Origin of the sequence: Salipiger bermudensis HTCC2601, assembly GCF_000153725.1 — a bacterium.
In the GTDB taxonomy this organism is placed as follows: Bacteria; Pseudomonadota; Alphaproteobacteria; order Rhodobacterales; family Rhodobacteraceae; genus Salipiger; species Salipiger bermudensis.
On record NZ_DS022276.1, the window covers coordinates 1,967,495 to 2,025,165 of the forward strand.

At 67.5% G+C, this 57,671-nt stretch carries 45 protein-coding genes, 1 tRNA gene, 1 other RNA gene and 1 pseudogene (1 of these 48 cut by a window edge); 18 read left to right on the plus strand and 30 right to left on the minus strand.

Annotated elements, in window-relative coordinates; genetic code table 11:
• The 5 genes and pseudogenes from R2601_RS09425 to R2601_RS09445 all read left to right on the plus strand — a co-directional run.
• Positions 1-1,188 (plus strand): annotated as a pseudogene (locus tag R2601_RS09425) (dihydrolipoyl dehydrogenase family protein); the annotation flags it as partial.
• Between the two features lie 20 nt (positions 1,189-1,208).
• Positions 1,209-2,591, plus strand: a complete 1,383-nt coding sequence (locus R2601_RS09430; RefSeq protein ID WP_007797106.1) for a sensor histidine kinase — start codon at positions 1,209-1,211, stop codon at positions 2,589-2,591.
• Positions 2,592-2,663: 72 nt separating this feature from the next.
• A tRNA-Arg gene (locus R2601_RS09435) sits at positions 2,664-2,740 on the plus strand.
• A 294-nt stretch (positions 2,741-3,034) separates the two neighbouring features.
• A complete protein-coding gene (locus R2601_RS09440; protein WP_007797109.1) occupies positions 3,035-3,499 on the plus strand; it encodes an amino acid kinase family protein in 465 nt (154 codons plus the stop codon).
• Positions 3,496-6,243, plus strand: a complete 2,748-nt coding sequence (locus R2601_RS09445; RefSeq protein WP_007797113.1) for a cation-translocating P-type ATPase — start codon at positions 3,496-3,498, stop codon at positions 6,241-6,243. Before R2601_RS09440 ends, R2601_RS09445 begins: the two co-directional genes overlap by 4 nt.
• A gap of 195 nt (positions 6,244-6,438) precedes the next feature.
• Here R2601_RS09445 and R2601_RS09450 read toward each other — a convergent pair whose 3' ends face one another.
• Both R2601_RS09450 and R2601_RS09455 read right to left on the minus strand, forming a co-directional pair.
• Positions 6,439-11,232, minus strand: coding sequence for a translocation/assembly module TamB domain-containing protein (locus R2601_RS09450; protein ID WP_040544554.1), 4,794 nt, complete (start codon positions 11,230-11,232; stop codon positions 6,439-6,441).
• A complete protein-coding gene (locus tag R2601_RS09455) occupies positions 11,229-13,040 on the minus strand; it encodes an autotransporter assembly complex protein TamA (RefSeq protein ID WP_007797118.1) in 1,812 nt (603 codons plus the stop codon). The genes R2601_RS09450 and R2601_RS09455 overlap by 4 nt, the downstream gene beginning before the upstream one ends.
• Positions 13,041-13,290: 250 nt before the next feature.
• On the opposite strand from R2601_RS09455, the gene R2601_RS09460 reads away from it, so the two are divergent.
• Positions 13,291-14,382 carry an NAD(P)/FAD-dependent oxidoreductase gene (locus R2601_RS09460; protein ID WP_007797121.1) on the plus strand — a complete coding sequence of 364 codons (1,092 nt, stop codon included), beginning with the start codon at positions 13,291-13,293 and terminating at the stop codon, positions 14,380-14,382.
• A gap of 10 nt (positions 14,383-14,392) precedes the next feature.
• Positions 14,393-15,298 carry an NAD-dependent epimerase/dehydratase family protein gene (locus R2601_RS09465; protein WP_007797122.1) on the plus strand — a complete coding sequence of 302 codons (906 nt, stop codon included), beginning with the start codon at positions 14,393-14,395 and terminating at the stop codon, positions 15,296-15,298.
• Between the two features lie 72 nt (positions 15,299-15,370).
• Here R2601_RS09465 and R2601_RS09470 read toward each other — a convergent pair whose 3' ends face one another.
• A complete protein-coding gene (locus tag R2601_RS09470; RefSeq protein ID WP_007797125.1) occupies positions 15,371-17,137 on the minus strand; it encodes a DNA polymerase III subunit gamma/tau in 1,767 nt (588 codons plus the stop codon).
• A 323-nt stretch (positions 17,138-17,460) separates the two neighbouring features.
• Between R2601_RS09470 and R2601_RS09475 the strand changes: the two genes are divergently transcribed.
• Positions 17,461-17,973, plus strand: a complete 513-nt coding sequence (locus R2601_RS09475) for a protein-tyrosine phosphatase family protein (RefSeq protein ID WP_040545271.1) — start codon at positions 17,461-17,463, stop codon at positions 17,971-17,973.
• 66 nt (positions 17,974-18,039) lie between these two features.
• Here R2601_RS09475 and xrtE read toward each other — a convergent pair whose 3' ends face one another.
• The 4 genes from xrtE to R2601_RS09490 form a co-directional block, all read right to left on the minus strand.
• Positions 18,040-19,512: an exosortase E/protease, VPEID-CTERM system gene (gene xrtE, locus R2601_RS09480; protein ID WP_007797131.1), complete on the minus strand. Its 1,473-nt coding sequence runs from the start codon at positions 19,510-19,512 to the stop codon at positions 18,040-18,042.
• Between the two features lie 193 nt (positions 19,513-19,705).
• Complete coding sequence (locus R2601_RS09485; protein ID WP_007797135.1) at positions 19,706-19,951, minus strand: hypothetical protein; 246 nt, start codon at positions 19,949-19,951, stop codon at positions 19,706-19,708.
• Positions 19,952-20,532: 581 nt separating this feature from the next.
• Positions 20,533-20,629, minus strand: an RNA gene (gene ffs, locus R2601_RS25850) — signal recognition particle sRNA small type.
• A 69-nt stretch (positions 20,630-20,698) separates the two neighbouring features.
• Entirely contained in the window at positions 20,699-22,675 is a 1,977-nt protein-coding gene (locus R2601_RS09490; RefSeq protein ID WP_007797137.1) for a bifunctional 2',3'-cyclic-nucleotide 2'-phosphodiesterase/3'-nucleotidase, read from the minus strand.
• Positions 22,676-22,921: 246 nt separating this feature from the next.
• On the opposite strand from R2601_RS09490, the gene nudC reads away from it, so the two are divergent.
• Both nudC and R2601_RS09500 read left to right on the plus strand, forming a co-directional pair.
• A complete protein-coding gene (gene nudC, locus R2601_RS09495) occupies positions 22,922-23,881 on the plus strand; it encodes an NAD(+) diphosphatase (protein WP_007797140.1) in 960 nt (319 codons plus the stop codon).
• Positions 23,882-23,931: 50 nt separating this feature from the next.
• A complete protein-coding gene (locus R2601_RS09500; protein WP_007797141.1) occupies positions 23,932-24,402 on the plus strand; it encodes an SRPBCC family protein in 471 nt (156 codons plus the stop codon).
• 7 nt (positions 24,403-24,409) lie between these two features.
• On the opposite strand, the gene R2601_RS09505 is transcribed toward R2601_RS09500, so the two are convergent.
• Genes R2601_RS09505 through R2601_RS09515 form a run of 3 tightly spaced genes read right to left on the minus strand, consistent with a single transcriptional unit; the run spans position 24,410 to position 27,929 of the window.
• Entirely contained in the window at positions 24,410-25,048 is a 639-nt protein-coding gene (locus R2601_RS09505) for an ATP-binding cassette domain-containing protein (RefSeq protein WP_007797144.1), read from the minus strand.
• Positions 25,041-26,723, minus strand: coding sequence for an ABC transporter permease (locus R2601_RS09510; RefSeq protein WP_007797147.1), 1,683 nt, complete (start codon positions 26,721-26,723; stop codon positions 25,041-25,043). Before R2601_RS09510 ends, R2601_RS09505 begins: the two co-directional genes overlap by 8 nt.
• A gap of 3 nt (positions 26,724-26,726) precedes the next feature.
• Positions 26,727-27,929, minus strand: coding sequence for an ABC transporter substrate-binding protein (locus tag R2601_RS09515; protein WP_007797150.1), 1,203 nt, complete (start codon positions 27,927-27,929; stop codon positions 26,727-26,729).
• 168 nt (positions 27,930-28,097) lie between these two features.
• Between R2601_RS09515 and R2601_RS09520 the strand changes: the two genes are divergently transcribed.
• The gene (locus R2601_RS09520) at positions 28,098-28,697 is read left to right on the plus strand and encodes an SAM-dependent methyltransferase (protein ID WP_007797152.1); all 600 of its coding nucleotides are present in this window, start codon (positions 28,098-28,100) and stop codon (positions 28,695-28,697) included.
• A 19-nt stretch (positions 28,698-28,716) separates the two neighbouring features.
• Here the strand turns inward: R2601_RS09520 and R2601_RS09525 are convergent, their stop codons facing one another.
• The 13 genes from R2601_RS09525 to R2601_RS09585 form a co-directional block, all read right to left on the minus strand.
• Positions 28,717-29,418 (minus strand): HAD-IA family hydrolase, encoded by a 702-nt coding sequence (locus R2601_RS09525; protein WP_007797154.1) that lies wholly within the window; start codon positions 29,416-29,418, stop codon positions 28,717-28,719.
• Positions 29,415-30,092, minus strand: a complete 678-nt coding sequence (gene gph / locus R2601_RS09530) for a phosphoglycolate phosphatase (RefSeq protein ID WP_007797160.1) — start codon at positions 30,090-30,092, stop codon at positions 29,415-29,417. The genes R2601_RS09525 and gph overlap by 4 nt, the downstream gene beginning before the upstream one ends.
• Positions 30,093-30,133: 41 nt before the next feature.
• Positions 30,134-30,688 (minus strand): thioredoxin family protein, encoded by a 555-nt coding sequence (locus R2601_RS09535; protein ID WP_007797163.1) that lies wholly within the window; start codon positions 30,686-30,688, stop codon positions 30,134-30,136.
• Positions 30,689-30,691: 3 nt separating this feature from the next.
• A complete protein-coding gene (gene rpe, locus R2601_RS09540; RefSeq protein ID WP_007797165.1) occupies positions 30,692-31,393 on the minus strand; it encodes a ribulose-phosphate 3-epimerase in 702 nt (233 codons plus the stop codon).
• Complete coding sequence (gene cbbX / locus R2601_RS09545; RefSeq protein ID WP_007797168.1) at positions 31,390-32,322, minus strand: CbbX protein; 933 nt, start codon at positions 32,320-32,322, stop codon at positions 31,390-31,392. Before cbbX ends, rpe begins: the two co-directional genes overlap by 4 nt.
• 97 nt (positions 32,323-32,419) lie before the next feature.
• A complete protein-coding gene (locus R2601_RS09550) occupies positions 32,420-32,839 on the minus strand; it encodes a ribulose bisphosphate carboxylase small subunit (RefSeq protein ID WP_007797172.1) in 420 nt (139 codons plus the stop codon).
• Positions 32,840-32,913: 74 nt separating this feature from the next.
• A complete protein-coding gene (locus tag R2601_RS09555; protein ID WP_007797177.1) occupies positions 32,914-34,377 on the minus strand; it encodes a form I ribulose bisphosphate carboxylase large subunit in 1,464 nt (487 codons plus the stop codon).
• Positions 34,378-34,414: 37 nt separating this feature from the next.
• Positions 34,415-35,494, minus strand: a complete 1,080-nt coding sequence (gene fba / locus R2601_RS09560) for a class II fructose-bisphosphate aldolase (RefSeq protein ID WP_007797180.1) — start codon at positions 35,492-35,494, stop codon at positions 34,415-34,417.
• A 13-nt stretch (positions 35,495-35,507) separates the two neighbouring features.
• The gene (locus R2601_RS09565; RefSeq protein ID WP_007797183.1) at positions 35,508-36,716 is read right to left on the minus strand and encodes a phosphoglycerate kinase; all 1,209 of its coding nucleotides are present in this window, start codon (positions 36,714-36,716) and stop codon (positions 35,508-35,510) included.
• A complete protein-coding gene (gap, locus tag R2601_RS09570; protein WP_007797186.1) occupies positions 36,716-37,717 on the minus strand; it encodes a type I glyceraldehyde-3-phosphate dehydrogenase in 1,002 nt (333 codons plus the stop codon). Before gap ends, R2601_RS09565 begins: the two co-directional genes overlap by 1 nt.
• A 17-nt stretch (positions 37,718-37,734) precedes the next feature.
• Positions 37,735-39,720: a transketolase gene (gene tkt, locus R2601_RS09575; RefSeq protein WP_007797188.1), complete on the minus strand. Its 1,986-nt coding sequence runs from the start codon at positions 39,718-39,720 to the stop codon at positions 37,735-37,737.
• Between the two features lie 13 nt (positions 39,721-39,733).
• Positions 39,734-40,606 (minus strand): phosphoribulokinase, encoded by an 873-nt coding sequence (locus R2601_RS09580; protein ID WP_007797191.1) that lies wholly within the window; start codon positions 40,604-40,606, stop codon positions 39,734-39,736.
• A 19-nt stretch (positions 40,607-40,625) separates the two neighbouring features.
• Entirely contained in the window at positions 40,626-41,633 is a 1,008-nt protein-coding gene (locus R2601_RS09585; RefSeq protein WP_007797193.1) for a class 1 fructose-bisphosphatase, read from the minus strand.
• Positions 41,634-41,733: 100 nt separating this feature from the next.
• Here R2601_RS09585 and cbbR point away from each other — a divergent pair, with 100 nt between their 5' ends.
• A complete protein-coding gene (gene cbbR / locus R2601_RS09590) occupies positions 41,734-42,669 on the plus strand; it encodes a LysR family regulator CbbR (RefSeq protein ID WP_040544559.1) in 936 nt (311 codons plus the stop codon).
• Between the two features lie 68 nt (positions 42,670-42,737).
• On the opposite strand, the gene R2601_RS09595 is transcribed toward cbbR, so the two are convergent.
• The 4 genes from R2601_RS09595 to R2601_RS09610 form a co-directional block, all read right to left on the minus strand.
• Positions 42,738-44,051 carry a TRAP transporter large permease gene (locus R2601_RS09595; RefSeq protein WP_007797200.1) on the minus strand — a complete coding sequence of 438 codons (1,314 nt, stop codon included), beginning with the start codon at positions 44,049-44,051 and terminating at the stop codon, positions 42,738-42,740.
• 1 nt (position 44,052) lies between these two features.
• Positions 44,053-44,583, minus strand: a complete 531-nt coding sequence (locus R2601_RS09600; protein ID WP_007797202.1) for a TRAP transporter small permease — start codon at positions 44,581-44,583, stop codon at positions 44,053-44,055.
• A gap of 154 nt (positions 44,584-44,737) precedes the next feature.
• Entirely contained in the window at positions 44,738-45,709 is a 972-nt protein-coding gene (locus R2601_RS09605) for a TRAP transporter substrate-binding protein (protein WP_007797205.1), read from the minus strand.
• 44 nt (positions 45,710-45,753) lie between these two features.
• Positions 45,754-46,995: an NAD(P)/FAD-dependent oxidoreductase gene (locus R2601_RS09610; protein WP_007797206.1), complete on the minus strand. Its 1,242-nt coding sequence runs from the start codon at positions 46,993-46,995 to the stop codon at positions 45,754-45,756.
• A 167-nt stretch (positions 46,996-47,162) separates the two neighbouring features.
• Between R2601_RS09610 and R2601_RS09615 the strand changes: the two genes are divergently transcribed.
• Entirely contained in the window at positions 47,163-47,858 is a 696-nt protein-coding gene (locus tag R2601_RS09615) for a fumarylacetoacetate hydrolase family protein (protein ID WP_007797209.1), read from the plus strand.
• Between the two features lie 18 nt (positions 47,859-47,876).
• On the opposite strand, the gene rhaD is transcribed toward R2601_RS09615, so the two are convergent.
• The 3 genes from rhaD to R2601_RS09630 form a co-directional block, all read right to left on the minus strand.
• The gene (gene rhaD / locus R2601_RS09620) at positions 47,877-48,719 is read right to left on the minus strand and encodes a rhamnulose-1-phosphate aldolase (RefSeq protein ID WP_007797211.1); all 843 of its coding nucleotides are present in this window, start codon (positions 48,717-48,719) and stop codon (positions 47,877-47,879) included.
• Positions 48,720-48,724: 5 nt separating this feature from the next.
• On the minus strand, positions 48,725-49,972 hold the full coding sequence (locus tag R2601_RS09625) for an L-rhamnose isomerase (RefSeq protein ID WP_007797215.1): 1,248 nt from the start codon (positions 49,970-49,972) through the stop codon (positions 48,725-48,727).
• Between the two features lie 254 nt (positions 49,973-50,226).
• Complete coding sequence (locus tag R2601_RS09630) at positions 50,227-52,329, minus strand: bifunctional rhamnulose-1-phosphate aldolase/short-chain dehydrogenase (protein WP_007797217.1); 2,103 nt, start codon at positions 52,327-52,329, stop codon at positions 50,227-50,229.
• 186 nt (positions 52,330-52,515) lie between these two features.
• Here R2601_RS09630 and R2601_RS09635 point away from each other — a divergent pair, with 186 nt between their 5' ends.
• The 5 genes from R2601_RS09635 to R2601_RS09655 form a co-directional block, all read left to right on the plus strand.
• Positions 52,516-53,322, plus strand: a complete 807-nt coding sequence (locus tag R2601_RS09635; protein ID WP_040545281.1) for a DeoR/GlpR family DNA-binding transcription regulator — start codon at positions 52,516-52,518, stop codon at positions 53,320-53,322.
• A 35-nt stretch (positions 53,323-53,357) separates the two neighbouring features.
• On the plus strand, positions 53,358-54,362 hold the full coding sequence (gene rhaS, locus R2601_RS09640; RefSeq protein WP_007797225.1) for a rhamnose ABC transporter substrate-binding protein: 1,005 nt from the start codon (positions 53,358-53,360) through the stop codon (positions 54,360-54,362).
• Between the two features lie 85 nt (positions 54,363-54,447).
• Positions 54,448-55,989 (plus strand): sugar ABC transporter ATP-binding protein, encoded by a 1,542-nt coding sequence (locus tag R2601_RS09645; protein WP_007797227.1) that lies wholly within the window; start codon positions 54,448-54,450, stop codon positions 55,987-55,989.
• 1 nt (position 55,990) lies between these two features.
• Positions 55,991-56,974, plus strand: a complete 984-nt coding sequence (locus R2601_RS09650) for an ABC transporter permease (RefSeq protein ID WP_007797230.1) — start codon at positions 55,991-55,993, stop codon at positions 56,972-56,974.
• Positions 56,971-57,671 carry the 5' portion of an ABC transporter permease gene (locus R2601_RS09655; RefSeq protein ID WP_007797233.1) on the plus strand. It continues 292 nt past the right edge of the window, so 701 of the gene's 993 nt are visible here — the first part of the coding sequence; it begins with the start codon at positions 56,971-56,973; the stop codon falls past the right edge of the window. The genes R2601_RS09650 and R2601_RS09655 overlap by 4 nt, the downstream gene beginning before the upstream one ends.

Here is a 57,671-nt window from a genome sequence, read left to right on the forward strand (position 1 = left end):
ACGCCGCAGGTGGATATGCCGCGCGCAGACCCACGTGGCCGAGACCATCGCCCGAATCGAGCCGATGACAGCCAGGAGCGCTTCGAGGGCTTCGGCGTCACGGTGATCCGGGAGCATGGCCGCTTCATCTCGCCCACCGAGGTGCAGGCGGGCGCGCATGTCATCTCGGCCCGGCGCATCGTGCTGGCCACCGGCTCCTCTCCGTTCGTGCCGCCGATTCCGGGCCTGTCCGATGTCCCCTACCTGACCAACGAGACGCTCTGGCAACTGCGCGAGCAGCCCGAGCACCTGGTGATCATCGGCGGCGGCCCCATCGGGCTCGAGATGGCGCAGGCGCATCGCAGGCTTGGCAGCCGTGTCACGGTGATCGAGGCGCAGAAAGCGCTCGGTCGCGAAGATCCCGAGATGGCCGCCATCGTGCTCGAGGAACTGAGTGCCGAGGGTGTCGAGATCCTCGAGGAGACGCCGGCGCAGCGGATCCGCGGCAGCGACGGGGCCATCGCGGTCGAAACCGTCAGCGGCGCGGTGCAGGGCTCGCATCTGCTGGTCGCGGTCGGGCGCAAGGCCAACATCGAGGGGCTCGGGCTCAAGAAGGCCGGGATCGAGACCACCAAGGCCGGCATCAAGGTCGACGAGGGGCTGCGCACGACGAATCGCCGGGTCTATGCCATCGGCGACGCCGCCGGCGGGCCGCAATTCACCCATGTGGCGGGCTATCACGGCGGGCTGATCGTGCGGAATGCGCTCTTTGGCCTTCCGATCAAGGTGAAGCCCCAGATCCTGCCGCGCGCCACCTACACCGCGCCCGAGCTGGCGCAGGTCGGGTTGACCGAGGCCGAGGCGCGGCTCGAGCATGGCGATGCGCTCGAGGTCGTGCGTCTGCCCTATCAGCACAACGACCGGGCCATCGCGCAGCGCCAGACCACCGGCCTGCTCAAGGTGATGGTGGTAAAGGGGCGCCCGGTGGGCGCCTCGATCGCGGGCGCGCAGGCAGGCGAGCTGATCGGGCTCTGGGCGCTTGCGATCGGCTCGAAACTCAAAATGAGCGCGATTGCAGGGATGGTTGTGCCTTATCCCACCATCGCAGAGCTTAACAAACGCGTCGCGGGAACCTATTTCTCTCCCCGTCTGTTTGAAAACGAAACAGTGAATAGAATTGTAAGACTGGTGCAGCGCTGGCTGCCCTGACGGGACAAGCAGTACTCTTGATGCTCAACTCTCTTTCCGGCCGCTTCCTGATCCTCACGACGGTGTTCGTGATGCTGGCCGAGGTGTTGATCTTCGTGCCCTCCGTCGCCCGATTCCGCGCCGACTATCTCACCGACCGTCTCGAGCGGGCGCAGATCGCCTCTCTGGCGCTGCTGGCGGACGACATGCTCGACCCCGATCTCGAACGCGAGCTTCTGGCCAATGCCGGGGTCTACAACGTTGCCCTTCAGCGCAACGCCACGCGCGAGCTGATGCTGTCGTCAGAGGTCCCGGGGCCCGTGGCCGAGAGCTTCGACCTGCGCGAGGCCGGGCCGGTCACGCTCATGCATGACGCGCTGGTGCGCTTGGCGAGCCCCGAGCCCGAAGTCATCCGGGTGCTGGGCTACCCGTCGCAACAGGCCGGCCAGCTCATCGAGATCACCATGGAGGCCGGACCGCTGCGCAGCGCCATGCTGGATTACGGCGTGCGCATCCTGCTGCTCTCGGCGGTGATCTCGGTGATCACCGCGCTGCTGCTGTTCCTCGCTGTGCGACGGCTGCTGGTGCGCCCGATCAAGGGCGTGGTCGGCCACATGATCCGCTTTGCCGAGGCGCCGGAGGATGCGCGCCGCATCATCAAGCCCTCGGCCAGCGTGAAGGAGCTGCGCGAGGCCGAGGAGGCGCTTCAGTCGCTGCAGACCCAGCTTGCCGCGAGCCTGCGGCAGAAGGAGCGGCTGGCGCAGCTTGGCGGCGCGGTGGCGCGGGTCAGCCACGACCTGCGCAACATCCTGACCTCGGCGCAGCTTTTCACCGACCGCATCGAGATGTCCGAGGACCCGTCGGTCAAGCGCATGGCCCCGAAGCTGGTGGGCTCGATCACCCGCGCGGTGTCGCTCTGCGAGAACACGCTGGCCTTCGGGCGCGCCGAAGAGCCGGCCCCGGTGCTGACCCAGTTCAATCTCGCCGAACTGGTCAACGAGGTGCTCGAGGCCGAGCGTCTGGCGATCGACGAGCATGACGTGAGCCTCTCCGAGGATATCCCCGCCACGATGCAGATGCGCGGCGATCCGGAACAGATCTACCGGGTGATCGGCAACCTGGTGCGCAACGCGCGGCAGGCGATCACCGGCACCGGCCGGCCCGGTGAGATCAGTGTCGCCGCCTGGGCAGACGATACCGAATGGGTCATCGAGGTGACCGATACCGGCCCCGGCCTGCCGCCCAAGGCGCGGGAGCACCTGTTCCAGCCCTTCCAGGGCGGTGTGCGCAAGGGCGGGGCGGGGCTTGGCCTTGCCATCGTCGCCGAGCTGGTGCGCAACCACGGCGGCACGCTGCAGCTGGCGCGCTCAGACGAGAGCGGCACCTGTTTCGAGATCCGTCTGCCGATGGGAGAAATGGGCTGAACGAAATTTCTTCGAAAAACATTCTGGCCCCCCTTGCGCATCTTCGCGGGTAAGTCTAAACCCCGCCTCCACGGACCGATAGCTCAGCTGGATAGAGTACTTGACTACGAATCAAGGGGTCGGGGGTTCGAATCCTCCTCGGTCCGCCAGTTTCCGGGAAGCCCGCTGCATAGCGCAGCGGGCTTTCTTATTTTCTGCTCGGAAAACCAGACGTTTATCCACGCGCCGTGGACTGCAATCCGCAATATGTGCGCGGGCTCTGTAACAGTGTCGCAGTGCTTGGAGTGTCAGGGGCGAGGTTTCAGAGACTCGGCGCTCAGCGCGGGTGAGGGCGATCGCCTGAAGATCAGCGCGCCAGCGTGTGCCCGCCACGTTCGGCAGCAGGACTGGGCCGCTGGCAGACGCGGCGAGTCGGTCGTCGTGAGTCTGCGGCGGGTTTCCTTGTGCGAGAGAAAGCCGCAGCCATTTTCGCCGAGGGCGAATCGCTGCCGACCCCGAGCCGCGTGGGTTCTACGATCCCGGCCCTGTTCGGACTGCCCTTCGTGGTGCGGATCTACGGCGTGCTTGGCCGGCTGCCCCCTGAACGCGATGCCGGCACGTTCGGGCGGGCAAACGATGCGGGTGCGGTCTGCCTTGAGCGGGGAACGCCCGATGAGGCAGCAATCCGCCGCGCCTTGACCGACCGGATGGGCGCTAACGACTTCCCCGCAGGCGCGATGGGGCCCAAGGTGGAGGTGGCGCAGAACGTTGTCTGCGCCAGCGGCAAGCGCGCCGTGATCCGTGCCCTCAGGGATGTCGCCGTACGGTGCGGCGAAACCGGCATCGCCATCGACCCGGAGGTCGCCCCGTTTGGACTGGTACGCGAGCAGGCGCGGGCCACCCCCAGTTTGAGAAGGAAACGATCATGAGAGACCGGACCGCCCAGAGTGTTTCCGACCATGAGGCCGGAATCGGAACCGCTGCGCCCTGGACCCGGAGCGGCGAAGACGTTGCGGCCGGTCTGCACTGTGACGCCGGCACCGGTCTCTCCATGTCGGAGGCACAGCAACGCCTCGACCGGCACGGGCCCAACAGGCTTGCCGAGGGCAAGCAGACCTCGCCCCTGACGCTCTTGCTCGGCCAGTTCAAGAATCCGCTGCTGATCATCCTGATGATCGGCGCGGTGATCTCGCTTCTGACCGGCCACATGGTCGATGCCATCGCCATCGCCGTGATCGTGGTGCTGAACGCGGTGATCAGCTTCTACCAGGAGTTCAGTGCCGCCCGCTCGCTCGCCGCGCTACGCGAGATGGCCGCGCCGCTGGCCTTCGTCAAACGCGACGGCGAATGGGCCGAGATCCCCGCCGCCGACATCGTCCCCGGCGACATCCTGCGCTTCAAGGCCGGCGACATCATCGCCGCCGACGTGCGCTTCCTCGAGGCCGCCCGTCTGGCGGTGGACGAGGCTGCGCTGACCGGCGAATCCGAGCCCGTCGACAAGCACATCCTGGCGATCGACGATCCCGAGCTAACGCTGGCGGACCGGCTCAACATGGGCTTCATGTCGACCAAGGTGACCAGTGGAACCGGCCTTGGCATCGCGACCTCGACCGGGATGCAGACCGAGGTCGGCCATATCGCGCATATGATGGCCACCACCGAAGAGCCCAAGACGCCCCTGCAGGAGCGCATCGAGAAGCTCTCCAAGGTGCTGATCGCCGCGGCGCTGGGCGTGGTGGCCGTGGTCATCGGCATCGGGATCTTCCACGGCATGAGCCTGTCGGAGATGCTGACCACCGCGATCTCGCTCTCGGTCGCCGCCATTCCCGAGGGCCTGCCGACGGTCGTCACCATCGTTCTGACGCTGGGGTCGCAGCGCATGGTCCACAACAACGCGCTGGCGCGAAAGCTGGCGGCGGTCGAGACGCTGGGCACCACCTCGGTGATCTGCTCCGACAAGACCGGCACGCTGACCCAGAACCAGATGCAGGTGATGCGGCTCTGGGCCGGCGGCAAGACATGGGATCTGACTGGCGAGGGCTTCGACCCCACGGGCGACTTCCTCGATGCCGAGGGCCGTGCCGCTGTGATCGCCGAGGAACAGGACCTGGCCCATATGCTCGAGGTCTCGGTCTACTGCAACGAGGCCGAGCTGATGCTCAAGGATGGCCGCCACGCGGTGCAGGGCAACCCGACCGAGGGCGCGCTGGTCGTCGCCGGCGCCAAGGTCGGCATCAGCCGCGACGCGTTGAAGAAGGACCATTACGACATCCTCCAGTCCTTTCCCTTTGACAGCACGCGCAAGATGATGAGCATGCATGTGCGCACGCCCGACGGTCGCAAGGTGTTGGTCGCCAAGGGGGCGCCCGACGTCATCATGTCCCGCGCCAAGGGGATCTTGCTGAATGGCGAGATCCGGCCTCTCGACGATGGTATCCGGGCGCAGGTCGAGGAGGTGATCGAAGATTTCGGCGGACGCGCGCTGCGCACGCTTGCCGTGGCCTTCCGCTATGCCGAGGACGGCACCTTCGATCCCGCGGACCCCGAGCATGACATCGTGCTGCTGGGTGTCCACGGTATCATGGATCCGCCGCGCCCCGAGGTGAAACGCGCCGTGGCCGATGCCACCTCCGCAGGCATCCGCACGGTGATGATCACCGGCGACCACGCCGTGACGGCGCAGGCCATCGCCGAGCAGATCGGCATCCGCACCTCCGAGGCGCAGACCGTCCACACCGGGCACGAGATCGACGGCATGGATGACAGGCGGCTGGCCGAGGTCGCGAAGAACGCCGCCGTGTTCGCCCGCGTCACGCCCGAGCACAAGCTGCGTATCGTCAAGGCGATGCAGGCCAATGGCGAGGTCGCCGCGATGACCGGCGACGGGGTCAACGACGCGCCGGCCCTGCGCACCGCCGACATCGGCGTGGCGATGGGCATCACCGGCACCTCGGTCGCCAAGGACAGCGCCGCGCTGGTGCTGCTCGACGACAACTTCTCGACCATCGTCAGCGCCGTCCGCGAGGGCCGCAGGATCTATGACAACCTGCTCAAGTTCGTGCGCCAGGCGTTGACCTCGAACGTGGCCGAGGTGTCGACCATCCTGTTCGCCTTCCTGCTCATGGGCAACGAGCCGCTGATCCCGCTCGCCCCGCTGATGATCCTCTGGGTCAACCTCGTCTCCGACGGGATCCCGGCGCTGGCGCTGGGCTTCGAGGAGGCCGAGCACAACGTCATGCGGCGCGCCCCGCGGACCCGGGACCACGACCTGTTCTCGGACGGCATGAAGGAGCGCATCCTGATCCGTGGCCTCGCCGTGGGTGGCATCAGTTACTACACCTTCTCGCAGGGGCTGGCGATGGAACTCGGCTTCGAGATGGCCCAGACCATGGCCTTCGTGACCATCATGTTCGCGCAGCTTTGGCATGTCTTCGATGCCCGCACGACCACGACGCTGTTCCGCAAGTCGCCCTTCGGCAATCCCAAGCTGCTGATGGCGGTGGGAATCTCGCTGGCGCTCTCGGCCATCGCCGTCTACTCGCCCTTCGGCCATTACGTGCTGGGCACCGCCAGCCTGCCGCTGAGCATCCTGCTGGCCTGCGCCTTCATTGCGGCGGTCCCGACCTTCGTGCTCTCGGGCATCAAGGAGGTCTTCGGGTTCAAGTTCCTCTGAGCCTTGCTCTCCGCGCAAGAAACAAGACCCGGCGTTTCCGCGCCGGGTCTTTCGGTGTCTCCTGGCCGGGCTTCGAGGGGCGGGGGTATATCCTGCCACCCCGCCACTCCCCCCGGCTGTCGCGGAGCGTGGTCTTGACCTGTTCGCTGGCAGCCGACCCGCAGGGTCGCGGGCCCGAAGGCCCGCCCCGCGAGGTCAGTAGTCTTTCTCGAAATAGATCCCGAGGCCGCTGTCGCCGCCGGTGTCGGCACTGGCGCGAGCCTTGACGTTTCGGTTGATCTGGTAGTTCAGGTTGATCGACGTCTCGCCGCCGGAATCGACCTCCACGTCGGTATAGAGATCGTCGCTGATATACTTGCCCAGACGCAGCCCGGCATTGCCTTCGTCATCGGTGGTGACGTCGAAATCATCCAGCCCGAAGCCTCTGCGCAGGTTGCCGACGATGCCTTCACCGCCCTGACCGGCCAGCGTGTTGACCGCCGCCGCGATGCGCAGCGCCTGCAGCGCCGACAGTTCGGTCACGTCGCGCCCGAACAGCAGCAGGGCCAGCACCTCTTCCTCGGGTCGCGAGGGGTTGGAGCTGAAGGTCACCTCGGGCTCCGTCGCCTCGCCCTCGATCGACACGGTCACCACGGTGCCGTCGCGCTCGGCGGTGGCCTCGACCTCGATGGTCGGGACGAAATCGCCGGTCAGGCGCAGGATCGCGGTGTCGAGCGTCAGGCGCTGGCCGAGGATGTCGAGCCGGCCGCGGATCAGGTCGAACCGGCCCACCGGCACGATGTCCTGCGAAGTGCCCGTGATCCTCAGCGAGCCGCCAAGCTCGGCATCGAGGCCGCGGCCGCGCACGAAGATCCGTGACGGCGCCCGGATTTCGAGATCGAGCGGCAGGGTGTAGGCGGGACCGCCGCGGGAGCTGCCGGTCTCGATCAATCCGGCGCGGGCGCGGGTCTGGCGCACCGGGGCGGGCTCGGAGAGATGGGTGAGCGTGAAGCCGCGGCTGCCCGGCCCGAGGCCGGTCTCGGGGATGCGCAGCTCGGCCTGCTCGATGTCGATGCGGCCGCCGATGGTCGGTCCGGTGAGCAGGGGACCCTGCACCGTCACCCGCCCGCCGGCGGTGGCCTGGTAGAGCCGGCGATCCTCTAGCAGCAGCTCGCGCATCTGGACCGTGAGGTCTGCGCTGTAAGGCGCGTTCAGCCCGATGGTGCCGGAGGTCTCGAGACGCCCGCCGGTGGCGAGCTGGCCGGTGACGTCGAGCCGCACCTGACCGCCGCCGAGATTGGCGTTGATGTTGATGCCGTTGAGCGAGAGGCCCGGCCCCGGCAGCACCACCTCGGCGCCGTTCACCGTGACGGTGCCCGCCAGCGAGGACGGTGCCAGAGGCCCGTTGAGGCGCAGGTTCAGCTGCGCCATGCCTGAGAGCAGGTTGGGCTCGGCGATCTGGTTGGCGAGCGCCAGCGGCGCGTTGCCGGCGATGGACAGGTTGGCGCTGTCGAAGCTCTGCGCCAGCGTGCCCGAGACCGTCGCCTGCGTGCCGCCGGGGGCGTTGATCCGGGTGTCGACCTGCCACGGCCCGTTGCCGGAACCGCCAAGCGTGCCGCTGGCGGTGGCTCGGCCCGGCAGCTGCGGCACGATCACGCCCAGATTGTTCAGCGCCACGTCATAGCTGAGTGCGCTGTCGCCGGACTGGCTCAGCGTGCCGTTCATCGTGGCGGTGATCTGTGAGGTGGTCACGTCGAGCTCTTCGACGGTGATGTTGCCGTCGTCGTCGCGCCTGGCCGAGACCACGGCGCTGCCGCTGCCGCCAGCAAGCCTGTCGGCGATCTCGATGCCGGTGGCGAGGTCGCGCGTGTTGAGCGTACCATCGGCGCTGAATGCACCCGTGGCCAGCGTGTAGCTGCCCGCGCCGTCGAAGCTCACCGAGCCGCGCAGGGTCTGCCCCGTGAGCGGCGCATAGGCCGCCAGGGAACCCACCGAGGCGGTGCCGTCGAAGCCCACGGTTCCGATCTGGCCTTCGTCGGTCTTGCTCGCGGTGACGATGCCGCCGGCCAGGGTCTGCCCGGGACCGCGTGCGGTAAAGTCGAGCCGGTAGGCCTCGGCGCTTTCCTGCAGGTTGCCCGATACCGAGACGCTGCCCGACATGCCGGGCGCGACCGGGCTCAGGTCGGGCAGGGTGAGGTTGAAGGTGGCAGTGCTGCCGTCGCCCACGAGGTTGCCGTTGGCGGTGAGCTGGATGCCCGGCCCGTCGACATCGGCGCGCCGGATGGTGATGCCCTCGGCGTCGCGCGAGACGTCGATCTCGGTGCGGGTGGTTCCGCGCAGAAGCCCGTCGACCTGCTGGATGCCGATCGCAAGGTCATTGGTCTCGAGCGTGCCGTCGGCGTCGAAATAGCCGCTCTCGAGCGCGTAGGCGCCTTCGCCGTCGAAGCTGAAAGAGCCGTCGAGCTCGCGGCCTGCGAGGTCGGCAAAGGCCGACAGGTCGCCGCCGGCTGCGGTGCCGTCGAAGCTCACGTCCGCGATTCCGCCATCTTCGGCCTTGGTCGCGGTCACGTTGCCGTCGATCTGGGTCTGAGCCGGGCCGGTGGCGGCGAGGTTCAGCAGGTAGGCCTCGGCGCTTTCCTCAAGCGTGCCGCGCAGGGTGGCGCGCCCCGACAGCCCCTCGGCACGCAGCCGGGTGAGATCGGGCAGGGTGATGTCGAAGCTCGCCGAACTGCCGGCGTCGAGCAGCGTGCCGCTGGCGGTCATCTCGAGGCCGGGGCCATCGACCTCGGCGCGGCGGATGGTGATACCGTCCGCATCGCGGGTCACGTTGACCTCGGCGTCGGTAGTGCCCTGCAGCAGCCCGTCGACCGGGTCGATGCCGATCTCCACATCGCGGGTCTGCAACGACCCGTCGGCGTCGAAATAGCCGTTCTCGAGCGTGTAGCTGCCGGTGCCCTGAAAGCTTGCCGCCCCGTCCAGCGGGCGGTCTGCGATGGCGGCAAAGGCAGAAAGATCGGCCGCCGAAGCGTCACCGGTGAAGCCCACCGACACGACCCCGCCATCCTCGCCCTTGCCGGCGGTCACCACGCCGTCGAACTGGGTGTTGCCGGGACCGGACGCCACGAGGTCGAGCGCGTAGGCGTCCTCGCCCTCGTCGAGGGTGCCGGTCAGCGTGGCCGCGCCGCTCATCGCGGGATCGACCAGCGACAGGTCGGGCAGGGTGAGGTCGAACTGGCCGGTGCTTGCGCCAGTCTGCAGCTGTGCGTCGGCGGTGACGACGATGCCTGGCCCGTCGAGATCTAGGTTACGCAGGAACGTGCCCTGCTCGGTGCGCGCCGCGGTGGCGTCGAGCGTCAGGTTGCCGGCCAGTAGGCCGTCGACCTGCGGGATGCCTGCGGCGAGATCGGTGGCGTTGCCCGCCACGGTAATGTCGAAACGGCCCGAGACCGGCTCGGCCCGGCCCGAGACGCGCACGTCGGCATCGCCGCCGAGCTCACGCCCGGCAAGGCCAGAGAAGCGGGCAAGATCCTCGGCGCGGATCTGGAGGTCCGGCTCGATGGCCGGGTCGGCGCCTTCGGTCAGCCCCGAGAGCACCACGTCGCCCTGCACGCCGATGCCCGCGCCGGTCAGGTCGATGCCGGTGATCTCGAGCGGCGAGCCCTGCTGCCAGTCGAACTGCAGCGCGCCGGTCATCGCGTCACCGGTGGCCTCGGCCAGTGAGGCATCCGAGAAGGCCAGCCCCGTCATGTCGAGGTTCAGCTGCCCGCGCACCGCGCCGGGAACGCTGCTGGTCTCGTTCTTGGCGATGACGCCGGCGCCGGAGAGCTGGGCGCTTTGAAGCGACATCTCGGGGCGGTCGAGCCCCTGCAGCGCCAGCTCAAGCGTGAATTCGTCGCCCACCGAGGCGTCGAAGAACAGTGACAGCGTCGCCTGTTCGAGCAGCGTCTCGTCCTGTGCGAAGGCGAGCCGCACCGGGCTGCCATCCTCGGAGGCGATGCGGCCCGACAGGCGCAGCCGCTCGGGCCAGCCCTCGGCGCCGATGCGTGCCTCGCCGTCAAGCGACATGGCGGCGGTCTCGAGCGTCAGCTCGTCGAGCTCGATGGCGCCGCCGGTCTCGAGGATTCCACTGGTGCGCAGCAGTTGGTTGTCGCCGAGAAAGGCGCGCTGCTCCTGCGGCAGCAGCGGCCGCAGGTCGCCCTCGAGGTTGGCGGCAAAGCGGTGGCCTTCTTCCTCGACGCCTTCCAGCGTGACCTGACCGCCAAAGCGGTCCTCGCCATCGGTGGCGAGCGTGAGATCGGCGGTGAAATCGTCGACCACGCCCTCGCCCTGCACCGCGAGGCGGATCGGCGGGGCGCCGGGCAGGCCCATCTTGGTGGTCAGCAAGCCGCCGGAGCCTTCCTCGAGCACGAGATCGACCAGCAGTTCACGGCTGTCATTGGCATAGCTGCCGGTGAAATTCAGCGCGTCGGTGGGGCCGTTCTGCCGCACCACGGCAAGCTCGACATTGCCCTCGCCATCGGCGAGCTGGGCAGTGCCCTCGACATTGAGCGTGACCTCCTCGCCGATCACCGGCGCGCCAAGCTCGACCGTCTCGATGGCGAAGCGGCCGACATTGACCGAGACCGGCAGGTCGGGCAGCGCAAAGCTGCCGCCACTGGCCTCCGGGGCCGGCGCGGCAGAGCCGGAGGCGGGCAGGCGGGCCAGCTCCAGCCGCTCGGCGCTCAGCTCGTCGACCTGAAGGCGGCCGCGCAGCAGGGCAAGACGGCTCCAGTCGAGCTCGGCGTTCTCCAGCGTCAGCCAGATGCCCTGATCGTCGGCAATGGTCAGGCGCTCCATCGTGGCCTGCGAGCTCAGGGCGCCGCGGAAGCCGCGCACCGTCACGTCCATGCCGTCGCCCGAAAGCGCGTTCTCGATCAGACGTTCAAGCCGGGTGCCCTCGTCGTCTTCCTGCGCCATCGCGGGCAGGGACAGTCCGAGAAGCAGGGAGAGGAGGAGGAGAAACCGTTTCAAAATGCCTGACCTATGCCGATGTAAAGCTGTACCCCTTCGCCGGTATCGCCCGAGACCGGGCCGGCGACATCGACTCTGAGCGGGCCGATCGGGGTAGAATATCGCACGCCGAGACCGGCGCCCGCGTGCCAGTCGCCCTCGGTGCCGGGGGCGCTGGCCTCGCTGATATAGCCAGCATCTGCGAAGGCGACCACGCCCCATGTGTCGTTGATGTCCTGCCGCAATTCGGTCGAGAGGCCGAGGAAGCTGCGACCGCCGGTCTCATTGCCGTCGAATTCGACGGTGAGCGACTGGTAGGGCTGGCCGCGCACGGTGCCGGCGCCGCCCGAATAGAACAGGAACTCGGGCTGGGTGTCCTCGAGCTCGGCACCCACCACCGAGCCAAGCTGAAGCCGGCCGGCGAGCACGGTGCTCTTGCTCTCGCCAAAGCCGTAATAGCCGCGCAGATCGGTAAAGAGCCGTGCGCCGTGGCCCTCGCCGTCGAGATTGTAGAACGGTGTCAGCTCGGCATCGAGATACCAGCCCGAGGTCGGGTCGAGGTCGATGTCGCGCTTGTCCCATGTCAGCGAGAGCGGCAGCGTGAACAGCAGGAACTCGCGCTCGCCAAGATCGTCCTCGGTCTGCGAATAGAACAGCCCGACACCGATCTCGCCGGTCAGGTCGTCGTTGAAACGCCGGGTGAGACCGGCGGTCAGCTCGGCGGTATCGGCCGAGTAGGTCGGCTCGTTCAGGGTCGAGACCGAGGCCTCGAAGAAGGCGTCGGTGTTGGGGCCGAGCTCGGCGATGGCCGCCGGAACCTCGAGCCGCGCGGTCAGGCTGGCATCGAGCGCGTCGCTGCCGGAGGCACCGATATCGGTGACCTCGCCGTCGATGCGCAGCCGCTCGGCGCCGCCCCAGAGATTGCGGTGCAGCCAGAAGGCGGTGAGGCTCAGCCCTTCGAGCGACGAGATCTCGGCGCCGAAACCGAAGCGGCGGGGCTTGTTGTCGACCACGTCGACGATCATGTCGAGCGTGCCGTCCGGGTTCGGCTGCTCGGCCTCGCGCACGGTGACGCTCGAGAAGGCGCCGGTGCGGGTGAGGCGGTTGGTGACGTCCTGAACCTCTTCGGGATCGAACCGCTCGCCGCTGGGCAGACCGGCGATGCGCCGCTGCGCCGCGGTGCGCACCGCGCTGGAGCCGTCGGTGTCGAGCCGGCCGAAGCGCAACTCGGGCCCGGGGGCGATGCGCATCGCCACGTCGAGTTCGCTGGTGCGGTGATTGGCGGTGACCTGTTGGTCGGTGACCTCGGCCTTGGCGTGTCCGATATCGCGCCAGCCGTCGACCCCGGCCTCGGCGGCATCGCCCACCACCGAGGCGCGGGCGGTCTCGCCACGGGCGAACGCTTCGGGCAGCTCGGTCTCCGGCGCCAGCGGGGTCAGCTCGGTCCGCCCGAACTCGAAAGAGGGACCGGTGTCGATCCGCACCGTGACGGTGCCGACCGTGTCGGGCGTACTGAGCAGCGGAATCTCCGAGGCCTCGCGGCCGTCGATCAGGATGCTGATGACACCGCCGTAATAGCCATTGGCATAGAGCGTCTCGAGCAGGATGCCGTAATCCGACAGCGCCGCGGCGAGCACGTCCTGTCCCGAGATCTGGCCGTCTTCGGCCTCGACCTCGGCGGCAGCCAGCGCAGAGTTGTTGCGGATCTGGTCGCTCAGATCGTCGGACATGGAGGGGCTGGTAAACCTCACGTCATCAAGCGCGACGACGGGGCTGGAGGCGAGACAGAGGGCGGTGCCGGAGGCGGCAGCAAGGCGCCGGATGGTCACTGAAAAATTCCTTTCTCGGGCCATGGGGCTGTTCGCCCTTTGGGCGAGATCGGTCCACAGTAACCCAGTGCAATCGTGGACGCTAGGGAAGGGAATAGCATCTCGCGCCCCGTCCGGCGGTTCACGTTTCAGCCAAGCCATGAAAGGCTGGCCTGTGTGTCTCGTCTGCATCGCTTGCCCCGTCCCCTCGGGCTGTCTATCCCGGTTGGGCGCCATCTAGCCCGGCGCGGCGGAACGTGAAGGAGACGACATGCCCGACATCATCGTGATCGGCGGCGGAATGGCCGGTGTGAGCGCCGCGGCGGCGCTTGCCGCAGACGCAGAGGTGCTGCTGCTCGAGGCCGAGCCGGGGACGGGGCAGCATTCCACCGCGCGCTCGGCGGCAATCTTCATCCGCAACTACGGCAACGCGGCGCTCAGGGCGCTGAACGACCGGGCGGCGGGCTTCTTCGAGGCGCCCGACATCGATGTCGAGGCGCCGCTGCTGACGCCGCGCGGCGAACTGCTGCTTGCGACCGGCGAAGAGCTAGACCTGCTCGAGGAATATGCCGCCGGCAGTGCCGGGCTCGAGCGGCTGAGCGCCGTCGAGGCCGAGCGGATGGTGCCGATCCTCAAACCCGGCCATTTCGCTGGTGCGGTTCTCGAACCCGAGGCCCGCGACATCGACGTCGACGCCATGCTGCAGGGCTTCCTGCGTCAGTTCCGGGCGCGGGGCGGCCAGCTGCGCTGCAAGGCGCCGGTCTCGGCACTGAGCCGCGAGGCAGGGCTGTGGCAGATCGTGGCGGGCGGCGAGACCCACGCCGCGCCGGTGGTGGTCAACGCGGCCGGTGCGTGGGCGGGCGAGATCGCGCGCATGGCCGGCGCGCAGCCGATCCCGATCCAGCCCTGCCGGCGCTCGGCGGCGGTGCTGCCGGCACCCGAGGGCCACGAGTTGGGCCTCTGGCCGCTTTTCGGCTCGATCGCCGAGACCTGGTACGCCAAGCCGATGGGCGGGCAGCTCATGGTGAGCCCCGCCGATGCCGATCCCGTGCCGCCGCAGGACGCGTGGCCCGACGACATGGTGCTGGCCGAGGGGCTGTACCGCTACGAGGGCGCGGTGACGGTGCCGGTGACGCGCATGGTTTCGAGCTGGGCCGGGCTGCGCAGTTTTGCGCCGGACAAGACCCCGGTCTGCGGCTTCGATAGCGAGGCGGAGGGCTTTTTCTGGCTCGCCGGGCAGGGCGGGCACGGCATCCAGACCGCGCCTGCGCTGGCCGAGCTGACCGCGGCACTCGTCGCTGGACGTGCGGCCTCGATCGACGATGGAAGCCTCGGCGCGTTGTCGCCGGTGCGGTTCGCCTGAGGGGACCGGGATGAGCATCTACGTCACCGGCAGTTCCGGCGTTCTGGGCTGCGAGATCCTGTACCACCTGCGCGCCTCGGGTCATGACGCGACCGGGGTCGCCCGGCGTGCTCTGCCGCGGCAGGCGGCGGGGTTGCCGCAGATCTCGACCGCCGAGGTGCTTTCGCCCGGCTGGCTGCCGGAGCGCGACACCGAGGCCACTATCGTGCATTGCGCCGGGCTCGCCAGCCCGCGTGTGCCATTCGCGGACTACGCCGAACTGAGCCGCCGCGAGATCGAGCCGCAGGCCCGGTTCGTCGAGGCGTTGCTGGCGCGCGGCTGGCGCGGGCACATGGTCTACGTCTCCTCGGCAGGGGTCTATGGCGACACCGATGCGCTGCCGATCCCGGAGGATGCACCGCTCAATCCCAAGTCTTTCTATGCGCTTCAGAAAATGGCGGTGGAGCAGGCGCTGGTCATGCTCGCCAACCGCTATGGTTTCCGGCTGACCATCCTGCGGCTGGCCAATGCCTACGGCTCGCCTCTGGCGGGGCCGGGCTATGGCGTGGTGACGATCCTGCTCGACGCGCTGGCGACGGGGCGGCCGTTCAAGCTTTTCGGGACGGGTGAGAGCCTGCGCGACTATGTCCACGTGTCGGATTTCTGTGCCGCCGTGGCGCGGAGCTGCACGGCGGACCTGCCCGAGCGGGTCACGACGCTGAACATCGGCACCGGGCAGGGCACCTCGCTGGCAGATCTGGTGACGCTGGTGCAGCAGGTCACCGGACGGGCGCTGACGCTGGAGCGCGCGCCGCTGGAGAGCGAGCTGAAATCGAGCGTGCTGGATATCTCGCGGGCTCAGCGGCTGCTTGGCTGGACGCCCGCGCTCGGGATCGAGGAGGGGCTGCGGCGGACCGTCGAGGTGATGGGCGGCTGAGCCTTGCCTTGCGTGGAAGCAAGGCCCGGCGTTGCAATTCGGCCTCGTGACGGACGGATTGGCCCCGGCGGGTCACTCTTCCTCGAACGGATCCCACTCGTCCTCAACCTCGGGCAGCGCTTCGGCGGTGGCCTCCTGCGCGGCTTCCTCGGGGGTGCGGATCTCGACGATCTCGGCCTTGGGAAAGGCCGCGAGTGCGGCCTGTACAAGCGGGTGCTCCGCCGCCTCCGCCTTCATCGCCAGCTCGGCGGCGTGGGTCTGCTCCCAGATCGTCGCCGTCTCGCAGCCATTGACCAGCGACACGCCCCAGCGGTTGCCGGTCCAGCGCTGCAGCGCGCTGCCAAGGCGCTGGGCAAGATCGCCGCGGGCGTTGTTGGTGGGGGTGAACTCGATCCGTCCGGGCTGGTAGGCGGCGAGCCGCACGCAGCGCTCGACTTCCATTAGAAGCGTCATGTCGCGGTTGGCCCGGATCAGCTCGACCACGTGCTCGAAGGTCGGGAAACGGGCCAGCGCATGATCGGCCGCCACCGCCAGCACCGCGTTGCCCTGCGTCGCGACCGGGCCGGAAGGCGCGGGGTGGGTGGGCTGCACGTGGCCGCCGGCCTGCGTCTGAGCGCCGCCTCCGGCCGGGGCATGGGCATAGCCACCACCACCGGGGCCCGGCGCGGGCGGCGGCGGGGTGTCCTGCAGCTTGCGCAGCAGCTCTTCGGGAGAGGGCAGCTCGGCCACGTGGGTCAGCCGGATCACCGCCATCTCGGCGGCCATCATGGCATTGGGGGCCTGCGCCACCTCGTCGAGCGCCTTGAGCAGCATCTGCCACATGCGGGTCAGTGCCCGCATCCCGAGATTGGCGGCCATGGTCTCGCCGCGTGCGCGCTCGTCGGGCGAGATCGTCGGGTCCTCGGCGGCCTCCGGCGTGATCTTCACCACCGAGGTCCAGTGGGTGATCTCGGCCAGATCGCGCAGCACCGCCAGCGGGTCGGCGCCGTCGGCATATTGCTGCGACAGCTCGGTCAGCGCGCCGGGGGCATCGCCGTACATGATCTTTTCGAACAGATCCATCACCCGGCCACGGTCGGCAAGGCCCAGCATGGCGCGGACCTGCTCGGCGGTGGTCTCTCCGGCGCCGTGACTGATCGCCTGGTCGAGCAGCGAGGTGGCATCGCGCGCCGAGCCCTCGGCGGCGCGGGTCACCAGCGCCAGCGCGTCATCGGTGATCTCGGCCTGTTCGGCGGTGGCGATCCTGCGCAGCAGCGAGATCATCACCTCGGGCTCGATGCGGCGCAGGTCGAAGCGCTGGCAGCGCGACAGCACCGTCACCGGCACCTTGCGGATCTCGGTGGTGGCGAAGATGAACTTCACATGCTCGGGCGGCTCTTCCAGCGTCTTGAGCAGCGCGTTGAAGGCGCTGTTCGAGAGCATGTGCACCTCGTCGATGATGTATATCTTGTAGCGCGCCGAAGCCGCCCGGTAGTGCACGCTGTCGATGATCTCGCGGATATCGCCGACGCCGGTGTTCGACGCGGCGTCCATCTCGATGACATCGACATGGCGGCCTTCCATGATCGCCTTGCAATGCTCGCACTCACCGCAGGGCTCAGTGGTCGGGCCGCCCTCGCCATCGGGGCCGATGCAGTTCATGCCCTTGGCGATGATCCGCGCGGTGGTGGTCTTCCCCGTGCCGCGGATGCCGGTCATGATGAAGGCCTGCGCGATCCGACCCGCCTTGAAGGCGTTCTTGAGCGTGCGCACCATGGCGTCCTGACCGACGAGATCGGCAAAGGTCTCGGGGCGGTACTTGCGGGCGAGAACCTGGTACTTGGGCGATTGCTCGGACATCGGGGGCCTTCCGGGTGACGGGACGCACCCAAGGTATGCGCGCGGCCCTCCAAGGTAAACCGGGCGCGGCGCGGAAAAGCGGGCCGGCTGCGCCGGCTCCACTGGCGGGGGGCGTCGGGACGGTGCGGGCAGAGGCTTTGGACTGGCGCTGATATTCGGCACGGGGGCGCGTGCTGGCGGAGGGGTGATGCCGTGCCGGGCCGCCGCCTTAGGGCCTGCAGATGCGTGGCGCCCGCTCGGCGGCGCGCGAAAGCAGGTTCGCAAGAGGCGGCGAATCGGGCAGCATCGGCGCATATGACACGTTCGACGCATCGAGCCTCCGTATGACCATGCTGCACGCGCTCAGGGTTCTGGACGGAATTCTCGCCATCTCGCCCCTTCCCGGGGCGGGCGGGGATCTCGTGGGTGACCTCCAGCACGTGGCGGACTGGCGGCCCTCGCTGGTCATCTCGCTGGTCAGCGTCGCCGAGTTCGAGGCTGCGGGGGCGGGCTCGGTGGGCAGCTTCATCGCCGATCACGGCGCGCGCTGGGAGCACCTGCCGATCGTGGATTTCGGCGTGCCCTGCGCCGCCTTTGAAGATCGTTGGCCCGAGGTCAGCCGCGCCGCGCTGCACGCCTTGCAGGGCGGCGGGCGGGTGCTGGTGCATTGCCGGGGCGGCTGCGGGCGCTCGGGCATGGTGGCCCTGCGGCTGATGATCGAGGCGGGCGAGGCGCCGGACGAGGCCCTGTCACGGCTGCGCGGGGTGCGGCCCTGTGCGGTCGAGACCGAGGCGCAGATGGGCTGGGCGCTGGCGGCCGAGCGGGAAGCGGCGGTGTTTCACCGGCACGGCGACTGAGCGGAGCGGGGACGCTCGGCTATGTTCAATTTCGCCCGCGCGTCGAAGCTGCCACCGTGCCGTACCCTACCAGAGATCCCAGCGTCCGAAGCCGATCACCCAGATCGCGATCAGGGCATTGGCCACGGCATGGGCGATGATGGCATCGATCAGGCGGCCCCGCAGCCGTGTCATCAGGCTGAACAGGATGCCGGACAGGATCCCGGCCAACCATGCGCCGTGCAGCATCCCGAAGGCCGTGGCGCTTCCCAGGACCGCGAAAGGTGTCAGGCGATCCTGTGCAACGGCCAGCCAGTCCGCCGAGATCAGCCTCCGTTGCAGATACCCTCGGAAGGCCAGTTCCTCGATGATCGGCACGATGATCACGCTGCCGATGACACGCAGGGCGATCCACAGCGCAAGAAGCACTGGCGGCAGTGCCGTAAGTGTCGCCGGGGCGGCCGCTTCGGCCGGCTCCGCAACTGGCGCAAGCGCGAGCCAGAACAGGAAGACGGCCGTCCCGCAAAGCCAAGGCGCGGCAGCCGCCAGAGTGATCGGCGCGGGCACCCGGCCGAGGCGTCCGATCGCATCCGCCAGCGGCGCGCGGTAGAGCACGAGTACCGCGCCGACAGCTGCGACGCGCAGGCCATAGGCGAGCTCGCCCAGATGGCCGAAGGCGGCGCTGACCAGCGAGAGTGCAAGCCACACGAGGAACGGCAGGAGGTAGGCCGTGACCTCGAGACTGTCATCGCGAAGCGACGGTGCCACGGGGAGATGGCGGGTCATCCAGGGCAGCCGCCGCAGGGTCGCAATGATGCCGAGGCTGATGCCGCAGAAGAAGACCCAGCCTGCCATCGAATGGAACGCGCCCTTCGCGAGTTGCGGGTCGATCCGGTCTCCGACCCAGAGCAGGATGGCGATGCGGGCGGCATTGGCCACGAAGGAGATGGCAATCGCGGCGGGAAACACCAGCAGGGCTTGGGGGAAACGGTGCTCCTCGCGGAAGCGGTAGAGGTAGCCGGCGAGCAGCACGGTGATCATCGCCATGCCCTCGATGCCCGAGCAGGTGGCGCCGATATGCGCGCCGAAATCGCCAAGCTGGATGCCGGGCAGTGCCGGTTCGACGAGGACCGTGAAACCGGCCGCTTCCAGCATCGCAGTGACGAGGCGCAACGTCGGATCCGACAGCGCTCTCCAATAGGGAAGGATCTGGACGGCGGCGACGCCGGTGGCGGTGCCGAGCACTGCGGCGAGCGCCACGTGTGGACCGGCGGCGCGCAGGACAGCCTTCGTTGAGGCACCGAGCACCGCGATCACGAGGCTTGTCGGTACGCTCACCGCGACGCCCAGCCACAAGACAAGCAATGGCCAGCCGAGGTCCGCCGCCACGTCGGGCCGGGCAAGGATCAGGATCGTCAGGCCGGCAAACGCCGCATAGCTGGCGAAATGGACAGAGAGGCTGCCGCCCGTGACCGGGCGCGTGCCGGCAAGCGCGGCGCGCATGCGGTCAGCGATGCTGCCGTCCCAAAGCACCGCGAAGGCGCCCAGTGCTGCAATCATGGCTCCGGCAAATCCGCTGCCAGCCCAGAGGAGGCCCTGCCACGAACTGGGCAGGGCCTCGACTGCGTCGATGTCGTGGCGCCAAGCCAAGACAAGGAACAGGCAGAGGTATTCGGCGATCAGAACCGCCGGAACGGTTGCAACACGAACGGTGGTTTGTCCGTGAGTTGCGACAGTCATGACAAGCGTGGGGTCAGGCCGAACGGCGCTTCCGTGCTGTCATCAGGACGAGGGCTCCAAGCACCAGTGCCACAGCGGCGGCGGCACCTTCTGCCCCGATCTCGGGGACCGTGGCATTGGGGCAGAAGCTTGCGTTGCCCGGGTTGCAGGCGCTCGCGTTGGGAATGCCACCCTTGTCTGCCATAGCAAGCTGCGGGGTGGTGAAGACGCAGACAAAAGCGATGGCTGCGGCGTTCAGAATAGTCTTTGTGTAAGTCATGCCTAAAGTTCTCACTACTGAGGAAACAAGTACCGGGGCTGAATGAAGTTGCCCGTCACGATTATGCCTTATTTCGTGAAGCGTCTCGCAGATAACTCGCTCGAGCATGGGGCAATTGGCCGAATTCCGCTCTTATCGAGGCAGGTTTACACGGAATGCGTGTTTCCAAAAATTATTGGAAAGTCGCTAGTTGTCCCGAACTGAGACTCTTTGAATTCGCTTGCGAATCGGCCGATCGCCCTCCTGTGTCTGCAGAGGCGGAGCCGGCGCCTAGGGCTCGGGTTTGTCGGCGTCTCCGCAGGGCTGTCATGATGATAATGGCTTCGGGAACCAGAGCCATCCCGGCAGTCCGGCAATCGGCGGGCTCGCGGGCAGTCTGCTGCAGAACCGCTCGAGCCGGGGCATGTTGCGGTGGGCTGGCGCAAGGAGTCGCGCCCCGCAAGGAACAGCGCGAGATCATGGCCCCGGTCGGGCTTTCATGGAGCGTCCAGCTCCGCTGCTCATTACAAAGCAGACGTCCCGTAGCATGGGAACAGAGGTTTTGGGGAAGAGCATTAGCTCGTACGCTTTGTGAAAGCGTAAGTGAGAGGCTGGACAACGACCCAAGCGGGGCTCGTTACGGCTGCTTCCTTCCGGACCTGACCGGGTTGGCGAGGCGCCTGCCCGCGCCAACCTCTCGAGGGGTGATCTAAGTGCTTTGTGACGGATTCGCAACCCCGGCCCGAACTCTCGGGCCGGGGATGGTGATCACAAAGCGATGCGGAAGAGGACGAAGCCTGCGTCGGTGTCGCCGGCATCCTCGAGGCGCAACCCTGGCACGCTGTCGGCATAGGCGCGCGCAGCCGGCCCGGTCTCGAACAGCACCGTGGTGTCGGGCAGTGGCGCGAAGGACCAGTTGCCATCGGCGCTCGGGTTGATGGTGCCCTGATCGACGATGTAGCGCACGATGACGTCGCGGTTGGTGTCGGGGCCCTCGAAGATGATGGTGTCGCCGGTGCCGGGGAAGCTGCCGCCGCCCGAGGCGCGGTAGTTGTTGGTGGCGATGACGAAGTCCATGTCCTCGGTGACCGGCGCGCCGTCGAAGGTGAGCTCGGTGATGCGGTTGGCGTCGGGGGCCACGACCGCGCCGTCGGAATCGAATTTCGACGGCTGCGACAGGTCGATCCGGTAGCTCACCCCGTCGATCACGTCGAAATTGTAGCTTGGGAAGTCGGGGTTCAGCAGCGTTGCGTCCTGTGCGCCGGGCTCGATCCGGTTGAACATCCCCGCCGAACGTTCGAGCCAGTCCTTGAGCTGGGCGCCGGTCACCTTCACCGCGCGCACCGTGTTGGGGTAGAGGTAGAGATCGGCGACGTTCTTGATCGCGATGTCGCCCTCGGGCACGTCGGTGTAATACTCCGGCCCGCCGCGGCCGCCGGCCTTGAACGGCGCTGCCGCCGAGAGGATCGGCAGACCCTCGTGCTCGGTGCCCTGAAGCATCTGCTCGATATACCAAGTCTGCGCGTTCGACACGATCTGCACCGACGGGTCATCCGCCACCAGCGCGAAGTAACTGTAGAGCGGCGCCGAGGTCTTGCCCACGGCGCGGCGCACATAGGCCAGCGTTTCCTCATGCGCCTGTTCGACAGAGGCCACGACCTCGGGCGCGTCCTCGACCAGCGCGGTGACCGAGCGGTCCTCGTTGCGCTGGGCGATGGGCCGGGCCTCGGTGGTCGAGGAGACCACGCGCCAGCCGTTGCCGTCGCGTTCGAGCAGCAGGTCGATGAGGCCCATATGCGAGCCCCAGAAGCCGCCCATGACCGCGGGCTTGCCGTGGATCGTGCCGGCCCCGGCATCGACGGCGGCGAAATCGGCATAGGTGGGCGAGGGGAAGACGAGGTGGCTGTGCCCGGTCATCACCGCGTCGATGCCGCCAACACCCGCGAGCGGCACCGAGGCGTTCTCCATGCCGTCCTCGTGATTGGCCGAACCGATGCCGGAATGGCTCAGCGCGATGACGATGTCGGCACCCTCCTCGACGATCTGCGGCACCCAGGCGCGGGCGGTCTCGACGATGTCGCGGGCCTGAACGTTGCCCTCGAGATGCTTGCGGTCCCAGTTCATCACCTGCGGCGGCGTGAAGCCGATCACGCCGACCCTGATCGGGTGGCTGTTGCCGGCCCCGTCGGTGAGCTGGCGCTCGAGGATGACATAGGGCTTGTAGAGCGTCTCGTCCTCGCGCGGGTTGGCGCCGAGGCTCTTCGAGACATTGGCCAGCACCACGGGGAACTGCGCCCCGGCGGTGGATTTCATCAGGAACTCGAGCCCGTAGTTGAACTCGTGGTTGCCGATGGTGGCGGCATCGAAGCCCACGGCGTTCATCGCGTCGATCACCGGGTGGGTGTCGCCCTCCTTCATGCCGCGCTCGTAGGCGACATAATCGCCCATCGGGTTGCCCTGCAGGAAGTCGCCATTGTCGAGCAGCATGGAGTTGGTCGCCTCGGCGCGCACGCCGTTGATCAGCGTGGCGGTCCGCGACAGGCCGACCGTGTCGACCGGTTTATCGGAATAATAGTCGTAGGGCATCACGTGCACGTGCAGGTCGGTGGTTTCCATGATCCGCAGATGCGCCTGGTTGGCTGCGGCTCGGGCGGAATATGGGTGCAGTGCAATCAAGGCAGAGCCCGCGGCTGTGCCCGCCAGGAACGAACGGCGGGTGAGTTCGGAAGGTTGGAAACGGGACATGAGGGCTCTCCTGCTGGTGCGATTCGCTCTTAGTCCAGTTTTCCAACACCAAGATCACACGAGAAGACAAAACGCCCGGACTCAACCTTCGGGAGAGGCTTCCGTTGGGGAAACGGTCTCGGGAAACAGGTTTGCCACGTCGCGGCGGGCATGTCATGGGATTCCATGGGCCGATTGGCTCGATCGGACGGGTTTGCCATGGGAACCCTTGGGCCGGCGCGACGCAGAACAGGGGGCAGGGCGAACATGAGACATGCGGAAGAGGTGACATTCGGCGGATCCGGGCTCGACCGTGCGGCAGAGCTGCGCGGCGACATTCCGGCGTTGGCGGCGCTGATGCAGGCCCCCGAGACGCGCACGATCCTGCTCTGGCGCGGCAAGGTGCTGATGTTGCAGGACGGATCAGGCCTCTGCCGGTTGCCGCTCGATCACCCGGTGCTGGCGGAGGCGCGCGGCGAGCCGCTGTTCCTTGGTCGCGAAGACAGCGGTGCCATCTTCTCCCATGACATCTCGGGCTGGGAGCCGGAGGGCGAGGCGCCCGGCGAGGGCGGCTTCCTCGACAGCACCGAGCAGGCCCACCCGGCCTGTCCGGGGGCGCATTTCGTCGAGCTGCGGGCGCTGCTGACCCAGCTCACCCCGCGCGATGCCGAGCTTGGCGCCACCGCCCGCGCGCTCTTTGGCTGGCACCAGAGCCACGGCTTCTGCGCCCGCTGCGGCACCAAGAGCGATGTGTTCATGGCTGGCTGGCAGCGCATCTGCCCGTCCTGCGGTGCCCATCATTTCCCACGCACCGATCCGGTGGTGATCATGCTGATCACCCGCGGCAATGCCTGCCTGCTGGGCCGCTCTCCGGGCTGGCCGGAGGGGATGTTCTCGTGCCTCGCGGGCTTCGTGGAGCCGGGCGAGACGCTGGAGGCTGCGGTGCGCCGCGAGGTGGTCGAGGAGGCCGGCATCAAGGTCGGCGCGGTGCGCTACCTGGCCAGCCAGCCTTGGCCGTTCCCGGCGTCGCTGATGATCGGCTGCCATGGCGCGGCCGAGAGCGACGAGATCGAGATCGACCCGAACGAGATCGAGACCGCGCGCTGGGTCAGCCGCGAGGAACTGGCCGCCGCCTTCGACGGCTCGAACCCGGGCCTGCAGCCTGCAAGGCGCGGCTCGATCGCGAATTTCCTCCTGCGCAACTGGCTTGCGGACCGTCTGGATTGAGGCAAGACTGACCGCCAACACACCCACGGACAGAACGGGGCAGAGAGCAGATGGAATTCACCACCCGCGAGGACATCGAGGCGCCGCTCGAGCAGGTCTTTGCACAGGCCACCAATTTCGAGCAGATCGAGCGCCAGATCATGCGCCGCAGCATCGACGTGCGCCGCACCTCCGAGGGCGGGGCCGGCACGGCCCGTGGCATGAGCTGGCAGGCCACGTTCGGCTTCCGTGGCAAGACCCGCACCACCGATGTCACGCTGACGGAATACGATCCGCCCAATGCGCTCAGCTATCACGCCGTGTCTGGCGGGCTGGAGATCGTGACGCAGATCGACTTCGTGGCGCTGTCGCGCAGCCGGACCCGCGTCGGGATGAAGGTCGAGCTGCTGCCCAAGACGCTGTCGGCGCGGTTGATGGTGCAGTCGATGAAGCTCGGAAAGTCGGGCATCGAAAAGCGCTTCCGGGTGAAGATGGCAGAGTACGCCAAGGAACTCGAGGACCGGCTCAAGCGCGCCTCCTGATGAGGTTCTAGGCGCCGAGCTCGATCACCGCACCGCCTGCGGCGCAGGCATCCTCGCGGTCGTGGGTCACCAGAAGCACCGGCAGGCGCTGGGCTTTGGCGCGGGCGAAGACCAGCTCGCGGATCTGGCCGCGCCGCGCCGCATCCAGACGTGAGAACGGCTCGTCGAGCAGCAGCGCGCGGGGGTCGGCCAGCAGCGTGCGCATCAGCGCCACGCGGGCCTTCTGCCCGCCCGAGAGCGTCGCTGGATCGCGCGACGCAAAGCCCTCCAGACCGATCTGCTGCAACGCGCTGTCGATGCGCTTGCGCCGTGCCGCGCGGCCGCGCAGCGAGGGCGTCAGCCCGAAGGCGAGATTGCCGCCGACCGAGAGATGCGGGAACAGCAGCTCGTCCTGAAACAGGATGCCGATGCGTCGCCGTTCGGTGGGCAGGGCGGTGACGTCCTCACCGTCGAGCAGGATGCGCCCCGAAAGCGCGAAGGCCGGATCGAGCGCACCGGTGATCGCGGCCAGCAGCGTCGACTTGCCCGAGCCGGACGGGCCCATCACGGTGAGCACTTCGCCGGGCGCCACATGCGCGTCGAGCGCCACCATGCAGCGCCCGCCAAGGCGGATCTCGAGCGTGTCGAGCCTCAGCCCGTCAGCCATGTTTCAGTCCTTTCCGATTGCGCCAGACCAGCGCCGGGATCAGCAGCGCCAGCGCGAAGGGCAGGAAGGCGGCGGCAGTCTGTGCCAACGCGGTGACCCCGATCACCCGCCGCGCCCCGCCGGAGGCCAGCGCCACCGCCTCGGTGGTCAGCGTCTGGACCCGCCCGCCACCAAGCAGCAGCGTCGGCAGGAATTGCCCGACCGAGACCGCGCAGCCCACCGCCATGGCGGTCAGCATCGGGCGCAGCAGCATCGGCAGGCGCAGGCGCCAGAACACCCGCGCCGGGCTGGCCCCTAGCGCGTGGCCCACGATGGCGTTGCGCCGATCCCAGCCGCGATAGGGATCGGCCAGCGACAGGAACACGTAGGGCAGGACAAAGATCACATGCGCCGCGATCACCGCCGTGATCGTGCCATCGACCCCGCCCACCAGCGCGAGGATCTGCAACCCCGGCAGGAAGGCGATCTGGGGCACGATGAGCGGCAGGTAAAGCAGCCACAGCGCCCGCGCCGAGGGCCGCAAGCCAAAGCGGTGCTCCGCCTCGAGGCAGGCCAGCACCAGCGCGAGCGCCACCCCGGTGGCGACCAGCGCGATCAGCGCTGTGTCTGCGGCGGGTGAGAGCAGCTGCGGCCCCTGCTTCATCCAGCTCTTCGCGGTGAATGCGTCGGGCAGCAGCGCCGGAAAGCCCCAGAACCCGGCCACCGACCAGACGCCGAGCGCCGTGAGGCCGAGGATGATCGCCAGCGCCGAGAGCGCGCCCGCCCCGAAGGAGAGCGCGCGCAGCGGCGCATCGTGCCGGGCGCGTCCGCCGGCCTCGATCCAGGCCCGCCCGATCCGCGCCACTGCCATCTCGCCCAACCGCCAGAGCCCCAGCGCGCCCAGCGTCAGCACCAGTTGCAGCAATGCCCCGGCCGCAGCGCGCAGGCGCAGGGCGAGATCGGGATCGTTCATCCAGCGCAGCACCTGCACGGCCAGCGTCGGAGGCGTGTTCGGTCCGAGGATCAGCGCCACGTCGACCACGCTCATGGAGAAGGCCAGCACCGCGTAGACCGGCAGGCGGATTTGCGGGTAGAGCCTCGGAAACACGGTCTTGAGCCAGCCGGCGCTGCGCCCGTAGCCCAGGCTGCGCGCGGTGGCGAGGCTCTGGCCCGGGCGCAGCGCGGGCAGGGCGGCCAGCGTCATCAGCAGCAGGAAGGGCAGCTCCTTCACCACCAGCCCGGCGATCAGCGAGAGCCCCCATGGGTCCTGAAGGATCAGCAGATCGGGCGGACGCTCCCAACCCAGCAGCTGCGCCAGCGCGCGGGCGATCCAGCCCGAGGGCGCGATCAGAAAGGCAAGGCCGAAGGCTGCGGCGGCGTGCGGCACCGACAGGAGCGGCGAGAGCGCGCGCTCGAGCCAGCGAAAGGCGCGGGTGCCCTGCCAGCCGGCGCAGATCAGCATGGTGAGCGCCAGTGCCAACAGTGTCGAGCCGAGCCCGGTAGCAAGGCTCAGCGCCACCGCACGCGGCAGCCCCGGCCAGGCGGCGAGCTCGGAAAATGGCATCAGCCCCGGCTCGACCCGCCCCAGCGCCGGCATGATGCCGAAGGCGGGCAGAAGCGTGCCCGCCAGCCCGGCGAGCACCGGGCCGAGCATCACCAGCAGCGTCAGGGCCGGGGCGCGCCGCAGCAGGGACATGGATTATTGCGCGACGCCGTAGCGCGCGGTCCAGTCCTCCTCGAGCTTCACCATCCACGACGGGTGCGGCTCTGGCAGGGTTTCGCCCAGCTCCTCGGGCTTCAGCGTCGCCGGGCCGAACTCGATGCGGTCGAAGAGCAGCAGCTGCTCGGGCTCGAGCGCGGCCACGTCGAGCACGGTGCCGAGGCCCCAGACCTCCGGGTCGGCCATGCGGGCCTGCGCCTCTGGCGAGAGCAGGATGTCGGCCACGACCATGGCGCCGGCCTTGGCGTTGGCGTTGTAGGGGATGGCGACGAAGCTGGCATTGCCCAGCGTGCCGCCGTCGTGCACGTGGCTGCGCACGCTGTCGGGCAGCTGGCCGTTTGCGATGGCGTTGGAGGCGGCGTTGGGATTGAAGTCGAAGCCGATGTCGATCTCGTTGTCGGCCATCAGCTGCACCAGCCGCGCGCCGTTCTGCGGATAGGCGCGGCCCTGCCGCCAAAGGTTCGGCGTCAACTCGTCCATGAAGGCCCACAGCGGCGCGGTGGTGGCCTCGTAATCGGCATCTTCCACCGGGCCCTCAAGCGCCATCATGTCTGGCGAGAACTCGATCAGCGCCTGTTTCAGGAAGGTCGCGCCGAGGAAATCAGGTGGCTGCGGAAAGGTGAAGCGGCCGGGATTGGCCTGCGCCCAGGCCAGCAGCGTGGGCATGGTGCGCGGCGGCTCGGGCAGGCGGGCGCTGTCGTGGAAGAACACCAGCTGCGCCATACCCCAAGGGCTTTCCATGCCATCGGTCGGAACGGTGAAGTCGGCGCTCAGGGCGCTGTTCTGGGGATCGGTCAGGGCGCGGTTGGGCAGCGCCTCGGCCCAGGGCCCGAACAGCAGGTCCTGCTCCTTCATCGAGGCGAAGTTCTCGCCATTGATCCAGATGAGATCGATCGCGCCGCCCTCGTCCTTGCCGGCGGTTTTCTCGGCCAGCACCCGGCTCACCGCCTCGGCCGTGTCGGTGAGCTTCACATGCTCAAGCGTCACGCCCTGCTCGGCGGCCTGCTCGCCGATCCAGGTGATGAAGTCGTTGATCACGTCCGAGCCGCCCCAGGCGTTCCAGTAGACGGTCTGGCCCTGCGCCTCGGCGGTCACCGCATCCCAGTCGGCGGGATCGGGATCGGCCAGGGCCGGCATGGCGAGCGCGGCCGCGAGGGCTGCGGCGGCTAGCATGGGTTTCATCTGGGATCCTCCCGGGTAAGTGCAGTGTTTTGCCAAGTTTTTCAAAGCTTATGGCAATGGCGTGCGGCTGGCGTCAAATGACTTTCCGGTGGGGAAGGTTACAGCCACGCGCTTGCAAGGGCGCGGCGGCCGGCTACCATTCCGGCAGGACAGCAGGGAGACGTCAGAATGTGGGAAGAGCGCTTCAACACCGAGGACTACGTCTTTGGTCGCGCCCCGGCGGCGTTCCTGCTCGCACACGCGGAGTGGCTGACGCCCGGTGCAAGCGCGCTGTCGGTGGCCGATGGAGAGGGGCGCAACTCGGTCTTCCTCGCGCAGAAGGGGCTTTCGGTCACCGCATGGGACGGCGCGCCCTCGGCGATCGCCAAGGCACGCAAACTGGCGCAGAAGGCCGGGGTCGAGGTCGACTATCAGGTCGCCGATCTCGAGGCGTGGGATTGGCCCGAGGCCGCCTATGATCTCGTGCTCGGCGTGTTCATCCAGTTCGTCGGTCCCGAGGCGCGGGCGCGACTCTTCGGGCGCATGGTGCGGGCGCTGCGGCCTGGCGGCGTGCTGATGCTGCACGGCTATACGCCGAAGCAGCTCGACCATGGCACCGGCGGGCCGAAGGCGCTTGAGAACCTCTATACCGAAGCGCTGCTGCGCGAGGCCTTCGCCGGGCTCGAAATCCGGGTGCTGGAAAGCTACGAGGCGGAGCTTGACGAGGGTCACGGGCACAAGGGGGTGTCTGCGCTGATCGACCTCGTGGCGGTCAAACCCGCCGGCTGAGGGCATATCGGGAGGGGCGTCAGGCCCCCACGGAGAGCGCGTCGCGGATCCGCGACGGCAGGTCACCCGGGGCCAGCGAGGCGACGATCTCGGCGCCGGCGAAATCCTCGCCTGCGGTATAGACCGAAGGCGTCACCAGCACTGCAATCCCCGCGCGCTGCGCTGAGAGCACGCCGTTGCGGCTGTCCTCCAGCGCCAGCACCTCGCCTGCGGGCAATCCCAACCGCTCCAGCGCGAGCGCGTAGACATCCGGCGCCGGCTTCTTCGTCGCCACCTCGTCGCCCGCCGCGATCACGTCGAAGAGCTCCGCCGCAGGTTTGCCCCAGCAGCAGCGGCAGAGCGCCTCGACATTGGGCCGGCTGGTAGTGGTGGCGATGGCGAGCCGCATCCCGGCCCCGCGTGCCGCCACCATCAGCGCCTCGACCCCCTCCCGCAGGGCCAGCCCGCCGCTTTCGAGGATCTCGACGTAGCGGCGCGTCTTCGCGGCATGGAGCGCCGCGATGTCCAGTCCCGCATCGCTCTTCCCGCTTTCGGCGAGAAACGCCCGAATCCGCTCCTTGCCGCCGGTGGTCTTCAGCAGCCGGCGATAGTCCTCTCGGCTCCAGTGCCAGCCAAGACCCGCGTTGTCGAAACTGTCGTTGAAGGCCATCCGGTGTGCCTCCTCGGTCTCGGCCAGCGTGCCGTCGACGTCGAAGATCAGCGCCCGGAGCGGCGTGCTCATGCCTCGACCGAGGCGCCGTGGCGGGCAACAAGATCCGGCAGTTGGTCGAAATGGTCGAAGATGTAGGTGTGGTAGAGCTCCGAGATCGGCGTCTTGCGGTAGCCCTCGGTATAGAGCGCGAAGGGCAGGCCGGCGCGCCGGGCGGTCTCGGCATCGACCTCGCTGTCGCCGATGTAAAGCGCCGTGCCGTCGCCGAGGGCGCGCGCCACGTGGTGCAAGGGCGCCGGGTCGGGCTTGCGCTCGGGCAGCGTGTCGGCGCTTGCGACCGCCTGCATGAAGCGATCGAGCCCGAAATGCCGCAATGCGATGCGCGTGGGCTCGCCCGGCTTGTTGGTGCAAAGCCCCATCGGGTGACCCGCCGCCTCGAGCCGGGCCAGCGCGTCGACCACGCCGGGATAGAGCACCGTGTTGGCGGGCTCGCCCTCGTAATGCTCCATGAACTTGGCCAGCAGGCGGGCGTGTTCGTCCGGGTCATCGCCCAGCCCGACCGCCGTCATCACGCGGCTGATGAGATTGGCAGCACCCTTGCCGATGAAGCTGCGCGCCTGTGCGAAGGTGATCTCGGGCAGGCCCTCGTCGCGCAGCACGAGATTTGCGGCAAGGTGCAGGTCGGGGGCGCTGTCGATCAGCGTGCCGTCGAGGTCGAAGACGAGGGCGGTCCGGGGAGCGGTCATGGGCGGTCCTTCGTGGCTTTGGGGCAGGGTGGGCTCGCCTCTCAGGCGGGCTTCCACTTGATCGAACAGCCCATCGAGGGGATCTGTTCCTTCGGGCCATGCCCGGTCTCGGCGACCTGTTTCATCGCTTCATAGAGGTCTCGGCGCAGGTCGGCGGGGCCCGCCTCCCGGCGCGAGGCGTCGAGCCGGCCGCGATATTGCAGCCCGCCCGATGCGTCGTAGCCGAAGAAATCCGGCGTGCAGGCGGCATCGTATGCGCGGGCGACGCCCTGTCCCTCGTCGTAGAGATAGGGGAAGGGAAAGTCCTTCTCCGCCGCCATCGCCTTCATGTTCTCGAAGCTGTCCTGCGGATAGGCCTCGGCATCGTTGGCGCTGATCGCCACCACGCCGATGCCCATCGCCTGCAGGTCGCGGGCATCGCGGATGGTCCGGTCGAGCACGGCGAGCACGTAGGGGCAGTGGTTGCAGATGAACATCACCAGCGTGCCCTTCGGCCCGGCGACGTCGCGGAACGTGTGGCTCCGGCCGTCCGTACCCGGCAGCGAGAAGCCGGGGGCGGGGCGGCCGAAATCGCAGACGGGCGGGACGACCGGCATGGCTCAGGCCGCCTTCACGCGGGCGCCCTCGGCGGCCTCGCGGATGGCACGCATGTTCTGGCCGTAGACCTCGGGCGTATCGACCGAGCCACCCTTGAACACGGCAGAGCCCGCGACCAGCACGTCGGCCCCGGCCTCGACCACCAGCGGCGCGGTCTCGGGCGTGATGCCGCCGTCGATCTGGATGTGAATCGGGCGGTCGCCGATCATATGGCGGATCTTGCGGGTCTTCTCGACGCCGGAATGGATGAACTTCTGCCCGCCGAAGCCGGGGTTCACCGTCATGATCAGCACCATGTCGCAGAGGTCGAGCACGTCGGCCACGGCGTCGGCCGGGGTGCCGGGATTGAGCACCACGCCGGCCTTCACGCCCTGCGCGCGGATCGCCTGCAGGGTGCGGTGGATGTGCGGGCCGGCCTCGACATGGGCGGTGATCATGTCGGCACCGGCCTCGGCATAGGCCTCGATATAGGGATCCACCGGTGCGATCATCAGGTGCACGTCCATGAAGGTCTTCACATGCGGGCGGAACGCCTTCACCGCCGGCGGGCCGAAGGTCAGGTTGGGCACGAAATGCCCGTCCATGACGTCCACGTGCACCCAGTCGGCGCCCTGCGCCTCGATGGCCTGGATCTCGGCGCCGAAATTGGCGAAATCTGCCGACAGGATCGACGGGGCGATCTTGATCGAACGGTCGAAGCTCATGCGCATGTCTCCCTTTGCGCGCGGTCCACGTCGAGCCCGCCCCGGAAGACGCGGCTGGCGCGGATGTCCGCCTCCGTGATGGTGCTCAGCGCCGTGGCGTCGAGCGGGCCGTCCGAGGTCTCGAACAGCCGGTTGGCCTGCCGCAGCCGCGCCCGGTCGAGCGCATTGCGGATCGAGCGCGCATTGGCGAAGTGCGGCTGCGCGCGTCGCTGCCCGATATACTCCTCCATCGCACGCTTGCCACCCTCGTCAAAGACGTAATTCTGCTCCGCCAGCATGATCTCGGCGATGCTCTCGAGCTCGTCATCGCTGTAATCGGGAAACTCGATGTGATGGGCGATGCGCGAGCGGAAGCCCGGGTTCGATTCGAAGAACCGATCCATCCGGTCGGCATAGCCGGCCAGAACCACCACGAGATCGTCGCGGTTGTTCTCCATCACCTGCAAGAGGATCTCGATCGCCTCCTGGCCGTAATCGCGCTCGTTCTCGGGCCGGTAGAGATAATAGGCCTCGTCGATGAACAGCACGCCGCCCATCGCCTTCTTCAGCACCTCCTTGGTCTTGGGCGCGGTGTGGCCGATATACTGCCCCACCAGATCGTCGCGCGTCACCGTCACGAGGTGCCCCTTCCGCACGTATCCCAGCCGGTGCAGCAGGTCGGCGATCTTCAGCGCCACCGTGGTCTTGCCGGTGCCGGGATTGCCGGTGAAGCTCATGTGAAGCGTGGGCGTCTCGGTCGCCAGCCCCATCTCGCGCCGCGCCTTGTCGACCAGCAAGAGCGCCGCCGTCTCCTTGATGCGTTGCTTGACCGGGGCGAGCCCGATCAACGTCTCGTCGAGTTCGCGCAAGATATCCTTCACGCCCGACTCCTCGTAGGAGGCGGCAAGGTCGACGCTCGAGGGTGTCATCTCCCTGGTCTCGGCATTCATGGGCGGATCCCCTGTCTTCTTCTGGCTGAAAATATCCTGCGGGGGGGCCGGGGGGCGCAAAGCCCCCCGGTCCGGCGTCTGTCGTCCCGCAAGCGGCTCAGGCGTAGCGCGCGCCCTCGGGCTCGCGCACGGCGTAGCTCTCGATGGTGTAGCGGATCTTGCGGCCCTCGGCCTCCTGCCGCACCACGCGGAAGCCCGGCTCCTCGGCGGGGCGGTTGACGATGAAGCTCATGCGGATCGATTCCCAGCCGGCGCTGGCATCGAAGGCCAGCACGCGGATGTATTTCGAGCCGTGCTCCTTGCGGCACTCGTTGACCTCGTAGACCACCGCCGCGGCGTCGGGATTGTCGAACATCGGGTGGCCCCACATCTCCCAGTAGCTGTTCCGCGGGTGGGGATCGTCGGTGTATTCCACCGACACCGCCCAGCCATTGTCGATGGCGTATTGCGCCTGGGTGCGGATGTCGTCGTCGGTGAGGTCGGGGAGAAAGCTGAACTGGCCCTGTCTCAGTCGCATGTCATGTCCTTTCAGAGGGTCGGGCTGATGCCCGTGAAACGTTAGGGGGGGCGCGGCTGCGCCCCCGCGCGGGCTCACATCGAGACGTCCGGCGTCGGGGCGAAGTCCGGCGCGTCGGTCGAGGCGTAGTCGAAGGTGACATCCTTCCAGGTGTCGAGCGCCTGCTTCAGCGGCGTGCAGGTGCGGGCCGCGTCGCGCAGGATGTCCTCGCCCTCGTTCCAGATGTCGCGTCCGGCATTGCGGGCGAAGACCATCGCCTCGAGCGCCACCCGGTTCGCGGTGGCACCGGCCTGGATGCCGTGCGGGTGGCCGATGGTGCCGCCGCCGAACTGCAGCACCACGTCCTCACCCAAGTAGGTGAGAAGCTGATGCATCTGGCCGGCATGGATGCCGCCCGAGGCCACCGGCATCATCTTGTTGAGCGAGGCCCAGTCCTGGTCGAAGAAGATGCCGTTCTCCAGCGCCATCGGGTTATGTTCCTCGCGGAAGATGTCGTAGTAGCCCTTGGTGGTGGCCGGATCGCCCTCGAGCTTGCCGACGACGGTACCGGCGTGAAGGTGGTCGACGCCCGCAAGCCGCATCCACTTGGCGATGACCCGGAACGACACCCCGTGCGAGCGCTGGCGGGTGTAGGTCGAGTGTCCGGCGCGGTGCAGGTGCAGGATCATGTCGTTGTCACGGGCCCATTTGGCCATCGACTGGATCGCGGTGTAGCCGATCACCAGGTCGATCATCACGATGACGCTGCCAAGGCGCTTGGCGAACTCGGCGCGCTCGTACATCTCTTCCATCGTGCCGGCGGTGATGTTGAGATAGGTGCCCTTGACCTCGCCGGTGGCGGCGGAGGCGCGGTTCACCGCCTCCATGCAGTAGAGGAAGCGGTCACGCCAGTGCATGAAGGGCTGGCTGTTGATGTTCTCGTCATCCTTGGTGAAATCGAGCCCGCCCTTGAGCGCCTCATAGACCACCCGGCCGTAATTGCGCCCCGAGAGGCCGAGCTTGGGCTTCACGGTGGCGCCGAGCAGCGGCCGTCCATAGACGTTGAGCCGCTCGCGTTCGACCACGATGCCGGTGGCCGGGCCTTGGAAGGTCTTCACGTAGGCGGTGGGCAGGCGCATGTCCTCGAGCCGCAGCGCCTTGAGCGGCTTGAAGCCGAAGACGTTGCCGATGATCGAGGCCGTCAGGTTGGCGATCGAGCCGCCCTCGAACAGGTCGAGATCATAAGCGATGTAGGCGAAGAACTCGCCCTCGCTGTTGGGCACCGGATCGACCCGGTAGGCCTTGGCGCGGTACTTGTCGCAGGCGGTGAGCCGGTCGGTCCAGACCACCGTCCAGGTGGCGGTGGAGCTTTCGCCAGCCACCGCGGCGGCGGCCTCGACCGCATCCACGCCATCCTGCGGGGTGATGCGGAACAGCGCGATGATGTCGGTGTCCTTGGGGGTGTAGTCCGGCTCCCAGTAGCCCATCTGGGCATATTTCATCACGCCCGCGCTGTAGCGTTTCTTGGCGTCGGTCACGGTCTTGGCATCGTCCAGCATGGTTTTCTCCTCCTCTGGATGCGTCTTTCGGGTGGCGTCAGGCGGCGTTGGCCGCGGCAATCTGCGGGTCGAGCGCGCCGCTGGCGTAGCGGCTCGCCATGTCGTCGAGCGAGACGGGGCGGATCGTGGAGGCCTGCCCGGCGGTGCCGAAGCGCTCGAACCGGTCGCGGCAGAGCGCGCGCAGCTCCTCCATCGCCGGCGCGTTGAATTTGCGCGGGTCGAACTCCTCGGGCATCTCCTGCGCGATGCGGCGGTACTGGCCGGTCATCGCCATGCGGCAGTCGGTATCGATATTGACCTTGCGCACGCCCATGCGGATGCCGCGCTCGATCTCCTCGACCGGGACGCCGTAGGTTTGCGGCATGTGCCCGCCATTGGCGTTGATCAGGTCCTGCAGCGCCTGCGGCACCGAGCTCGAGCCGTGCATCACCAAGTGCGTGTTCGGCAGCTTCTCGTTGATCCGGCGAATGGTCTCCATCGACAGGATGTCGCCGTCGGGCTTGCGGGTGAACTTGTAGGCGCCGTGCGAGGTGCCGCAGGCGATGGCAAGCGCATCGCACTTGGTCGCCATGACGAACTCGACCGCCTGATCGGGATCGGTCAGCAGCTGGTCGTGGCTGAGCTTGCCCTCGGCGCCGGAGCCGTCCTCGGCTGCGGCCTCGCCGGTTTCCAGCGAGCCTAGAACACCCAGCTCACCCTCGACCGAGGCGCCGACCGCGTGGGCGGCGGTGGTGACGCGGCGGGTGATCTCGACATTGTACGCGTAGGAGGCCGGGGTCTTCATGTCCTCCTCGAGCGAGCCGTCCATCATCACGCTGGTAAAGCCGTGCCGGATCGCCGAGAGGCAGGTGGCGTCGTTGTTGCCGTGATCCTGATGCATCACGATGTGGTTCGAGGGGAACATCTCGGCCAGCGCCTGCACCATGTGGCGCAGCATGATGTCGCCGGCGTATTTCCGGGCCCCGCGCGAGGCCTGCAGGATGACCGGGGCGTCGCAGGCCTCGGCCGCCTCCATGATCGCGAGGCCCTGCTCCATGTTGTTGATGTTGAAGGCGGGCACGCCGTAGCCGTTCTCGGCCGCGTGATCCAGCAATTGTCTCAGCGTTATCAGTGCCATGGTCGGTCCTCCCTCAGGCCGCTTGCTTGGGCGCGCAAAGCGCCGCGATGCCGGGCAGCGTCTTGCCTTCCAGCCATTCCAGGAATGCCCCACCGGCGGTGGAGACATAGGTGAAGTCGCCGGTGACCCCGGCGGCGTTGAGCGCCGCGACGGTGTCGCCGCCGCCCGCCACGGTGACGGCGCGGCTCTCAAAGCTGAGCTTGGCCGCCTTGCGGGCCACCGCCGCGGTGGCGGCGTCGAAGGGCGGGATCTCGAACGCGCCCAGCGGGCCGTTCCAGAGGATGGTGTGAGCGTGGTTCAGCCGCGCCATGAAGGCCTCGGCCGATTGCGGCCCGGCATCGAGGATCATCGCGTCAGCTGGGCACTGGTCGGCGGGCACCGTCTCGCAGGGGGCGCCGGCGGCGAATTCGCGGGCGACGACCACGTCCTCGGGCAGCAGGATCTCGCAGCCCGCGGCCTCGGCCAGTGTCTCGATCTGGCGCACCGTGGCGACCTGATCGGCCTCGTGCAGCGATGTCCCCATCCGGTAGCCGCGGGCATAGAGGAAGGTGTTGGCCATGCCGCCGCCGATGATCACCGCGTCGAGCTTGCCGACGAGGTTCTTCAGCACCGAGATCTTGGTCGAGACCTTGGCCCCGCCGACCAGTGCCACCGATGGGCGCTCGGGCGCCTCGAGCGCCTGCGTCAGCGCGGTCATCTCCTCGACCAGCAAGGGGCCGGCATAGGCGGGCAAGAGCCCGGCGACAGCGGCGGTGGAGGCATGTGCCCGGTGGGCGCAGGAGAAGGCGTCGTTGACGTAAAGATCGCCAAGCCGCGCCAGCTCTGCCGCGAAGGCGGGATCGTTGGTCGTTTCGCCGGGGTTGTAGCGCAGGTTCTCGCAGAGCAGCACCTCGCCGTCGCGCAGCTGCTGCGACAGCAGAACGGCGCTGTCGGTGGCGCAGTTGTCGGAGAACCGCACCGGCACGCCGAGCGCCTCGGAAAGCGCCGGGCGCAGCTTGTCGACCGAGAAGGACGGGTCGAGCTCGTTGGGCTTGGGCCGGCCGAAATGGGTCAGGATGACCAGCCGGGCCCCCTTGGCCAGCAGCGGTTTCATGCCCTCGGCAAAGCGGGTGATGCGGGTGGCATCCGAAACCCGGCCGCCCTCCACAGGCACGTTCAGGTCGGCGCGCACCAGCAGGCGCTGGCCCGCGACCTCCGCCTCGGTGATCGGGGTGACGCGCATCACAGCAGCCCTCCCATCGCCACGGCGGTATCGGCCATTCGGTTCGAAAAGCCCCACTCGTTGTCGTACCAGGTCAGGATGCGGACCATGCGGCCGTCCATCACCTTGGTCTGGTCCATGTGGAAGACCGAGGAATGCGGGTTGTGGTTGAAGTCGATCGAGACGTTGGGGGCGTCGGTGTAGCCGAGGATGCCCTTGAGCGGCCCGTCCGCGGCGGTGCGGATCGCGGCGTTGACCTCGTCGACCGAGGTATCCCTTGCCGCCTCGAAGACGAGGTCCACCACCGAGACGTTCGGCGTCGGTACGCGGATCGCGACGCCGTCGAGCCGTCCGTTCAGCTCGGGCAGCACGAGCCCCACCGCCTTGGCGGCACCGGTGGAGGTGGGGATCATCGACTGCGCCGCGGCCCGGGCGCGGTAGAGATCGGAATGCATGGTGTCGAGCGTCGGCTGGTCGCCGGTGTAGCTGTGGATCGTGGTCATGAACCCCTTATCGATGCCGATGGCGTCGTTCAGGGCCTTGGCGACCGGAGACAGGCAGTTGGTGGTGCAGGACGCGTTCGAGACCACGAGGTCGTCCGAGCCCAGCGTGTCGTGGTTGACGCCGTAGACGATGGTCTTGTCGGCGCCCGCCGCCGGAGCCGAGACGAGCACCCGCTTGGAGCCGTTCTTCAGGTGCAGCGCCGCCTTGTCGCGGGCGGTGAAGATGCCGGTGCATTCCAGCGCGATATCGACATCGCCCCAGGGCAGCGCGGCGGGATCGCGCTCGGCGGTCACCATGATCGGGCCGCGGCCCAGATCGATGCTGTTGCCCGAGACCGTGACCTCGCCGGGGAAGCGCCCGTGCACGCTGTCGTAGCGCAGCAGGTGGGCGTTGGTCTCGACCGGACCGAGATCGTTGATGGCGATCACCTCGATATCGGTGCGGCCCGATTCCGCGATGGCGCGGAGCACATTTCGCCCGATACGGCCGAAGCCGTTTATCGCAACCGTGACAGTCATTGATGTCCCTTTGTCTTTTATTTCAGGTCTTTGGCGAGGCCGGCGACGGCCTCTGCGGTGATGCCGAAATGGCGGTAGAGCTCACTTGCCGGGGCCGAGGCGCCAAAGCCGGTCATGCCGACGAAGCCGTCCTCGGGGCGCAGCATCAGGTCCCAGCCCTGCCGGATCGCGGCCTCTATGCCGATGCGCGGGGCCTCTCCCAGCACCGCGGCGCGGGTCTCGGGCCGCGCTTCGGCAAAGAGCTCGAAACACGGGGCCGAGATCACGGCGGCCCGAATGCCCTCGGCCTCCAGCAGATCGGCGGCGTCGAGCGCGATCTCGACCTCGGAGCCGGTGGCGATCAGCGTCACGTCGCGCTTGCCCGGGTCGCGGAGCACGTAGGCGCCGCTGGCGGTGAGGTTGGCGTCGGTGTGGCGGGTACGTACCGTGGGCAGGCCCTGACGCGACAGCGCCAGCGTGCTCGGGCGACGGGTCTCGGTCATGGCGATCTGCCAGGCCTCGGCGGTTTCGACCGCGTCGGCGGGGCGGAAGACGAGGTGGTTGGGCATGGCGCGCAGCGAGGCGATGGTCTCGACCGGCTGATGCGTCGGGCCATCCTCGCCGAGGCCGATGCTGTCATGGGTCATGACGTAGACCACCGGCACGCCCATCAGCGACGACAGCCGCATCGCGGGCCGGCAATAATCGGCGAAGGCGAGAAAGGTGCCGCCATAGGGCTTGAGCCCGCCATGCAGCGCGAGGCCGTTCATCGCCGCCGCCATGCCATGCTCGCGGATGCCGTAATGAATGTAGCTGCCGGCATAGTCGCCCGGTTTGACGGGGCCCTGGCCCTTGGTCCTGGTGTTGTTCGAGCCGGTGAGGTCGGCGGAGCCGCCCACGGTGTTGGGCAGGGTGCCGTTGACCACCTCGAGCGCCATCTCGCTGGCCTTGCGGGTCGCAAGTTTGGGGGCGTCGGACGAGAGCCGGTGCTTGTAGGCGCAGATCGCCGCCTCGAGTGCCGCCTTGTCCGCCGGGCCATGGGCGGCGCGGAAGGCGTCGGCGTTGGGGCTGTCGAAGAGGCGGCGGCTCCATGCGGCACGGGATGAGGCACCGCGCGCGGCCACGGCGCGCCAGCCGTCGCGCACCTCGGCGGGGATCTCGAACGGCGCATGGGGCCAGCCGAGCGCCTCGCGGGTGGCGGCGATCTCGTCGGGCCCAAGCGGCGAGCCGTGCACGCTGTGGCTGCCCTGCATGGTGGGCGCGCCGTAGCCGATGATCGTCTTGCAGGCGATCATCGAGGGGCGCGGGTCGCTGCGGGCCGTCTCGATGGCGGCGGCGACCGCCTCCTTGTCATGGCCATCGACGGAGACAACGTGCCATCCGGCGGCCGCGAAGCGCGCCGTCTGGTCAGTGGAGGTCGAGAGGTCGGTGCCCCCGTCGATGGTGATCCCGTTGTCGTCCCAGAGGACGATCAGGCGGGAGAGGGTCAGGTGTCCGGCGAGGTCGATGGCCTCGTGGCTGATGCCTTCCATCAGGCAGCCGTCGCCGGCGATGACATAGGTGAAATGATCGACCAGATCAGAGCCGAACCGGGCATTCATCATGCGCTCGGCCAGCGCCATGCCCACCGCGGTCGAGATGCCCTGACCGAGCGGGCCGGTGGTGGTCTCGATGCCCTTGGCATGGCCGTATTCCGGGTGCCCGGCGGTGCGGCTGCCAAGCTGGCGGAAACGCTTGAGCTGCTCGATGGGCATGTCGTCATAGCCCAGCAGGTGGTTGATCGCGTAGACCAGCATCGAGCCGTGCCCGGCGCTCATCACAAAGCGGTCGCGGTCGGGCCAGCTGTGGTCCCTGGGATCGACGGTCATGAAGCGGTTGAACAGCACGGTGGCCACGTCGGCCATGCCCATCGGCGCACCGGGATGGCCCGAGTTCGCCGCCTGCACCGCGTCCATCGCGAGGGCACGGATGGCGTTGGCCATGAGGTCTTCGGTGGTGGTCGGGATCGCTTGCTGAATGGTCATCGGACGGGCTCCTTCAGGCACGCTTGGATTCATGGACGAGGCGCTGGACCATCGGGGTGAAGATCAGCTGCATGGCGAGATCCATCTTGCCACCCGGGATGACGATCGAGTTGGCCCGGCTCATCCACGAGTTCTGGATCATCGAGGTCAGGTAGGGGAAATCGATCCCCCTCGGGTTCTTGAAGCGGATCACCACGAGGCTCTCGTCGGCGGTGGGGATCCAGCGGGCGATGAACGGGTCGGACGTATCGACCACCGGCACGCGCTGGAAGTTCACATCCGTTTCGACGAATTGCGGGCAGATGCAGTGCACGTAGGCGTGCATCCGGCGCAGGATGGTGTCGGTCACCGCCTCGGTGGTGTAGCCGCGGCTGGCCTTGTCGCGGTGGATCTTCTGGATCCATTCGAGATTGATCACCGGCACCACGCCGATCTTGAGATCGGCCAGCGCCGAGAGATTTACCTCGTCGTTCTTCACCGCGCCGTGCAGGCCCTCGTAGAACAGCAGGTCGCTGCCGTCGGCAAACGGCTTCCAGTCGGTGAAATGGCCCGGCGGTGTGCCGTGGCGCTCGGCTTCTTTCTCGTCGTGGATGTAGTGGCGGGTGCGGCCGCTGCCGGTCTCGCCATAGGTGCGGAAGATGCTTTCGAGTTCGCCGAGCTCGTTGGCGTCATAGGAGAAATGCGAGAAGGTCTCGTCCCCCGCGGCCTTGCGGCTCTCGAGCTCGGCCTTCATGTCGGCGCGGTTGTAGCGGTGGAAGGCGTCGCCCTCGATCGACACCGCGCTGATGCCCTCGCGGCGGAAGATCTGGTCGAAGGTCGCCTTGACCGTGGTGGTGCCGGCGCCCGAGGAGCCGGTGACCGAGATGATGGGATGCTTCTTGCTCATGGAACTTTCCTGACGGGTCTCAGACGCGGAACAGGCCGCGGTGACCGAAGAGGGCGGAGACTTCCTGCTCGGGCAGGTCGTGATAGGCGGTGACGCGGTCGACCTTGGTGGTCGAGCCGAAGACGAAAGGCGTGCGGGCGTGAAGGCTCGCGGGCACCTTGTCGAGGATGCGGGTGGTGGCGTCGGTGGCGCGGCCCTGCGCTTGCTCGATCAGCATCGCGATGGGGGCGCATTCGTAGACCATGCGCAGCCGGCCATCGGCATAGCCCGGGCGGTCATCGCGGGGGTAGAGGAACAGCCCGCCGCGCACGAGGATGCGGTGGGTTTCGGCCACAAGCGAGGCGATCCAGCGCATGTTGAAGTTCTTGGCGCGCGGCCCCTCACTGCCGGCGAGGCAGTCGTCGATATAGGCGCGCACGGGCCTTGCCCAGTGGCGGTAATTCGAGGCGTTGATCGCGAATTCGGCGCTTTCCTCGGGAATGGTCAGCCGGCTGTTGACCAGGGTGAAGAGCCCGGTCTCGAGGTCGAGCACGTAGTCCTGCACACCGTCGCCGAAGGTCACCACCATCATGCATTGCGGGCCGTAGATGATGTAGCCCGCTGCGATCTGCTCGTGGCCCGGGCGCAGGAAGCTGGGCTCGCCCGCGTCGCCGGCCTCGCGGATCGAGAAGATCGTGCCGATCGAGACGTTGGTCTCGATGTTGGACGAGCCGTCGAGCGGGTCGATCGCCAGCGCCAGGCGGCCGGCGGGGTCGAGCTCGATGACGCGGTCCTGCTCTTCCGAGGCGTACCAGCGGATGCCGGTCCCGCGCAGGGCGGCGGCAAAGGCGGTATCGGCCATGACGTCGAGCGCCTTCTGCTCGTCACCATCGGCATTGTCGCCCACGGCGGCGGCCAGCTGGCCGGCGAGTGGGCCGCGGGCGATGTGCCGGGCGAGATCGCGGCCGACCCGGCCGATGGCCTCCATGGCGGGGCGCAGACGGGCCGGGATTGGCGCATCGGCGGAATAGGGGTTGCGGTCGGTCATCAAGGCCTCCTCCTCCTCGACGGGTGACTGAGACTTGATCTTCCCGATTGGGGCTTGTTAGAAAATTTAAAACTTCTGATCTTGTTTTAGGAAAACTTGAATGCGCAGATTGGCCTCGCTGACCTTCAAACAGCTCCGCGCCTTGGAAGCCGTTGATCGGACAGGCTCAATTTCCCGCGCGGCGGAGGAGCTGGGGCTCAGCGCCCCGGCGGTTCACAGCCAGCTCAAGGCGCTGGAGCAGACCTTTGGCTGTGCCATGCTGTCGCGGGACGGGGCCGGCCCGTTCGCCGCAACCCCCGAAGGCGAGGCGCTCTTGCTGGCCCATGAGCGGGCCGATGCGGGGTTCCGGCTCGCCCTGCGCCGAATCGATGCCCTTCAGAAGGGCATGGCCGGGACGGTGGTCCTGGGCGTGGTCTCGACGGGGAAGTATTTCGCGCCGGCCATCGTGGCGCGACTGCGCAAGGCCTGCCCGGAGATCGAGGTGCTGCTTCAGATCGGCAACCGCGACGCCATCATCGGCGCGTTGCAGGACGGGGCGCTCGACCTGGCGATCATGGGCCGCCCCCCGCGCGAGCCGGTGCTCGATGCGCTGTCGCTCGGGGATCACCCGCATGTGCTGATCGCGCCGCCGGATCATCCGCTGGTGGGCGCGGCCGAGATCACCCCGGACGACCTCCTGCGGGAGACCATCCTGATGCGCGAGCAGGGGTCAGGCACACGCATCCTGGCCACGCGCTTTCTCGACCGGATCGGCGAGGGCAAGACCTATGAACGGGCCGAGATGGGCACCAACGAGACCATCAAGCAGGCGGTGATCGCCGGGTTGGGGGTGGCGCTGATCTCGTATCACACGGTGGTGGAGGAGCTGCGCAGCGGACGGCTGGTGACGCTGGACCTGCCGGGGCTGCCGATCATGCGGCACTGGTTCCTGCTGCATCCGGCAGAGACGCCGCTCAGCGGGGCGGCGCGCACGGTCTGGCAGTTCATCGCGACCGAGAAGGACAGCTTCCTGCCGCACTGGCCGCCTGAGGGATGAGCCCCAAGATTTTTCGTACGAAAAATCTTGGGGGCAAGAATTTTAGCTAAAATTCTTGGGCGCGCCGTTCAGCCGGCGGGTCCTTTGCGGATGTTGTCCGGCAGCCAGGTGGCCAGCTCGGGGAAGGCGATCAGCACGAAGACCATCACCACCATGATCAGGAACATCGGGATCGCCGCCTTGGCGATGAAGTTCATCTCGTGCCCGGTCATGCCCTGCAGCACGAAGAGGTTGAAACCGATCGGCGGGGTGATCTGCGCCATCTCGACCACCACGACGATGAAGATGCCGAACCAGATGATGTCGATGCCCTGCGCCCGGATCATCGGCTCGACCACGGCCATGGTCAGCACCACCGACGAGATCCCGTCGAGGAACATGCCGAGGATGATGTAGAACACGAGGAGCGCCATCAGCAGCTCGAAGCGCGACAGCTCCCAGCTGGCGATCAGGTCGGCAAGGCCGCGCGGGATGCCGGTGAAGCCCATCGACAGCGACAGGAACGAGGCCCCGGCGAGGATCAGCGCGATCATCGCCGAGGTGCGCACCGCGCCCATCAGGCTCTCGCTGAAGCTCGACCAGCTCAGCGAGCCTTGCGTTGCGGCGAGGATCAGCGAGCCGATGACGCCGAAGGCGGCGGCCTCCGTGGCGGTGGCGATGCCCATATACATGGAGCCGATCACCACCAAGATGAGGCAGATCACCGGGATCAGGAAGCGCGAGTTCTTGAGCTTCTCCATGACGCTCATCTTCGGCTCGGGGTCGGGATTGAAGCCCTTCGAGACGAAGGACATCACCGCCACGTAGCCCATGAACATCAGCGCCAGCACGAGCCCGGGGAAGACGCCCGCCATGAAGAGCTTGGTGACGCTCTCGTTGATCGTGACGCCGTAGACGATGAGCGTCAGCGAGGGCGGGATCATCAGCCCCAGCGTGGCCGCGCCGGCCAGCGTGCCGATCACCATGGTCTCGGGGTAGTTGCGTTTGCGCAGTTCGGGGATCGACATCTTGCCCACCGTGGTCAGCGTCGCCGCCGACGAGCCCGAGACCGCGGCAAAGACGGTGCAACCGACGATGTTGGTGTGCACGAGCCCGCCCGGAAGGCGCGCCATCCAGGGGCTTAGGCCGCGGAACATGTCCTCGGACAATCGCGTCCGATACAGGATCTCGCCCATCCAGATGAACAGCGGCAGCGCGGTGAGTGTCCAGCTCGAGGACGAGGCCCAGACCTTGGTGATCATGGCGTCGCCCGCGGGCCGCGAGGTGAAGAGCTCCATGCCGACATAGGCCACGCCCATGAGCGCGAGGCCAACCCAGACCCCGGAGCCCAGAAGCAGGAACAGCACGAAGAGGAAGATGGCGATGGGGATCATCTGCTCCATGTCACTCTCCCTGGCTCTGATCGACGAGGTCGGTGGTGATGCCGTGCGATCCGGTGAAAATCAGCCGCACGAGGTGATCCCAGAAGGCGATGGCCAGCAGCACCGTGCCGATCGACATCGAGAGCTGCGGGATCCAGATCGGGGTGGCGTCGAGTCCCTGGCTGAGCTCGTTCCAGCGGTGCGAGATCTGGTTGCCTCGGATGGCGTACCACGCGAACCAAGTCGAGATCGCGGTGCCGATGCCGAAGCACCAGAGCTCTCCCCACCAGCGGAACCGCCCGAGTGCGGTGAGGAACAGCGACACCCGGATATGGGCGCCGTGGTTCAGCGCGTAGGCGAAGGCGAAGAACGACGCCGCCGCCATGCAGTAGCCGGCATAGGAGGTGGCGCCGGGAAACACCTGCCCGGTCCAGCGCGCCAGCATCTGCAGCACGATGATCGAGAGGATCGCGATCAGGAAGAGCGAGGCGATGACGCCCCCGATGAAATAGAGCGTGTCGAGTATGCGCCTGAGCGCCTTCGCGGCGGCCATGTCCTGTCCCTCACTGTTGGTCCTGGCACTTTTTGTCCTGCCGGGGCAGGGGTGCGCCTTGTCTTGTCGGGATGGCCCCGGGGCAGGGGCCGGAAAGCACAGGCCCGCGCCGTGGCGGGCCTGTGATCTATGCGGTGCTGTCGCGCCGGGGCGCTTACTCGCCCTTGTAGGCGTTGACGATGGCCTGACCGTCTTCGCCGGCCGCCTCGAGCCAGTCATCGGTCATGGTGGCGCCAAGCTCCTGCAGCTGGCCCATCAGGTGTTCGGAGGCCCGCTCGACCGTCATGCCGTTCTTCTTCAGCTCTTCCAGCGTGAAGCTGGTGTAGTCCTTCGACTTGGCGAGGCCGTCGGCAGCGGCGGTGGTGGCACAGTCCTCCATTACCGCCTTGGACTCGTCCGGCAGATCATTCCACGCGTCGAGGTTCACGAAGACCGCGTTGCGCGGCAGCCATGCGTCGACCTCGTAGAAATGCGACAGGTGCTCCCAGACGCCGCGGTCATAGCCGGTGGCCCCCGAGGAGATGAAGCTCTCGGCCACGCCTGTGGCCAGCGCCTGGCTCAGCTCCGCGGCCTCGACCTGCACCGGCAGCATGCCGGTCAGCTCGGCCATGCGCGCGGTCGCGGTGGAGTAGGAGCGGAACTTCACGCCCTTGAGGTCCTCAATGTCCTCGATCGCCATGTTGGTGTAGAGGCCCTGCGGCGGCCACGGCACCGAGTAGAGGTAATGCAGGTTGTCTTCTTCCAGCGCCGAGGCGACGTAGGGCGACGCGATCTCCCAGAGCGCTTCGTGATCGTCGAAGGAGGACACGAGGAAGGGGATCGAGTCGACGCCGTAGAGCGCGTTCTCGTTCTGGTGCGCCGAGAGCAGGCGCTCGCCGATATTGGCCTGGCCCGTCATCACCGCGCGCTTGATCTCGGCACCGCCGAACAGCGAGCCCGACGGGTGGGTGACGATCTCGAGATCGCCGCCGGTGCCCTCGGTCACGCAGGAGGCGAAGGCCGCGCCGACCTCGGAATGGAAGTTGGTGGCCGCGTAGGCCATCGGCATGTCCCACTTCTCGGCCTGTGCCGCGGCGCCGATCCCGGCCAGCGCGGTGGCGGCGAGCAATGTGTTGATGGTCTTCATTTTCAGACTCCCTGCTGTTTGTGTTCTAATGTTTTTATGTCTCTTCAGTGAAACCGATCCGGGGCGTAGGGCGCAAGGTTGATGTTCGGGGTATGGCCCGAGATCAACTGCGAGAGGAGGCGTCCGGTCTTGGGACCGCCTGTCAAACCGACATGATCGTGGCCGAATCCCATGTAAGCGCCCCCCACGACAGGGGATTCCCCGATCATCGGCAGGGAATCGGACATCGAGGGGCGGTGCCCCATCCATTCCACGGTCTTTTTCCAGGTGAGCCCCGGGATGGCGGCGCGGATCTGCTTTTCGAGCAGCGCGAAGGGTGCGCGCGACGGCGGCAGGTCGAGCCCGCCAAGCTCGACGATGCCGGCGAGCCGCAGCCGGCCGTCCATCGGGGTCGCGACGAACTTGCCCGAGGCGATCATCACCGGCGAGCGCGGCATCACCGAGGGCTCGTAGAGCTCGAGATGGTAGCCGCGCTCGGACTCGAGCGGGGGTTTGACGCCGAGCTTGGCGGCGAGCGGGCCGGACCAGACGCCGGTGGTCAGCACCGCTGCGTCGCAGGCGATGGTCTCGCCCCCGATCCGCACGCCGCTGACCACGCCCTTCTCTCGGGCGATGTCGCTCACCTCGCCAATGACCAGCCGGCCACCCTGCGCCTGCACGTGGGCCGCGAGATCCTTGACGTACTGGCCGGGATCACTGATGCGGCCGTGATCGGGGAAGCGGGCGGCGCAAGTCATCTGCGGGCCCCAGATCGGGTCATAGTCCCGGAACGCCTGATCCTCGAGCAGCTCCCACTCGAAGCCGTTTTCCTTGCGCACCGAGAAGCCGAAAGAGTCGGCCTCGTAGTCGGCGCGGGTGTTGTAGATGAAGACGTAATCGCCGGGCACGACCCACTTCTCGGCCCCGGTGCCGGTGGCGAGGGCAAGGTGATCCGACAGGCTGTCGCCGATGATCGAAGTCGCCGCCGCGGCCCGCCTGCGGGCGCTGTCGGCATTGGCATGACGCATGTATTTCATCAGCCACGGTGCCAGCTTGGGCAGGTAGGACCATTTCATGAAGAGCGGCTGGTTGGGATCGAGCAGCATCCTCGGCGCCTTGGTCCAGAGCCCGGGCCCCGGCACCGGCATCACCGAGCAGGAGGCCAGCACGCCGCCATTGCCGTGGCTGGTGCCCTCTCCGGGGCCGGCCTTGTCGATCAGGATCACGTCATGCCCGTCACGCTGCAGCCAGATCGCGGTCGAGACCCCCACGATGCCGGCGCCGATCACTGCCACTGTCTTCTTCATCTTGCACCTTTCTACACGGCGCGTCGCCCGCCGCCGCCCTTTCCTGTTGCCGGGATCAAGCGCCGCTTCGCCTTGCCTGTCAATCTGGAGGGCCGGGGAAAGGGGCTGGTATCGGGGGCAGCTCCGGGCGTAAGCCTCAAGAGACAGCACGAGACACGGGAGTTCGCATGAGCTTTGTCATCCCCCCGATGGAGACGCCCTCCATCGCCATCGCCGGCAGCGAAGACCGCTTCCCGGTCCGCCGCATCTTCTGCGTCGGGCGCAACTACGCCGCCCATGCCCGCGAGATGGGGCGCGACCCGGACCGCGAGCCGCCGTTCTTCTTTACCAAGCCCGCCGATGCGGTGGTGGGTGACGGCGCGACCATTTCCTATCCGCCGCAGACCGAGAACCTGCATTACGAGGCCGAACTGGTGGTCGCCATCGGCGCCGGCGGGCGCGAGATCCCGGCCGACCGGGCGCTCGAGCATGTCTGGGGGTACGCGGTGGGCAACGACCTCACCCGCCGCGACATGCAGAACGCCGCCAAGGAGCTGCGCCGTCCGTGGGATCTCTCGAAGGGCTTCGACCGTTCGGCGGTGATCGGGCCGCTGGTCTCGGCCAGCGAGATCGGCCACCCCTCCGAGGGGCGCATCAGCCTGTCAGTGAATGGCACGGTGAAGCAGGATGGCGATCTGTCCGAGATGATCTGGCCGGTCGCGGACGTGGTGGCCTTCCTGTCGGAAAGCGTCGAGCTGGCCCCGGGCGATCTGATCATGACCGGCACGCCGGCCGGTGTTGGCGCGCTGGTGCCGGGCGACAGCTGTGTCGTCACCATCGAAGGGGTGGGCGAGATCACCACAGTGATCGGCTCGCGCGACTAGGCGCGGGCCGCAGGCGCGTCAGTCGTCGAGCAGCACCGGCGGCGCGACCAGAAGCGTGGCGAACTTCTCGGTAAGCTGGCGCAGCATGTCGGTCGAGATCGCCTGCTTCGCGCCGCCCGCCGAGAGCACCTTGCGGTGGATCGCTGCCGCCTTCTCGACGGTCTCGACAAGCGCGAAGATCTTGTCGGGGTTTTCCTCGGAGGCGAAGATGCCGTGGTGGCTCCACGAGATCACCCGGCTGTGCTCGAGCTCGACCGACGAGGCCTGCGCGATCTCGACCGTGCCGGGCAGCAGCAGCGGCACCACGCGCACGCCATCGGGGAAGATGACGATGCATTCGGGCATTTTCTCCCAGAGCACGCGGGTCAGCCGCCTGGTGTCGAGCGGCTCGAGGAAACTCAACGCGACGAATTCCGGCGGGTGGCAATGCAGGATCATCCGCTCACGCCCGTCCGAGACGCGCTTGCGGATGGCGTGGGCCACAAGGTGGGTGGCAAACTCCGAGGTGGGCTTGGCACCCGACGAGAAGCCCCAGCATTTCTGCCAGGCGGTGCCGCCTTCGGTGATGCGCACGATGCCGAACACCTGGTTCGGTTTTTCCAGCGCGTGGCGGAAGAACTGCCCCGAGCCGGTGACGAGGAAGTACTCCCCGTCCAGTTCAGGCTCGTCGATCGGCATCGGCACCGGCTCTCCGGGGGCGAGCTCGGGATAGTGGCGGGTCAGGATGGCCTCGATCTCCTCCCGCGGCAGCCGCCACGAGAAATTGCCGCCATTGGCCTCGTTCCAGCCCATCTTCCAGCACAGATGCGCCAGCGGAGCGGCTTCCTTGACGAAGGAAATCGGATGCGTGAACGGTGCCATGGTCTCTATCCTCGCGAGGCGACAGACGCCTGGTAGGCGTCGAGATCGGAGATGAGCGGCGCGCCCGAGGGCACGCCCATGCGGTCGCAGAACTCGGCCCAGACTGCGCCGAAGGGCATGTCCTTCATCTCTTCGGTAAGCATCAGCCGTGTGGTGAAGTCGAGCGAGGTCTCGGCCGCCTTGAGCCGCGCCTGCGGCATCAGCATCGACTCGAGCAGCGCCTTTTGCATGTTGCGCACTCCGATCACCCAGGCGGCGGTGCGGCTGATCGTGGCGTCGAAGAAATCGAGCCCGATATGAGTGCGCCCGAGCAGGTCGCCGAAGACCAGCTCCTGCGCCATGGCGCGGATGCTGTCGTCGAGCAGGATGACGTGGTCGCTGTCCCAGCGCATCGGACGGCTGACATGCAGCAGGATCTCATCGACCGACAGCGCCACCGCGCTGAGCTTGTCGGCGATGTTTTCGGTCGGGTGGAAGTGCCCCATGTCGAGGCAAAGCAGGGTGTCGCGCCGGATCGCGTAGCCCATGTAGAACTCGTGGCTGCCCACGGTCATCGCCTCGACGCCGATGCCGAAGAGCTTCGATTCCACCGCGTCCAGCATCTCGGCCTTATTGAGCGTCTCGGCGCACATGGCGTCGAGCGAGGTCTCGAGCCGCTTGCGCGCGCCCATGCGGTCGACGGGATTGTCCTTGGAGCCGTCGGGCACCCAGATGTTGTTGACGCAGGCGCTGCCCTGCGCGCGCCCGAAGGCCGCCGCGATCTCGCGGCTGCGCTTGCCGTGCTCGATCCAGAAGTCGCGGATGCCCTGATCGGGGTGGCTGAGGGTCAGGTTGTCGTCGGCCTTTTCGTGGGCAAAGAAGGTCGGATTGAAATCCAGCCCGACGCCCTGGTCGCCGGCCCAGTCGATCCACGGCTGGAAGTGCTTCACCTCGATCTCGTCACGGTCTGGCGACTCGTCGGTGTCCATGTAGCAGGCATGCAGGTTGAGCCGGTGGCGGCCGGGGATCTTCGCGTAGGCGAACTCCAGATCGGCGCGCAGCTCGTCGGGGGTGCGGGCGCGGCCGGGGTGGTTGCCGGTGGCCTGAATGCCGCCGCCGGAGCTGCCGTGGCGGGTTTCGAAGCCGACCACGTCGTCGCCCTGCCAGCAATGCACCGAGATCGGGATCGTGGACAGCGTCGCAAGCGCGGCCTCGGTATCGACATCCCAAGCGGCAAAGGCCTCGCGGGCCATCTCGTAGCTCTTGGTGGTCATGGCGGGTCTCCTTATCAGGGGGCGGGGTGCGGCTGGCATCCCGGCAGGGCAGGCGCGCGCGCAGTCATCTGCGGCGTCCGGCCTGCGACGGTGTCATTGGGAAGATGGGGGTGGCGCGCCGGCGGCATCGCGGAGCGACGCCGCAAGGTGTCGGCCGCGCGCCGGGAACCGGGTCCGTGAGTGGTGGTCTTGTGGGAACATGCCGCATGGTCTCCTCCGGGCGGCGGGTGGGGCGGGCCGAGGCCCGCCCGCGCTCAGCGTGTGAACGCCTCCTTGTTGCCGGCATCGACGTTCAGAATGTTGCCGGTGGATTTCGCCGACAGGTCAGAGGCAAGGAAATACGCCGCCTCGGCGATGTCCTCGGGCAGCACCGAGCGCTTCAGCATCGAGCGGTTGCGGTACATCTCTTCGAGGCCTTCCTTGTCGGTGCCATAGGTCGAGGCGCGCTGTTCGAGCCATTCGCCCTCCCAGATCTTCGAGCCGCGCAGAACCGCGTCGGGATTGACCACGTTGACCCGGATGCCGGCCTCGGCACCTTCCAGCGCGAGGCAGCGGGCAAGATGGATCTCGGAGGCCTTGGCGGTGCAGTAGGCCGAGGCGTTGGGCGAGGCCGCGAGGCCGTTCTTCGAGGCGACGAAGACGATGGCGCCGCCGAGTCCCTGCGCGCGCATCAGCTTGAATGCCTCGCGCGAGACGAGGAAGTAGCCGGTGGACAGGATGTCCATGTTCTTGGACCAGAGCGCCAGCGAGGTCTCCTCGACCGGAGCCGAGGAGGCGATGCCGGCGTTCGACACGAGGATGTCGAGCCCGCCGAATTCGACCGCGGTCTCGTCATGGGCGGCGGCCACGGCGTTCTCGTCAGTGACGTTCATCAGCACCGTGCGCACCACGTCCTTGCCGTGGCGCTGGGCGAGCCCGTCCCGGGCGGCCTTGAGGTTCTCGGCGCTGATATCGGCAAGCATCACGCAGGCGCCCTCGGCGAGGTAGCGCTCGGCGGTCGCCGCCCCGATGCCGCCGGCACCGCCGGTGACCAGCGCCACCCGGCCCGCGAGGCTCTTGGGCTTGGGCATGCGCTGCAGCTTGGCCTCCTCGAGCAGCCAGTACTCGATGTCGAAGGCCTCCTGCTCGGGCAGGCCGCAATATTCGCTGACCGCCGACGCACCGCGCATCACGTTGATCGCGTTGGTGTAGAACTCGCCCGAGATCCGCGCCGTGGCCTTGTCCTTGGCGAAGGTGATCATGCCGACGCCGGGCACGAGGTAGACCACCGCGTTGGGGTCGCGGATCGCCGGGCTGTCGTCATGCTTGCAGCGCTCGTAATAAGCGGCGTAGTCCTCGCGATAGGCGGCGATCTGCGCCTCGAGCCCCTCGAGCACGGCATCGACGTTGTTCTGCGCCGGGTCGAACTCCACCACCAGCGGGCGGATCTTGGTGCGCAGGAAGTGGTCCGGGCAGGAGGTGCCAAGCGCCGCCAGCGCGCGCATGTCCTTGCCGTTGACGAACTCGAGCACCGCATCGCTGTCATCGAAATGGCCGACCATGTGCTGCTTGCCCGAGACGAAGCCGCGGATCGCCGGCATCAGCCGGGCGGCCACAGCGCGCCGGGCCTCGGGGGCGAGGCTTTCGTGCACCGCGCCGCCAAAGGCCGGCACATCGCGGGTCTTGTCGTCGAAATAGGCGATGGCCTTGTTGATGATCTCGAGCGTCAGAAGGTAGCAGTCCTTGGCGTCGTCGGCCCAGGTGAAGAGCCCGTGGCTTTCGAGCACGACGCCCTTGGCCTCGGGGTTCTCGAGGCAGAACGTCTCAAGCCAGAGCCCCAGCTCGTAGCCCGGCTTCTTCCATGGCAGCCAGCCGATCTCGTCGCCGAAGATCTCCTGCGTCAGGGCCTTGCTGTCCTTGGCGGCGGCAATGGCGATGATCGCGTCGGGATGCATGTGGTCGACATGCTTGCGCGGCACGTAGGCGTGCAGCGGCGTGTCGATCGAGGCGGCGCGCGGGTTCAGGTTGAAGGTGCAATGCGGCAGGTAGCCGACCATCTCGTCCTCGAACGCGACACCGCGATATTTGCCCTTCAGGGCGCGCAGCTTGTCCATGTAGAGCGTGGCGAAGCCATCCATCTTGATCGAGCCGACATCACCGCCCGATCCCTTGACCCAGAGCACCTCGACCTCCTCGCCGGTCAGCGGGTCGGTCTCGATCACCTTGGCGGAGGTGTTGCCGCCGCCGTAGTTGGTGATGCGCTTGTCCGAGCCCAGCAGATTGGAGCGATAGAGCAGCTTTTCGGGCTCCGACATCGACGCGGCGCGCGAGTCGTCCCACAGGGTTTCGAGCCGCGGGGCGGCGGTCGTCTTGAGCATGGCTTCCTCCCATTGGCGCGGCGCGCCCGATTCAATCTTGCTCAAAACCTGCGCCCCGCGGGCAGCTCTGTCAATCATAAACAATCACGTTCAATCATTCTGCGCCGCAGAATGATCATTCATGACAGAAAATGATTGACGATGATCGGGAATCCGCGCAAGTTTCTCGCCAATAGGGAGGACGGCATGCACGAAAGCGAACGCCACAGGCTGATTCTGTCAGCGGTTCAGGAGCGACCGGTCGCAACCGTGGTCGATCTGGTGAACCTGACGGGCGTATCCGAAGCGACGGTGCGCCGCGACATCGCCACCCTTCACATGCAAAAGAAGCTGCGTCGTGTGCGCGGTGGCGCCGAGGCCATCGCCCCGCCGCAGTTCGTGGGTCTTGCCGGTCGCACTTTCGCGGTCAACGAAACCATGCGGATCAAGCAGAAGCAGGCCATCGCCCGCGCTGCCTGCGAGCTGGTGAACGACGGTGATCCGATCATCATCAACGGCGGCACCACGACCTTTCAAATGGTGCATCCGCTGGCCAGCCGCCGGGTGCAGGTCTTCACCAACTCGTTTCCCATCGCCGAGCACCTGCTCAAGCACTCCAAGAACACGGTGATGCTGTCGGGCGGGGTGATCTACCGCGAGCAGCAGATCGTGCTGAGCCCGTTCGAGAACGACGTGACCCGCAACTTCTATGCGCGGCGCATGTTCATGGGTGCGCAGGGGGTCGGGCCGCTGGGTCTGATGGAGGCGGATCCGCTGCTGATCCAGGCCGAGCACAAGCTGATCGGCCAGGCCGACGAGCTGGTGGTGCTGGTGGACAGCACGAAATTCGAACAGCGCTCGTCGCTGGTGCTCTGTCCGCTCGAGCGGGCGAACGTGGTGATCACCGATGACGGGATTTCGGATCGTGCCGCCGCGATGCTCGAGGCGGCGGATGTGGAGCTGATCGTCGCGCCGGTCGCGGCGGCAAACGAGGAGGATGGGGCGGCCTCCTAGGTCTTCGCCCAACACGCTTCATACGGGAGGAACTTATGCGCGTGATCAACAAGGTACTTGGAACGGTGGCGCTGGCCGCAACGATGGCGGCGGGCTTCGGCGCAACGGCGGCCTCGGCCGACGAGACGCGCATCGCGCTCGTGGTGAAGGCGCTGGGCATCGGTTTCTTCGAGGCCGCAGCCAAGGGCGCCGAGGAGGCCGCGGCCGAGCTGGGCGACACCGAGATCATCTATACCGGCCCGACCGACACCACCGCCGAGGGGCAGATCGAGGTGATCAACTCGCTGATCGCGCAGGGCGTCGATGCCATCGCGATCTCGGCCAACGACTACGACGCGCTGGTGCCCTCGCTGAAGAAGGCGATGCAACGCGGCATCACCGTGATCAGCTGGGATTCGGGCGTGGCGCCGGAGGGCCGTCAGATGCACCTCAACCCGTCCTCGAACGAGCTGATCGGCAACATGTGCGTCAAGCTCGCCGCCGATCACCTGCCGGATGGTGGCCAAGTGGCGATCCTGTCGGCTTCGGCCACAGCTACGAACCAGAACATCTGGATCGAGGAGATGAAGAAGGTGCTGCCCGAGTACGAGGGCATCGAGCTGGTCGCGACCGTCTATGGCGACGACCTTGCCGACAAGTCCTACCGCGAAGCGCAGGGCCTGATGGCGACCTATCCCGATCTCGACGCCATCATCGCGCCGACCTCGGTCGGCATCGTGGCCGCCGCGCAGGCCGTCGCCGACGCCGGCAAGGCGGGTGAGGTGAACGTGACCGGCCTCGGCCTGCCCTCCGAGATGGCCGGCGCCATCGAGTCCGGTGCATCGCAGTCCTTCGCGATCTGGAACCCGATCGACCTCGGGTACTCGGCCACGATGATCGCCCACGCGCTGGCCTCGGGCGAGGCCACCGCCGAGCCGGGCGCGACCCTGCCGATGGGCCGCATGGGCGAGGTGACGCTCGATGACGAGGGCAATGGCGCAATGGCCGATCCCTTCGTCTACGACGCCGGCAACATCGACGAGTTCAAGTCGATCTTCTGATCGCGTCCACTTTGGACCTACCAGACGCGACCCCGGCGCCAAAGCCGCGCCGGGGCGCTCCCTCCAATCGACGGGGCGACGCCACATGCTCATGCAGACACAGACCCAGGCAGAGACAGATCCAGTGACCCGCCCGACGCCCGTTCTGGCCCTCGACGGCATCACCAAGACCTTCCCCGGTGTGCGCGCCCTCTCCGAGGTGTCGCTCAACCTCTATCCCGGCGAGGTCACCGCGCTGATCGGCGAGAACGGCGCCGGCAAGTCGACGATGGTGAAGATCCTCACGGGCATCTACCAGCCGACCGAGGGCCGCATCCTCGTCGACGGCGAGGAGACCCGCTTTCCCACCGCTCAGGACGCCGCCGACGCCGGCATCACCGCGATCCACCAGGAGACGGTGCTGTTCGACGAACTGTCGGTGGCCGAGAACATCTTTCTCGGCCATGCGCCCCGCACCCGCTGGGGCCTGCTCGACTGGGCCGAGATCCACCGCCGCTCGTCCGAGATCCTGACCGGGATCGGCGCCGAGATCGATCCGGCCACCCGGCTGCGCGATCTCGGCATCGCCAGCAAGCACATGGTTGCGATCGCCCGGGCGCTGTCGATCGATGCCCGCGTTGTGGTCATGGACGAACCCACCGCGGCGCTGTCGCACAAGGAGATCGAAGAGCTCTACGAGCTGGTCGATCAGCTCAAGGCGCAGGGCAAGGCGATCCTGTTCATCAGCCACAAGTTCGACGAGATCTTCCGCATCGCCGACAACTACACCGTCTTCCGTGACGGCCAGTATGTCGGCGAGGGGCGCATCGAAGACACAGACAACGACGCGCTGGTCAAGCTGATGGTCGGCCGCGAGGTGGCGCATATCTTCCCCGAGCGCACGCCGGAGCTTGGCGACGAGGTGCTGGCGGTCGAGAACTATTGCCACCCGACCGAGTTCGACGGGGTCGGTTTCTCGCTGCGCAGGGGCGAGATCCTCGGATTCTACGGCCTTGTCGGGGCAGGGCGTTCAGAGGTCATGCAATCGCTCTTCGGCATCACCCGGCCCTCCTCGGGCCGCATCCGCATCGACGGCGAGGCTCGCGAGATCGCCTCGCCCGCCGACGCGGTGGGGGCGGGGATCGTCTATGTCCCCGAGGATCGCGGTCAGCAGGGGGCCATCACCGCCATGCCGATCTTCCAGAACGTCACGCTGCCGTCGCTTGGCCGCACCTCGCGCAGCGGCTTCATCCGGCTGGCGGAGGAATTCAAGCTGGCGCGCACCTATTGCGAGCGGCTCGACCTGCGCGCCGCCTCGCTCGACACCGACGTGGGCAATCTCTCGGGCGGCAACCAGCAGAAGGTGGTGATCGCCAAGTGGCTCGCCACCCAGCCCAAGGTGATCATCCTCGACGAGCCGACCAAGGGCATCGACATCGGCTCCAAGGCCGCGGTGCACGATTTCATGGCCGAACTGGCCGGGCAGGGGCTCGCGGTGATCATGGTCAGCTCCGAGATCCCCGAGGTGCTGGGCATGTCCGACCGGGTCATCGTCATGCGCGAGGGACGCATGGTCGCCGAGCTCGGGGGCGACGAGATGACCCCCGAAACCCTTGTCCGTCACGCCGCTGGCATTCGGGAGAGCTGACATGCTGAAACGTATCCTCACCGCGCGCGAAACCATCCTTGCCGCCGCCATCCTGGCGCTTCTGGTTTTGATCGCCGTGCGCTTCCCGGCCTTCGTGGCGCCCTCGAACCTGATCGCGGTGTTCAACGACACCTCGCCGCTGATGCTTCTGGCGCTGGGGCAGATGATCGTCATCCTGACCAAGTGCATCGACCTCTCGGTCGCCGCCAACCTCGCGCTCACCGGCATGTGCGTGGCGATGCTCAACATCATGATGCCGGGCCTGCCGGTGGCGGTCATCATCGTCATCGCGGTGGCGCTCGGCACCCTCATGGGCATGATCAACGGCCTGCTGGTGTGGAAGCTCGACATCCCGCCGATCGTCGTGACGCTTGGCACGATGACCATCTTCCGTGGCATCATTTTCCTGATCTCCAACGGCAAGTGGGTGAACGCGCACGAGATGTCGCCGGCCTTCAAGGCCTTCCCCCGCGCCGAGCTGCTGGGTTTGCCGATGATGAGCTGGGTCGCCATCCTCGTGATCCTCGCCTTCTTCGTGCTGATGACCCGCACCAGCCTCGGCCGCGCGGTCTATGCGGTGGGCGGCAACCCTCACGCGGCGGTCTATACCGGCATCGATGTCGGCCGGACCAAGTTCACCGCCTACACCATCTCCGGCGCGCTCGCGGGCCTGACGGGCTATCTCTGGGTCAGCCGCTACGCCGTGGCCTATGTCGATATCGCCGGCGGCTTCGAGCTCGACACCGTCGCCGCCGCGGTGATCGGCGGCGTCTCCATCGCCGGCGGCGTCGGCTCGGTCTTCGGCGCGGTGCTCGGGGCGCTGTTCCTCGGCGTGATCAAGAACGCCCTGCCGGTCGTCAACATCTCGCCCTTCTGGCAGCTCGCGATCTCGGGCAGCGCGATCATCGTCGCCGTCGCCTTCAACGCGCAGGCCAACAGGACCAAGGGCCGGGTCATCCTCAAGCAGGCGGAGGCCGCAGCATGAGCACGAGTTCCACCCATCACATCCCCGACACGCTGGTCTCGCCGCTGGCAAAGCGACTGAAAAGCTGGGAGAGCCTGCTGCTGGTGGTGGCGGTGGCGATCTTCATCGCCAACTGCTTCGCCTCGCCCTACTTCCTCAACGCCTGGAACCTGAGCGACGCCACCTTCAACTTCACCGAGAAGGCGATGATCGCCTTCGCCATGGCGCTGCTGATCATCGCCGGCGACATCGACCTCTCGGTCGCCTCGATCATCGCGCTGGCCTCGACCGCCATGGGGGCCGCGGTGCAGGCCGGGGTCGGCACGCCGGGGCTGGTGGCCATCGGCCTTGCCACCGGGCTGGCGGCGGGTGCGTTCAACGGCGTGCTGGTGACGCGGCTGGCGCTGCCCTCGATCGTGGTCACCATCGGCACCATGAGCCTGTTCCGCGGCATCGCCTATATCGTGCTCGGCGATCAGGCCTATCGCGGCTACCCCGAGAGCTTCGCCTTCTTCGGGCAGGGCTACGTTTTCTGGGTGATCAGTTTCGAGTTCGTGCTCTTCGCGGTGCTGGCGGTGATCTACGGCGTGCTGCTGCACAAGACCAATTTCGGCCGCTCGGTCTATGCCATCGGCAACAACCCCACAGGGGCGCTGTTCTCGGGCATCAGGGTGCAGCGGGTGCGCTTCGTCCTGTTCCTGCTCACCGGGCTGATGTC

Bases quoted from the DNA above. Each gene is read 5' to 3' on its own strand.
- tkt (WP_007797188.1), bottom strand. From the start codon at position 39,720: ATGACCATTCAGCAAGCGATCCCGACCACCACCGAAGACCTCATGGCC.
- R2601_RS09485 (WP_007797135.1), bottom strand. From the start codon at position 19,951: ATGACTTACACAAAGACTATTCTGAACGCCGCAGCCATCGCTTTTGTC.
- R2601_RS09445 (WP_007797113.1), top strand. From the start codon at position 3,496: ATGAGAGACCGGACCGCCCAGAGTGTTTCCGACCATGAGGCCGGAATC.
- rhaD (WP_007797211.1), bottom strand. From the start codon at position 48,719: ATGGCACCGTTCACGCATCCGATTTCCTTCGTCAAGGAAGCCGCTCCG.
- R2601_RS09555 (WP_007797177.1), bottom strand. From the start codon at position 34,377: ATGCTGGACGATGCCAAGACCGTGACCGACGCCAAGAAACGCTACAGC.
- R2601_RS09470 (WP_007797125.1), bottom strand. From the start codon at position 17,137: ATGTCCGAGCAATCGCCCAAGTACCAGGTTCTCGCCCGCAAGTACCGC.
- R2601_RS09605 (WP_007797205.1), bottom strand. From the start codon at position 45,709: ATGAAGACCATCAACACATTGCTCGCCGCCACCGCGCTGGCCGGGATC.
- rpe (WP_007797165.1), bottom strand. From the start codon at position 31,393: ATGAGCTTCGACCGTTCGATCAAGATCGCCCCGTCGATCCTGTCGGCA.
- R2601_RS09635 (WP_040545281.1), top strand. From the start codon at position 52,516: ATGCACGAAAGCGAACGCCACAGGCTGATTCTGTCAGCGGTTCAGGAG.
- R2601_RS09460 (WP_007797121.1), top strand. From the start codon at position 13,291: ATGCCCGACATCATCGTGATCGGCGGCGGAATGGCCGGTGTGAGCGCC.
- R2601_RS09500 (WP_007797141.1), top strand. From the start codon at position 23,932: ATGGAATTCACCACCCGCGAGGACATCGAGGCGCCGCTCGAGCAGGTC.
- R2601_RS09505 (WP_007797144.1), bottom strand. From the start codon at position 25,048: ATGGCTGACGGGCTGAGGCTCGACACGCTCGAGATCCGCCTTGGCGGG.
- R2601_RS09565 (WP_007797183.1), bottom strand. From the start codon at position 36,716: ATGCGCGTCACCCCGATCACCGAGGCGGAGGTCGCGGGCCAGCGCCTG.
- xrtE (WP_007797131.1), bottom strand. From the start codon at position 19,512: ATGATTGCAGCACTGGGCGCCTTCGCGGTGCTTTGGGACGGCAGCATC.
- R2601_RS09465 (WP_007797122.1), top strand. From the start codon at position 14,393: ATGAGCATCTACGTCACCGGCAGTTCCGGCGTTCTGGGCTGCGAGATC.
- R2601_RS09615 (WP_007797209.1), top strand. From the start codon at position 47,163: ATGAGCTTTGTCATCCCCCCGATGGAGACGCCCTCCATCGCCATCGCC.
- R2601_RS09580 (WP_007797191.1), bottom strand. From the start codon at position 40,606: ATGAGCAAGAAGCATCCCATCATCTCGGTCACCGGCTCCTCGGGCGCC.
- R2601_RS09645 (WP_007797227.1), top strand. From the start codon at position 54,448: ATGCTCATGCAGACACAGACCCAGGCAGAGACAGATCCAGTGACCCGC.
- R2601_RS09650 (WP_007797230.1), top strand. From the start codon at position 55,991: ATGCTGAAACGTATCCTCACCGCGCGCGAAACCATCCTTGCCGCCGCC.
- rhaS (WP_007797225.1), top strand. From the start codon at position 53,358: ATGCGCGTGATCAACAAGGTACTTGGAACGGTGGCGCTGGCCGCAACG.
- R2601_RS09610 (WP_007797206.1), bottom strand. From the start codon at position 46,995: ATGAAGAAGACAGTGGCAGTGATCGGCGCCGGCATCGTGGGGGTCTCG.
- R2601_RS09475 (WP_040545271.1), top strand. From the start codon at position 17,461: ATGACCATGCTGCACGCGCTCAGGGTTCTGGACGGAATTCTCGCCATC.
- R2601_RS09625 (WP_007797215.1), bottom strand. From the start codon at position 49,972: ATGACCACCAAGAGCTACGAGATGGCCCGCGAGGCCTTTGCCGCTTGG.
- nudC (WP_007797140.1), top strand. From the start codon at position 22,922: ATGAGACATGCGGAAGAGGTGACATTCGGCGGATCCGGGCTCGACCGT.
- R2601_RS09520 (WP_007797152.1), top strand. From the start codon at position 28,098: ATGTGGGAAGAGCGCTTCAACACCGAGGACTACGTCTTTGGTCGCGCC.
- R2601_RS09430 (WP_007797106.1), top strand. From the start codon at position 1,209: ATGCTCAACTCTCTTTCCGGCCGCTTCCTGATCCTCACGACGGTGTTC.
- R2601_RS09515 (WP_007797150.1), bottom strand. From the start codon at position 27,929: ATGAAACCCATGCTAGCCGCCGCAGCCCTCGCGGCCGCGCTCGCCATG.
- R2601_RS09510 (WP_007797147.1), bottom strand. From the start codon at position 26,723: ATGTCCCTGCTGCGGCGCGCCCCGGCCCTGACGCTGCTGGTGATGCTC.
- R2601_RS09525 (WP_007797154.1), bottom strand. From the start codon at position 29,418: ATGAGCACGCCGCTCCGGGCGCTGATCTTCGACGTCGACGGCACGCTG.
- R2601_RS09490 (WP_007797137.1), bottom strand. From the start codon at position 22,675: ATGTCCCGTTTCCAACCTTCCGAACTCACCCGCCGTTCGTTCCTGGCG.
- gap (WP_007797186.1), bottom strand. From the start codon at position 37,717: ATGACTGTCACGGTTGCGATAAACGGCTTCGGCCGTATCGGGCGAAAT.
- gph (WP_007797160.1), bottom strand. From the start codon at position 30,092: ATGACCGCTCCCCGGACCGCCCTCGTCTTCGACCTCGACGGCACGCTG.
- R2601_RS09550 (WP_007797172.1), bottom strand. From the start codon at position 32,839: ATGCGACTGAGACAGGGCCAGTTCAGCTTTCTCCCCGACCTCACCGAC.
- R2601_RS09585 (WP_007797193.1), bottom strand. From the start codon at position 41,633: ATGACCGACCGCAACCCCTATTCCGCCGATGCGCCAATCCCGGCCCGT.
- R2601_RS09535 (WP_007797163.1), bottom strand. From the start codon at position 30,688: ATGCCGGTCGTCCCGCCCGTCTGCGATTTCGGCCGCCCCGCCCCCGGC.
- fba (WP_007797180.1), bottom strand. From the start codon at position 35,494: ATGGCACTGATAACGCTGAGACAATTGCTGGATCACGCGGCCGAGAAC.
- cbbR (WP_040544559.1), top strand. From the start codon at position 41,734: ATGCGCAGATTGGCCTCGCTGACCTTCAAACAGCTCCGCGCCTTGGAA.
- R2601_RS09595 (WP_007797200.1), bottom strand. From the start codon at position 44,051: ATGGAGCAGATGATCCCCATCGCCATCTTCCTCTTCGTGCTGTTCCTG.
- R2601_RS09600 (WP_007797202.1), bottom strand. From the start codon at position 44,583: ATGGCCGCCGCGAAGGCGCTCAGGCGCATACTCGACACGCTCTATTTC.
- cbbX (WP_007797168.1), bottom strand. From the start codon at position 32,322: ATGAATGCCGAGACCAGGGAGATGACACCCTCGAGCGTCGACCTTGCC.
- R2601_RS09630 (WP_007797217.1), bottom strand. From the start codon at position 52,329: ATGCTCAAGACGACCGCCGCCCCGCGGCTCGAAACCCTGTGGGACGAC.